This is a genomic window from Streptomyces sp. DSM 120436 (assembly GCF_055778765.1).
Genome location: NZ_JBSKBS010000001.1, coordinates 3,809,543 through 3,867,213 on the forward strand (window position 1 = coordinate 3,809,543; position 57,671 = coordinate 3,867,213).

The 57,671-nt window shown below is 73.5% G+C and carries 43 protein-coding genes and 1 pseudogene (2 of these 44 running past the window's edge); 17 read left to right on the top strand and 27 right to left on the bottom strand.

From position 1 onward, the window contains the following. The 4 genes from ACWH4W_RS17010 to ACWH4W_RS17025 form a co-directional block, all read right to left on the bottom strand. A protein-coding gene (locus tag ACWH4W_RS17010; protein ID WP_473076569.1) for a glycoside hydrolase family 84 protein crosses the window boundary here: on the bottom strand, positions 1-608 show its 5' end (the start). Its footprint begins 1,792 nt before the window's first position; only the first 608 of its 2,400 coding nucleotides appear in the window; it begins with the start codon at positions 606-608; its stop codon lies off the left edge, out of view. A gap of 1,235 nt (positions 609-1,843) precedes the next feature. After that, positions 1,844-2,554 (bottom strand): RHS repeat-associated core domain-containing protein, encoded by a 711-nt coding sequence (locus ACWH4W_RS17015; protein WP_473076570.1) that lies wholly within the window; start codon positions 2,552-2,554, stop codon positions 1,844-1,846. A 216-nt stretch (positions 2,555-2,770) separates the two neighbouring features. Further along, positions 2,771-3,184: a hypothetical protein gene (locus ACWH4W_RS17020; protein WP_473076571.1), complete on the bottom strand. Its 414-nt coding sequence runs from the start codon at positions 3,182-3,184 to the stop codon at positions 2,771-2,773. After that, positions 3,165-3,770, bottom strand: a complete 606-nt coding sequence (locus ACWH4W_RS17025; protein ID WP_473076572.1) for a hypothetical protein — start codon at positions 3,768-3,770, stop codon at positions 3,165-3,167. The genes ACWH4W_RS17020 and ACWH4W_RS17025 overlap by 20 nt, the downstream gene beginning before the upstream one ends. Positions 3,771-4,054: 284 nt before the next feature. Between ACWH4W_RS17025 and ACWH4W_RS17030 the strand changes: the two genes are divergently transcribed. The 4 genes from ACWH4W_RS17030 (at position 4,055) to ACWH4W_RS17045 (ending at position 8,888) form a co-directional block, all read left to right on the top strand. Then, positions 4,055-5,881, top strand: coding sequence for a gamma-glutamyltransferase family protein (locus ACWH4W_RS17030; RefSeq protein WP_473076573.1), 1,827 nt, complete (start codon positions 4,055-4,057; stop codon positions 5,879-5,881). 102 nt (positions 5,882-5,983) lie between these two features. Next, entirely contained in the window at positions 5,984-6,829 is an 846-nt protein-coding gene (locus tag ACWH4W_RS17035) for an inositol monophosphatase family protein (RefSeq protein WP_473076574.1), read from the top strand. A 134-nt stretch (positions 6,830-6,963) separates the two neighbouring features. Then, positions 6,964-8,373, top strand: a complete 1,410-nt coding sequence (locus ACWH4W_RS17040) for a phytoene desaturase family protein (protein ID WP_473076575.1) — start codon at positions 6,964-6,966, stop codon at positions 8,371-8,373. Further along, entirely contained in the window at positions 8,370-8,888 is a 519-nt protein-coding gene (locus ACWH4W_RS17045; RefSeq protein WP_473076576.1) for an O-acetyl-ADP-ribose deacetylase, read from the top strand. Before ACWH4W_RS17040 ends, ACWH4W_RS17045 begins: the two co-directional genes overlap by 4 nt. A 63-nt stretch (positions 8,889-8,951) precedes the next feature. On the opposite strand, the gene ACWH4W_RS17050 is transcribed toward ACWH4W_RS17045, so the two are convergent. Together ACWH4W_RS17050 and ACWH4W_RS17055 are read right to left on the bottom strand one after the other, a co-directional pair. Then, complete coding sequence (locus tag ACWH4W_RS17050) at positions 8,952-9,974, bottom strand: SPFH domain-containing protein (protein WP_473076577.1); 1,023 nt, start codon at positions 9,972-9,974, stop codon at positions 8,952-8,954. Between the two features lie 4 nt (positions 9,975-9,978). Next, entirely contained in the window at positions 9,979-10,410 is a 432-nt protein-coding gene (locus ACWH4W_RS17055; protein ID WP_473076578.1) for an NfeD family protein, read from the bottom strand. 361 nt (positions 10,411-10,771) lie between these two features. On the opposite strand from ACWH4W_RS17055, the gene ACWH4W_RS17060 reads away from it, so the two are divergent. Further along, positions 10,772-12,295: a potassium/proton antiporter gene (locus tag ACWH4W_RS17060; RefSeq protein ID WP_473076579.1), complete on the top strand. Its 1,524-nt coding sequence runs from the start codon at positions 10,772-10,774 to the stop codon at positions 12,293-12,295. Between the two features lie 465 nt (positions 12,296-12,760). Here ACWH4W_RS17060 and ACWH4W_RS17065 read toward each other — a convergent pair whose 3' ends face one another. Continuing rightward, positions 12,761-14,110, bottom strand: coding sequence for an APC family permease (locus ACWH4W_RS17065; protein WP_473076580.1), 1,350 nt, complete (start codon positions 14,108-14,110; stop codon positions 12,761-12,763). Beyond that, positions 14,107-15,015, bottom strand: coding sequence for a carbon-nitrogen hydrolase family protein (locus tag ACWH4W_RS17070; RefSeq protein ID WP_473076581.1), 909 nt, complete (start codon positions 15,013-15,015; stop codon positions 14,107-14,109). The genes ACWH4W_RS17065 and ACWH4W_RS17070 overlap by 4 nt, the downstream gene beginning before the upstream one ends. 116 nt (positions 15,016-15,131) lie before the next feature. Here ACWH4W_RS17070 and ACWH4W_RS17075 point away from each other — a divergent pair, with 116 nt between their 5' ends. The 3 genes from ACWH4W_RS17075 (at position 15,132) to ACWH4W_RS17085 (ending at position 17,650) form a co-directional block, all read left to right on the top strand. Then, entirely contained in the window at positions 15,132-15,734 is a 603-nt protein-coding gene (locus ACWH4W_RS17075) for a TetR/AcrR family transcriptional regulator (RefSeq protein ID WP_473076582.1), read from the top strand. Positions 15,735-16,051: 317 nt separating this feature from the next. Beyond that, entirely contained in the window at positions 16,052-16,573 is a 522-nt protein-coding gene (locus ACWH4W_RS17080; RefSeq protein WP_473076583.1) for a hypothetical protein, read from the top strand. 174 nt (positions 16,574-16,747) lie between these two features. Next, positions 16,748-17,650, top strand: a complete 903-nt coding sequence (locus ACWH4W_RS17085; protein ID WP_473076584.1) for an acyl-ACP desaturase — start codon at positions 16,748-16,750, stop codon at positions 17,648-17,650. A 76-nt stretch (positions 17,651-17,726) separates the two neighbouring features. Here the strand turns inward: ACWH4W_RS17085 and ACWH4W_RS17090 are convergent, their stop codons facing one another. The 3 genes from ACWH4W_RS17090 to ACWH4W_RS17100 all read right to left on the bottom strand — a co-directional run bounded on the left by ACWH4W_RS17090 (position 17,727) and on the right by ACWH4W_RS17100 (position 27,263). Next, the gene (locus ACWH4W_RS17090; protein ID WP_473076585.1) at positions 17,727-18,506 is read right to left on the bottom strand and encodes a thioesterase II family protein; all 780 of its coding nucleotides are present in this window, start codon (positions 18,504-18,506) and stop codon (positions 17,727-17,729) included. A gap of 112 nt (positions 18,507-18,618) precedes the next feature. Beyond that, positions 18,619-26,112, bottom strand: coding sequence for an SDR family NAD(P)-dependent oxidoreductase (locus ACWH4W_RS17095; RefSeq protein ID WP_473076586.1), 7,494 nt, complete (start codon positions 26,110-26,112; stop codon positions 18,619-18,621). 89 nt (positions 26,113-26,201) lie between these two features. Continuing rightward, a complete protein-coding gene (locus ACWH4W_RS17100; protein WP_473076587.1) occupies positions 26,202-27,263 on the bottom strand; it encodes an SDR family oxidoreductase in 1,062 nt (353 codons plus the stop codon). Positions 27,264-27,742: 479 nt separating this feature from the next. On the opposite strand from ACWH4W_RS17100, the gene ACWH4W_RS17105 reads away from it, so the two are divergent. From ACWH4W_RS17105 to ACWH4W_RS17130, 6 genes and pseudogenes are all read left to right on the top strand, one after another. Beyond that, positions 27,743-29,914 (top strand): MMPL family transporter, encoded by a 2,172-nt coding sequence (locus ACWH4W_RS17105; RefSeq protein WP_473076588.1) that lies wholly within the window; start codon positions 27,743-27,745, stop codon positions 29,912-29,914. 163 nt (positions 29,915-30,077) lie between these two features. Beyond that, positions 30,078-30,238 (top strand): annotated as a pseudogene (locus ACWH4W_RS17110) (IS982 family transposase); the annotation flags it as partial. A gap of 169 nt (positions 30,239-30,407) precedes the next feature. After that, on the top strand, positions 30,408-34,328 hold the full coding sequence (locus tag ACWH4W_RS17115; RefSeq protein ID WP_473076589.1) for a glycoside hydrolase family 2 TIM barrel-domain containing protein: 3,921 nt from the start codon (positions 30,408-30,410) through the stop codon (positions 34,326-34,328). 39 nt (positions 34,329-34,367) lie between these two features. Next, positions 34,368-35,237: a DUF72 domain-containing protein gene (locus ACWH4W_RS17120; RefSeq protein ID WP_473076590.1), complete on the top strand. Its 870-nt coding sequence runs from the start codon at positions 34,368-34,370 to the stop codon at positions 35,235-35,237. Between the two features lie 85 nt (positions 35,238-35,322). Further along, positions 35,323-36,828, top strand: coding sequence for an AlkA N-terminal domain-containing protein (locus ACWH4W_RS17125; RefSeq protein WP_473077525.1), 1,506 nt, complete (start codon positions 35,323-35,325; stop codon positions 36,826-36,828). 23 nt (positions 36,829-36,851) lie between these two features. Continuing rightward, positions 36,852-37,340, top strand: coding sequence for a methylated-DNA--[protein]-cysteine S-methyltransferase (locus tag ACWH4W_RS17130; RefSeq protein ID WP_473076591.1), 489 nt, complete (start codon positions 36,852-36,854; stop codon positions 37,338-37,340). Here ACWH4W_RS17130 and ACWH4W_RS17135 read toward each other — a convergent pair. The 3 genes from ACWH4W_RS17135 to ACWH4W_RS17145 all read right to left on the bottom strand — a co-directional run bounded on the left by ACWH4W_RS17135 (position 37,337) and on the right by ACWH4W_RS17145 (position 39,837). Then, on the bottom strand, positions 37,337-38,062 hold the full coding sequence (locus tag ACWH4W_RS17135; protein ID WP_473076592.1) for an SIR2 family NAD-dependent protein deacylase: 726 nt from the start codon (positions 38,060-38,062) through the stop codon (positions 37,337-37,339). The genes ACWH4W_RS17130 and ACWH4W_RS17135 overlap by 4 nt on opposite strands. Before the next feature lie 52 nt (positions 38,063-38,114). After that, entirely contained in the window at positions 38,115-38,618 is a 504-nt protein-coding gene (locus ACWH4W_RS17140; RefSeq protein ID WP_473076593.1) for an NUDIX domain-containing protein, read from the bottom strand. Positions 38,619-38,754: 136 nt separating this feature from the next. Then, the gene (locus ACWH4W_RS17145; RefSeq protein ID WP_473076594.1) at positions 38,755-39,837 is read right to left on the bottom strand and encodes an ADP-ribosylglycohydrolase family protein; all 1,083 of its coding nucleotides are present in this window, start codon (positions 39,835-39,837) and stop codon (positions 38,755-38,757) included. Between the two features lie 197 nt (positions 39,838-40,034). Between ACWH4W_RS17145 and ACWH4W_RS17150 the strand changes: the two genes are divergently transcribed. Continuing rightward, positions 40,035-41,135 carry a glycerate kinase gene (locus tag ACWH4W_RS17150; RefSeq protein ID WP_473077526.1) on the top strand — a complete coding sequence of 367 codons (1,101 nt, stop codon included), beginning with the start codon at positions 40,035-40,037 and terminating at the stop codon, positions 41,133-41,135. A gap of 280 nt (positions 41,136-41,415) precedes the next feature. On the opposite strand, the gene pssA is transcribed toward ACWH4W_RS17150, so the two are convergent. The 9 genes from pssA to ACWH4W_RS17195 form a co-directional block, all read right to left on the bottom strand. Further along, positions 41,416-42,198, bottom strand: coding sequence for a CDP-diacylglycerol--serine O-phosphatidyltransferase (gene pssA / locus ACWH4W_RS17155; RefSeq protein WP_473077527.1), 783 nt, complete (start codon positions 42,196-42,198; stop codon positions 41,416-41,418). Positions 42,199-42,256: 58 nt separating this feature from the next. Next, positions 42,257-42,913 carry a phosphatidylserine decarboxylase gene (locus ACWH4W_RS17160; protein WP_473076595.1) on the bottom strand — a complete coding sequence of 219 codons (657 nt, stop codon included), beginning with the start codon at positions 42,911-42,913 and terminating at the stop codon, positions 42,257-42,259. 180 nt (positions 42,914-43,093) lie between these two features. Then, positions 43,094-44,308 (bottom strand): acyl-CoA dehydrogenase family protein, encoded by a 1,215-nt coding sequence (locus ACWH4W_RS17165; protein ID WP_473076596.1) that lies wholly within the window; start codon positions 44,306-44,308, stop codon positions 43,094-43,096. A gap of 3 nt (positions 44,309-44,311) precedes the next feature. Continuing rightward, positions 44,312-44,857: a MaoC family dehydratase gene (locus ACWH4W_RS17170; protein ID WP_473076597.1), complete on the bottom strand. Its 546-nt coding sequence runs from the start codon at positions 44,855-44,857 to the stop codon at positions 44,312-44,314. Between the two features lie 5 nt (positions 44,858-44,862). Then, on the bottom strand, positions 44,863-45,879 hold the full coding sequence (locus ACWH4W_RS17175) for an HpcH/HpaI aldolase/citrate lyase family protein (RefSeq protein WP_473076598.1): 1,017 nt from the start codon (positions 45,877-45,879) through the stop codon (positions 44,863-44,865). Continuing rightward, positions 45,876-47,903: a protein meaA gene (locus ACWH4W_RS17180; protein WP_473076599.1), complete on the bottom strand. Its 2,028-nt coding sequence runs from the start codon at positions 47,901-47,903 to the stop codon at positions 45,876-45,878. Before ACWH4W_RS17180 ends, ACWH4W_RS17175 begins: the two co-directional genes overlap by 4 nt. Before the next feature lie 12 nt (positions 47,904-47,915). Continuing rightward, entirely contained in the window at positions 47,916-49,259 is a 1,344-nt protein-coding gene (gene ccrA / locus ACWH4W_RS17185) for a crotonyl-CoA carboxylase/reductase (RefSeq protein ID WP_473076600.1), read from the bottom strand. 380 nt (positions 49,260-49,639) lie between these two features. Then, positions 49,640-50,455: a TetR family transcriptional regulator gene (locus tag ACWH4W_RS17190; protein WP_471588078.1), complete on the bottom strand. Its 816-nt coding sequence runs from the start codon at positions 50,453-50,455 to the stop codon at positions 49,640-49,642. A 163-nt stretch (positions 50,456-50,618) separates the two neighbouring features. Next, on the bottom strand, positions 50,619-52,424 hold the full coding sequence (locus ACWH4W_RS17195) for a 3-hydroxyacyl-CoA dehydrogenase family protein (protein WP_473076601.1): 1,806 nt from the start codon (positions 52,422-52,424) through the stop codon (positions 50,619-50,621). Between the two features lie 379 nt (positions 52,425-52,803). Between ACWH4W_RS17195 and ACWH4W_RS17200 the strand changes: the two genes are divergently transcribed. Then, positions 52,804-53,409 carry an adenylosuccinate lyase gene (locus tag ACWH4W_RS17200; protein ID WP_473076602.1) on the top strand — a complete coding sequence of 202 codons (606 nt, stop codon included), beginning with the start codon at positions 52,804-52,806 and terminating at the stop codon, positions 53,407-53,409. 84 nt (positions 53,410-53,493) lie between these two features. On the opposite strand, the gene ACWH4W_RS17205 is transcribed toward ACWH4W_RS17200, so the two are convergent. The 4 genes from ACWH4W_RS17205 to ACWH4W_RS17220 form a co-directional block, all read right to left on the bottom strand. Next, complete coding sequence (locus ACWH4W_RS17205; protein WP_473076603.1) at positions 53,494-54,021, bottom strand: GNAT family N-acetyltransferase; 528 nt, start codon at positions 54,019-54,021, stop codon at positions 53,494-53,496. Continuing rightward, complete coding sequence (locus ACWH4W_RS17210; RefSeq protein ID WP_473076604.1) at positions 54,018-54,416, bottom strand: RidA family protein; 399 nt, start codon at positions 54,414-54,416, stop codon at positions 54,018-54,020. Before ACWH4W_RS17210 ends, ACWH4W_RS17205 begins: the two co-directional genes overlap by 4 nt. A gap of 52 nt (positions 54,417-54,468) precedes the next feature. Further along, positions 54,469-56,052 (bottom strand): alpha/beta hydrolase, encoded by a 1,584-nt coding sequence (locus ACWH4W_RS17215; protein WP_473076605.1) that lies wholly within the window; start codon positions 56,050-56,052, stop codon positions 54,469-54,471. A gap of 133 nt (positions 56,053-56,185) precedes the next feature. After that, positions 56,186-57,223, bottom strand: coding sequence for an Rv2578c family radical SAM protein (locus ACWH4W_RS17220; protein ID WP_473076606.1), 1,038 nt, complete (start codon positions 57,221-57,223; stop codon positions 56,186-56,188). Positions 57,224-57,381: 158 nt separating this feature from the next. Between ACWH4W_RS17220 and ACWH4W_RS17225 the strand changes: the two genes are divergently transcribed. Further along, positions 57,382-57,671 carry the 5' portion of an SRPBCC family protein gene (locus tag ACWH4W_RS17225; protein WP_473076607.1) on the top strand. 157 nt of this gene lie beyond the right edge of the window, so the window shows 290 of its 447 coding nt (coding positions 1-290); its start codon is at positions 57,382-57,384; its stop codon lies off the right edge, out of view.

The following is a 57,671-nucleotide window of genomic DNA, read 5'->3' on the forward strand; positions in this document are numbered from 1 at the left end:
GGCTGCCCGTAGAACCCCTCGATCGTGCCGCGCAGCGGCATCGACGGGAAGTCGCCGGCCTGGGCGCCGGCCACCTTCCAGCCGCCGCCGGAGCGGACGAACAGCTGACGCAGCGTCTGCACGGCGTAGAGCTGGCCGGATCCGTCCGTGCCGCCCAGGACGACCTGCGCTCCCCGCCCGGCCCGCGCGACGCGCAGGGCGTAGCCCTCCGCGCGGTCGGGGACGGCCGTGTCGCCGAGTCCTGACGCGATGTCGGGGCGGGTGGCCGGGCCGAGCCGCACGGTGAGCAGGCCGGCGGCGGCCCGGGGGACGTTCCCGGGAGCGACGAGGTCGACCCGGCCGGCGCCGTGCCGCTTCAGCTCGGCGACGAGACGGGCGCGGGCGTGGACGTCCGTCTCCGCGTCCGCCACGACGATCACCCTGCCCGTGACGGGGACGTCGGCCCCGACGCGGGACAGGGACTGGGGTACCGGAGTGACCGGCGGCAGCGGGGCGGCCGCGCGGGGGCCCGCCTCCACGGCTGTGGCCGAGGGCGCTCCGGCCGCCAGACCGCTTGCGAGCGCGAAGCACACGCCGAGCGTCGCCAGGGTTGTCGTGCGTCTTCCCACGAGACCTCCAGAGGTGGTACGGACCGGGAAATCGGCTGGTGCGCGGAGAGGGTGCCGTCCTTCGACGGTAGGACGTAAGACGTATGGGGTCTAGACCTCTTCGCGGCCCGGCTTCACGCCGGCCGACGGACGCCCGCGCACGGCGCCGAAGACGTCACCGGACGCCGTGGACGCGGGGGTGTTCCGGGCACCTCCGGGAGCGAGGAGAGAATGAGGCCATGGTGATGTGCAGGAAGTGCGGTGCGCAGAAGCGTCGTTGGCCTCGTTCCTGTTCCCGGTGCTCTTCCCGGCCGGACCGGGGGGACGTGGCCGCGGACGCTGCCGAGCTGGTCGTGGAGACAGGGCTGCTCGGGTGGATCGGGCGAGGAATCATGAGCGTCGTACGGGTGGTGCTGCGCGCGGTCGACTGACCGGCCCACCCTGACGTGTCGTGCCCCAGGCGTCCTGTCGCTGTCCGTCGGGGCGCCCGGCCGTCGCCACACCCGTCCCGGCCCGCACCCACGGCATCGTCCAGGTCCGTCCGGCCCGGCAAATCCCTCTCCCGGCGGGCCGCGCCTGCCAGGGGGCGGCGCCCCCTTCCGCGCCCCGCGCCACCGCCACGGAACAGTCCCGGGACCACCAGCACGTCGACCGCGACCACGCCCGCCACTGAAGGCCGGGACGGCCTGCCCCTTGCCGGCCGGGACCGGGGTCGGCACGGGCGCGCCGGGCGCCGGCTCGTGGTCGGTGCGTCGTCATCGCAGTGGCTCCTTCACTTCAGGCCGTCCCGGTGGGCGAGGACTCGAAGGAGCAGCGTGCAACCGACCCCCTTGTCCGCGATCTGACCGTGGCCGGCGCCGTGTGGTACGTGAACCGAGTTCCACCGTTCACTGCACAAGCCCTTCCGCGGCGCCCAACCCGGCGGGGTCCCGCCGTGCAGGAGGGGCACCCCGCCGGGTTGGCTCCACTCGGAGCAGCAGCACCCCTGCGGCTCCGATCACCCCGCCGCATCCGGCAAGCACCGGGGCCGTCTTGTGGCGCCCTCGGCCATGAGTGTTCCGTTCGCCCACGAACTGCAGAAGCAGCGTCACGAATGCGAGGACAGCCGAGACAGCAAGTACGGCGAAAGTGGCCACTGCAGCAACGGCGGCCCGTCTTGTACAGGACGCACGGCTCGGCCTCGGAACGGAAACCGCTCCGGGGCCGGACTCACCGTCAGCTGCTGGTCGGACAGGCAACGGCAGTTTTACCTGTTCTCAGTTCTTGCCTGACCACACCCGCAGCACGCACTGCCAGAGGAAAACAGCCAAGCTGATGACCCCAGCACGAGAGGAATCACGGTAGATGAGGAGAGACTGAGATCTCCCTGGGCACGGTGGGCAAGGAAATGGCCCAGCATTGCCACAGCCGTCAGCCCGGAACCGGCAAAAACCCATCGTTCTCCCGGAGGCGACGGGCTGGAACCACTCACTGGCCACTCCTCCGATGCTGTAGGCGAGGGCGGGTGTGGACGTCTCGTAGCCCACGACCGCCACCCGTGCAGAGGCTCCGCCAGCAAGCGGTGTCGTCAGCAGACCCACGGTTGACGCGGCAGCACCGCCGAGAGAGAAGATCCCCATGACGACGTTCTCCGCGCATGAGGCGAGGCCCGTAGGGTCCGTCCGGTTGACACAGTCCCCCTCAGCGTAGAGATAGGGGTTGGTTTCCTGCCCCGAGGGATCGGGCTGGGTGAAGCGGCCCAGGGCGGGGTCGTAGCAGCGGTGGCCCATCTTGTACAGGCCGGTCGGGTCGAGGTAGGCGCCCGCGTAGCGGTAGGGCTGGGGGACGGCCTCGGTGGTGGTGCCGCGGGGCAGGTCCGTCGGACCGTAGGCGTAGGTGTGGGTGCGCTTGCCGGTGTCGTCGGCGAGGCCGAGGACGTTGCCGGTGGCGTCGGTGAGGTCGTAGGAGGACTTCCCCCCGGTCGTCACGGAGTTCAGGGTGCCCGCCGGTTCACGGGTGTCCCGCTACCCTGCATGAGCTCATCAGCTTGGCTGTGCGTCGGGCGCACAGCCAAGCGATACCGTCAGCGACGGCGGCGGAAGATCACCCAGATCACCGCCATAGCGACTGCGGTGCCGACAAACGACCACTTGGTCAGTCCGTCGCTGTACGGCACCCACACGATGGCCGTGTGGAGCAAGAGCTCACCTGCCCGCGTAGCGGTAGGGCTGGGGGACGGCCTCGGTGGTGGTGCCGCGGGGCAGGCCGGTGGGGCCGTAGGCGTAGGTGTGGGTGCGCTTGCCGGTGTCGTCGGCGAGGCCGAGGACGTTGCCGGTGTCGTCGGTGAGGTAGTAGGAGGACTTCCCCTCAGTCGTCACGGAGTTCAGCGTGCCCGCCGGTTCGCGGATGAATCCGGTGTCGACGCCGTTCGTGGACGTGGAGGCCAGGCCGAGGGCCGTGTGGTGGAACCAGGTCGAGCCGAGCTTGGTGCGCTCGTGGTTGGTGGTGCCGGCGTGGACCAGGTCGTAGGTCGTGCCGCTCGCGGTGATGCCGGAGAGCTGGCTGTGGTCGGTCCAGGTCTCGCCCGTGCGGGGGTGTTCACGACGCCTTCCGCGCACCTGCTGAGTCGGCTTCCAGGGCGTAGGTGAGGCGGTCCTGGGAGTCGTAGGTGTAGGTGGTCGTGTACTTGGTGAGGTTGTCGGTGCGGGTACGGATCTTGGTGGTGTCCTTGCCCGCGGTGTTCTTGTAGCTGTAGGCGAGGCCGACGAAGGTCTGCGTGCCGGGGGTGGTCCTGATCTTCTCCGGGCGGCCGTTGTCGTCGATGGTGACCGACAGCGTGTTGCCGTTGGTGTCGTACGTGAAGGTGTCCTTGCGGCCGTTGGTGCCGGTCATGTCGCTGGGCAGGTCGGTGCCGGCGATCGTCTGGTACTGGGAGACCTGGGCGGTGGCGCCCGTCGGGAGCTTCTGGGAGACGGGGTTGTTGCGGTCGTCCCAGCCGTAGGTGGTGGTGTTGCCGCCGGTGCCGTCCGCACCCGTGCCCATCGCGTCGATCGCGGTCTGGGTGAGGTGGTTCTTGGAGGTGGCGTGGCGGGAGTGGCCGAGCGGGTCGGTGACCTTGGTGACCTCGCCGTCGGGATCGGTGACCGTCGTCGTGCCCGCATCCGCAGGGGTGGCGGCCGTCCGGGCCAGAGCAGGTGTCATCATGCCGCGGGCCGAGGGAGCGAAACCGTGGCAGCGGCAAGCCGCTCCGAAGAACGGTTCCCCCGTGCTGAGGCACACGTATGCGTCCCTCGTCGCCGACCATCACCCCCGACCACTACGCCCACTTCGCGCCGGAGGCGGGGAAGAAGGGGCGCAGGGCGATCGATAGCCTTCCGGGGGAGCGGGGGGAGGAGGCCGCCGGCGCACACTCCCCAGATTCTCCCAGGACCCGTCCTGAGTGCCCATCAGCCGGGCCGCGACACGTAAACAGCGAGGTGAGAGGCCCTATGTTCACCACCCGCCCCACCCTCCAGGGCACCTTCGGCATGGTGTCCTCCACCCACTGGCTGGCCTCCCAGTCCGCCATGGCCGTCCTCGAGGACGGCGGCAACGCCTACGACGCGGCCGTCGCCGGGGCCTTCGTCCTGCACGTCGTCGAACCCCACCTCAACGGCCCGGCCGGCGAGGTGCCGATGCTGCTCGCCCCGGCCGGCGGGGACGTGCGGGTGCTGTGCGGGCAGGGCGTCGCCCCGGCCGGGGCGACCGTCGCCCGCTACCGGGGGCTCGGGCTCGACCTCGTCCCCGGCACCGGACCGCTCGCCGCCGCCGTGCCCGGCGCCTTCGACGCCTGGATGCTCCTCCTGCGCGACCACGGCACCAAGTCCCTCGCCGACGTCCTGAAGTACGCCATCGGCTACGCCGAGGACGGCCACCCGCCCGTGGAGCGGGTCGGCGCGACGGTGGAGACCGTGCGCGAGCTGTTCGAGACGGAGTGGACCACCTCCGCCGAGGTCTACCTCCCCGGCGGACGCCCGCCCCGCCCCGGGGAGCTGTTCCGCAACCCCGCCCTCGCCGCCACCTGGAAGCGGCTGCTCGCCGAGGTCGCCGGCGCCGGCGGCCGGGAGGCGCAGATCGAGGCCGCCCGGGACGTGTGGCGCACCGGCTTCATCGCCGAGGCCCTGGTGCGGCAGGCCGCCCGCCCCACCCTGGACACCAGCGGCGGGCACCACACCGGCACCCTCACCGCCGAGGACCTCGCCGCCTGGTCCGCGACCTACGAGGACCCGGTGACGTACGACGTCGACGGCTGGACCGTGTGCAAGGCCGGACCCTGGAGCCAGGGCCCGGTGCTGCTCCAGCAACTCGCCCTGCTTCCCGACGAGTTGCCGCCGTACGGCTCCGGCGCCTACCTGCACCTGCTGATCGAGAACTGCAAGCTCGCCATGGCCGACCGCGAGGCCTGGTACGGCGACGCCGCCGAGGTGCCGGTCGACGACCTGCTGTCCGCCGCGTACAACGCCGAGCGGCGCACCCTGGTGGGCCCCCGCGCCTCCCACGACCTGCGCCCCGGCAGCCCCGGCGGCCGCACCCCCCGGCTCGCCGCCCACGCGTGCGTGGCGGCCGCCGACGGGCCCGGCTCCGGCCTGATGGGCGTCGGCGAGCCGACCGTCGCCAAGAGCCCCGCCTCCCCGGTGCCCGGCGAACCGGAGGTCTCCGCCGACGGCGGCACCCGCGGCGACACCTGCCACCTCGACGTCGTCGACCGCTGGGGCAACATGATCTCCGCCACGCCCAGCGGCGGCTGGCTCCAGTCCAACCCCGTCGTGCCCGAGCTGGGCTTCCCGCTCGGCACCCGGCTCCAGATGACCTGGCTGGAGGAGGGCCTGCCCAACAGCCTCACCCCGGGCCGCCGCCCCCGCACCACGCTCACCCCGTCCCTCGCCCTGCGCGACGGCGTGCCGGTCATGGCGTTCGGCACCCCCGGCGGGGACCAGCAGGACCAGTGGCAGCTGCACTTCTTCCTCGCCGTCGTCCTGCGCGCCGAGGTGCGCGGCGGACTCGACCTCCAGGGCGCCATCGACGCCCCGAACTGGCACAACGACAGCTTCCCCGGCTCCTTCTACCCCCGCGGCATGCGGCCCGGCAGCGTCACCGTCGAGTCCCGCACCGGTCCGGAGGTGATCGAGGAGCTGCGCCGCCGCGGCCACGACGTCACCGTCGGCGGCGCCTGGTCCGAGGGACGGCTGTGCGCGGTCGCGCGCGACCCGGACACCGGCGTGCTCTCCGCGGCCGCCAACCCGCGCGGCCGGCAGGGGTACGCGGTGGGCCGCTGAGCCCATGGCCCCGGGTGCGGGCAGCCCATTTCCGCGCCGCCCGCGCCCGAGACCGCCCCGGGCCGGGCAGGGGCTGTCGGTGGCGCGTGCTCTCATGGAGGAGTGATCGAGACCGACGCGACCATCGACGAGTTCCTCACCCGGCACGCCCACGACGTGGAGGCCGCGGTCCGCGAGGCCGCCGCGCGGGAGATCGTGCCGCGCTGGCGCCGCCTCGCCGCCCACGAGGTGGACCGCAAGAGCGGACCGCACGACCTGGTGACCGACGCCGACCGCGAGGCCGAGCGGTACCTGACGGCGGAGCTGCCCCGCCTGCTGCCCGGCTCCGTCGTGGTCGGCGAGGAGGGCGTGCACGCCGACCCGTCGTCGTACGAGGCGATACGGGAGGACGCGCCGGTCTGGATCGTCGACCCCGTCGACGGCACCCGCCAGTTCGTGCGCGGCGAGACCGGCTTCTGCACCCTGGTCGCCCTCGCCCTGGACGGAGTGGTGCACGCCTCCTGGACGTACGCCCCGGCCCGTGACCACCTGGCCACCGCCGTCCGCGGGCAGGGGGCCCGCCTCGACGGCGAGCCGCTGCGCTCCGGCTCCCCGGAGGCCGGCCGGGACCTCCGGGTCGCCACCTCGCACCCCGACTTCACCAGCGACGAGCAGAAGCGCGCCCTGCTCGGCCTGCGCACCGACGGCGTGGCCCCGCGCCCCTGCGGCTCGGCCGGTCTCGAGTATCTGGCGGTCGCCCGCGGCGAGCTGGACGCGACGGCGTTCAACTGGGAGCTGGCGTGGGACCACGCGGCCGGGGTGCTGCTCGTCGAGGAGGCGGGCGGCGCCCACCTCACCCGTGCGGGCAGGCCGTTCGCGATCCGCGGCGGCAACACGCTGCCGTTCACCGCGGCGCGGGACGAGGCCACCGCGCGCCGGGTGGTGGAGCTGCTGTCGCGGGCGGTCTGACCGTGCGGGACCCGGGACGGCGCGCGGGCCGGTGCGAGGCGGGCGACCGGACGCCCTCCGGGCCCGTGCACGGCCCGGCATATCCTGATCCCTCAGTGGCCGTCGGCTGACGAAGGAGTCCGAAGGTGCCGTCGATGCTCGATGCGGTCGTGGTGGGGGCGGGGCCGAACGGGCTGACCGCCGCCGTGGAGCTGGCCCGGCGCGGCTTCTCGGTGGCCCTCTTCGAGGCGAAGGGCACCGTCGGCGGCGGCGCCCGCACCGAGGAGCTGACCCTCCCCGGTTTCCGGCACGACCCCTGCTCCGCCGCCCACCCCCTCGCCGTCAGCTCGCCCGCCTTCCGCGGCCTGCCGCTGGAGCGGTACGGGCTCCGGTGGCTGCACCCCGAGCTGCCCATGGCCCACCCCTTCCCGGACGGCACGGCCGCCGTGCTGGCCCGCTCGGTCGGGGAGACGGCCGCCTCCTTCGGACCGCGCGACGCCGGCGCGTACCGGCGGCTCGTCACGCCCTTCCTGCACCGCTGGGACACCCTGGTCCGCGACGTCATGTCGCTGCCGCTGACCGCGCTGCCCCGCGACCCGGTCACCCTCGCCCGGTTCGGCCTCGTCGGCCTGCCGCCGTCGACCTGGCTGGCCCGCCGCTTCCGCGACGAGCGCGCCCGCACCCTCTTCGCCGGACTCGTCGCCCACGTGATGGCCCCGCTGGGCGGCTTCGCCACCTCGGCCGTGGGCCTGGTCTTCGCCCTCGCCGCGCACACCCGCGGCTGGCCCGTCGCCCGCGGCGGCTCCCAGGCGCTCTCCGACGCCCTCGCCGCACACCTGCGGGACCTGGGCGGCGCCGTGCACACCGACTACGAGGTCAAGCGGCTCGACGACCTGCCCCCGGCACGCGCGTACGTCTTCGACACCTCGCCCACCGCGCTGGCCCGCATCGCCGGCTTCGGCGAGCACTACGCCCGCTACCGCTACGGGCCCGGCGTCTTCAAGATCGACTACGCGCTGGACGGGCCCGTCCCGTGGACCGCCCCCGAGGCCCGCACCGCCGGGACCGTGCAGATCGGCGCGGACAGCGCGGAGATCGGCGCCGCCCTGCGCGCCGCCTCCCGGGAGGGCCGCGCCCCCGACGCGCCGTTCCTCATCACCGTGCAGCCCTCCGTCGTCGACCCCACCCGCGCCCCCGACGGCAAGCACGTCTTCTGGGCCTACGGACACGTCCCGCACGGCTGGACCGGCGACCTCACCGACGCGATCGAACGGCAACTGGAGCGCTTCGCCCCCGGCTTCCGCGACCGCGTCCTGGCCCGCGCCACCGCCGGCCCGCCCGAACTGGCCGCGCGCAACGCCAACTACGTCGGCGGCGACATCGCCACCGGAGCGGTCTCCGGACTCCAGGCGCTGCTGCGCCCCAAGCTGTCGCTGTTCCCGTACACGACACCGCACCCGGCCGTGTACATCTGCTCGCAGGCCACCCCGCCCGGCCCCGGCGTGCACGGCATGCCCGGCCACAACGCCGCCAAGGCGGTATGGAGGAGGCTCCGACAGACATGACCCCCGCTCCCACGCTCACCCTCGTTCAGGGCGACATCACCCGGCAGAGCGCCGACGCGATCGTCAACGCGGCCAACTCGTCCCTGCTCGGCGGGGGCGGCGTCGACGGCGCGATCCACCGCCGGGGCGGCCCGGAGATCCTCGCGGAATGCCGCGCCCTGCGCGCCTCCCGGTACGGCGGGGGGCTCCCGACGGGACAGGCCGCCGCCACGACCGCGGGCCGCCTGGACGCCCGCTGGGTGATCCACACCGTCGGCCCGGTGTACAGCGAGACCGAGGACCGCTCCGCCCTCCTCGCCTCCTGCTACCGGTCCTCCCTCCGCGTCGCCGACGACCTGGGCGCCCGTACGGTCGCGTTCCCCGCGATCTCCACGGGCGCCTACCGCTGGCCCCTGTCCGACGCGGCCCGCATCGCGGTGGAGGCGGTCCGCGCGGCGGACACGGCGGTCGAGCAGATCACCTTCGTCCTCTTCGACGAGCGGGCCCACGAGGCGTTCGCGGCGGCGGCCGCCTGACGCGGGGCCCGTCGGCCGGCACCGGCCGCGGGCGCGAGGGGCGCCGGGCGTCCGCCCCGGCCCTCAGATCTTCGGCGGGCGCCGGTCCGCCTCCGCCGCGTCGGCGACCGCCTCCGCCGCCGCCTGGGCCGCCCGTGCCGTGTCGTCGGCGGCCTTCGCCGCGGCCTCGTCGTCGACCGCGGGCTTCGCCCGGGTGGCCGGCGACGGGGGAAGCGACTCGCTGAACGCCTTCGACACGCCCTGCAGCGCCGTCGTGATCTCGCTGGGGATCATCCAGAAGTTGTTGCCCTGCCCCTGCGCGAGCTGGGGCAGCGCCTGCAGGTACTGGTAGGCGAGCAGCTTGGGGTCCGGGTCGTTGCGGTGGATCGCCTGGAACACCTCGTCGATGGCGCGCGACTGACCCTCGGCCTCCAGGACCGCGGCGGTCCGGTTGCCCTCCGCGCGCAGCACCGCCGCCTGCTTGTCGCCCTCCGCCGTGAGGATCTGCGACTGGCGCTGCCCCTCGGCGCCCAGGATCGCCGCCCGCTTGTCCCGCTCGGCGCGCATCTGCTTCTGCATGGCCTCCTTGATGGACTGCGGCGGGTCGATGGCCTTGATCTCCACCCGGTTGACCCGCAGCCCCCACTTGCCGGTCGCCTCGTCCAGCACCCCGCGCAGCTGGCTGTTGATGGTGTCCCGCGAGGTGAGCGTCTTCTCCAGGTCCATGGACCCGACCACGTTGCGCAGCGTGGTGACGGTCAGCTGCTCCACCGCCTGGAGGAAGTCGGCGATCTCGTAGAAGGCCGCGCGCGGGTCGGTGACCTGGAAGTACAGCACGGTGTCGATCTCGACGACCAGGTTGTCCTCGGTGATGACCGGCTGCGGCCTGAAGGAGACGACCTGTTCCCGCAGGTCGATCTGCGGGTGCACCCGGTCGATGTACGGGATGACGAGGTTGAGCCCTGGGGTCAGGGTCTTGTGGTAGCGGCCCAGCCGCTCCACGTTGCGAGCGCGCGCCTGGGGCACGATGCGCACCGCTCGGATCACCGTGAAGATCGCGATCAGCGCGATCAGCAGGCCGGCGACGAGGGAGGCGGAGATGTCCATGGCTTCAGTCCCGTGGGTAGACGATCGCGGTGGCGCCACTGATCTCGATGACGTCGACGGTCGCCCCGGGCGAGATCACCAGCGTTTCGTCGTAACTGCGGGCCGTCCACTCCTCGCCGTCGATACGGACCCTGCCGCCGGTGCCCGACACGGCCGTCAGCACCTGCGCGGGCTTGCCCACCAGCGCGTCCACGCCGAAGCGCGGACCCTGCGGACGCACCATGTGGCGCAGGGCGAGGGGGCGCACGAAGACCAGCGTGACGGAGGCGAGGACGGCGTACGCGACGAGCTGGACCCCGAGCGGCAGGCCGGCCGCCGCGACTCCCGCCGTGACCAGCGCGGCCACGCTCAGCATGCCGAGGGCGGCGGTGAGGGTGAAGATCTCCGCCACGGCCAGGACGGCCGCGACGATCAGCCAGATCAGCCAGGAGTCCATGTCGCGCCTCTTCTCACCCGGGGTGGAGGGCTTCGGCCGGCGCCGGCCGGCACGCGGAGGGACCGGCACCTTTGCTCCCACTTTACCCAGTGGCGGCCCGGGTGCCGAGGTCCGTGCACCGAGCATTCCCGCCGTACATGTCCGGCACGCCTCCAATTGGGTGATGACCCTTATGGCGCCGGACCGCCCTGTCGGGCGAGGGTTCGAACGGCCCCCTTGATCCCGTTGACGCCGGTGCCCGCCGGGCGTGTATGTGCGCCTGTCCCGCCCCGCCCGGTGTGATCGTGATGCACAGCGTCGTCGGAGGGGCCGGGACACCGGCGACGGACGGACGGCCGAGGACGGTACGAGGAACTGATCGATGACCTTGCCCGAGCTGTACGTGACGCTGCTCATCGCGGGCACGGTGCTGCTGGCCAGCATCGCCGCCGCCCGCACCGCGCACCGGGTGGGTCTGCCCAGTCTGCTGCTGTTCCTCGCGGTGGGGATCGTGGCCGGCGAGGACGGTCTCGGCCTGCGGTTCGACGACGCCCAGCTCGCCCAGGCGCTCGGCACCGCCGCCCTGGCCGTCATTCTCGTGGAAGGTGGTCTGACCACCCAGTGGAGCGACGTCCGGAGGCTGGTCGCGCCCGCCGGCGTGCTGGCCACCGTGGGGGTGTTCCTCTCCGTCCTGGTCACCGCCGCGGGCGCGCACTGGCTGCTCGGCCTGGACTGGAACGTGGCGCTGCTGCTCGGCGCGATCGTCTCCTCGACCGACTCCGCCGCCGTCTTCTCCGTGCTGCGGGCGCTGCCCCTGCCCCGCAGACTGACCGGGCTGGTGGAGGCCGAGTCCGGCTTCAACGACGCGCCCACCATCATCCTGGTACTGGTCTTCTCCACCACCACCTCCGACGCCCCGGCGATCGGGGCCCTCTTCGGCAACCTGCTGTTCCAGCTGGCGGCCGGCGGCCTGCTCGGCGTGCTGACCGGGCTCCTGGGCGCCGTCGCGCTGCGTCACATCGCGCTGCCCGCCACGGGCCTCTACCCCCTGGCCACGGTCGGCTTCGGCATCATCGCCTTCGCCGCCGCCGGCGCGGTCGGCGCGAGCGGCATCATCGCCGCCTACCTGTCCGGTCTGGTCCTCGGCAACTCCCAGCTGCCGCACCGTGCCGCCACCCGGTCCTTCGCCGAGGGCGCCGGCTGGCTGGCCCAGATCGGCCTGTTCGTCATGCTCGGCCTGCTCGTCGACCCCAGCGAGCTGTCCGGCGCGATACTGCCGGCCCTCGTCGTCGGCCTGGTGCTGCTGCTGGCCGCCCGGCCCGTCTCCGTGCTGCTCTGCCTGCTGCCGTTCCGGATCCCCCTGCGGCAGCAGGCGTTCATCTCCTGGGCGGGCCTGCGCGGCGCGGTCCCCATCGTGCTCACCACCTTCCCGGTGGTGGAGGAGGTGCCGCACGCCCGCGAGATCCTCAACATCGTGTTCGTGCTGGTGGCCCTGTTCACCCTGCTCCAGGGCCCCACGCTGCCCGCCGTCGCCCGCCGCCTGGGCCTGGTGCGCACCGACGCGCTGCGCGAGATCCAGGTGGAGGCCGCGCCGCTCGACGTCCTGGACGCCGACCTGCTCACGGTGAGCATCCCGGAGGGCTCCCGGCTGCACGGCGTGGCCGTCTTCGAACTGCGGCTGCCGCACCCGACCGTCGTCACCCTGATCGTCCGCGACGGCGCCACGGTGGTGCCGGACCGCGACACCGTGCTGCGCGCCGGCGACGAACTCCTGCTCATCGCCACCCCGGAGACCCGCGAGGACACCGAACGCCGGCTGCGGGCCATCGGCCGCCGCGGCAAGCTCGCCCGCTGGCTGGGCGAACACGGCACGCCGGAACCGGAAGGCACCCCCACGGGCCGCTGACGGCGCGCCGGCCGGTCGCGATCGCCTCCTCCCGGCCGGTGGCACTCGCGGAAGGCGGACATGCCCGTGCGCCTGGACCGACGGCCGGTACCCGTAGGTCCCGCGTACCGCGTTCCCGCATGCCGTGTCCCCGCCCCTCCCGCACACTCGTCCGTCGTTCGGGCGGCGCGAAGCCCCTCGTCCATCGGGCAAAGGGGGACACGGGCGACGCGGCCCCGTGGGGTTTCGCCCGCAGCACCGGGTCCAACGACCTCTTCCGCCGGTGCGCGGACGTCTCCCGTCACGAAGGGCACGCTGAGCCCGCCGGAGAAGGGGAGGCGGTCCGGAACGGCGTGCGCGGGGCCGGGCGCCTCGGGGTGCCGGCCGGGCGGTCCGGGAATGTGCCGTCCCGCCCGGCAGGACAGGCGCCGGGCGGGACCCGCGGACAGCGCGGCGGTGGGGTGGACCGGCGCGGACAGCGGCCTCTCAGTGCGCCGCGGTCGGCTCCCGGTCGTCGACCCGCAGCTCGGGCGCGGGCCGGCGCAGGCCCTTGGTGAGGACGACGAGGTAGACGACGCCGATGGCCATCCAGCCGAGTCCCAGCTTGGTCGCGGTGGCGTCGAGCTGGGTGAGCAGGTAGACGTCGACGGCGGCGCCGGCCAGGGGCAGGAGCACGAAGCCGAACAGCGAGGGGCGGCTGCCCGAGCGCCATTGCCGTACGGCGTAGGCGATGACGCAGACGTTGACCACGGTGAAGCCGAGGAAGGCGCCGAAGTTGATGAACGAGGTGGCGTCGGCCAGGGTCAGGGTCGTCGCCAGGAGTGCGACCGCGGCCACGATGAGGACGTTCGGCACCGGAGTGAGCAGCTTGCCGTGCAGGCGTCCGAAGACGGGCCGGGGGAGGACGTTGTCACGGCCCATGACGAACATCAGCCGGCTGGTGCTGGCCTGGATGGCCACGCAGGAGGCGAAGCCGCCGAGCATGGTGATGGTGTTCGCGACGTCGGCGAAGCCCTGGCCGCCGACGAGGGCGGAGACGGCGTAGCCGGCCGAGGACTCGTCGGCGAAGGCGCCGCCGGGGTGGGCCCACTGCATCGCGAAGGAGAGCGCCACGAAGACCACACCTCCTGCGAGCACGGTGAGCACGATGCCCCGCGGGATGGTCCGCTGCGGGTCCCGGGCCTCCTCGCTGAGCGTGCTGACGGCGTCGAAGCCGAGGAAGGCGTAGGCGGCGACGGCCGCGGCCGCGGTGACGGCGGAGACGCTGGTGGCGCCGTTCCAGAGCGCGTCGCCGGCCGCCGCGGTCCCGCCGTGGCCGAGGCCGTGGCGGACGCAGAGCACGAGAAGGACCAGCAGGCAGCCGGTGACGGCGATCAGCAGGGTCTTGTTGACCTTGTCGGCCACCTTGAGGCCGATGACGTTGACGGCGGTGGCGAACGCGATGTTGATCACCAGCCAGAGCCACTGCGGCACCGACGGGTACTGCGCGTGCAGGTAGATCGACTGCACCAGGAAGGCCACCATGGGCAGGAACAGGTAGTCCAGGAGCATGGCCCAGCCGGCCAGGAAGCCGAACCGTGAGTCGAGCATGCGCCGTGCGTAGGTGTAGACGGAACCCGAGGACGGGACGATCCGGGCCATCCTGGCGTAGCTGAGGCCGGTCAGCAGCATCGCCCCGGTGGCGACGAGGTAGGCGGTGGGGGCGGCGCCCTCGCTGGTGGCGGCGATGACGCCGAAGGTCGAGGTGACGACGGCCGGGGCCATGTAGGCGAGGCCGAACAGGACGATGGAGAGGAGGCCGAGGTCGCCTCTCATCCGGGTGGGCTGACCGGTCATGGCGTGCTCTCTGCGGGGGAGGGGGCGGAGCCGGGGCGGGTGCGGCCGCTCCAGGTGGCGGGGTCGATGCGGCCCTGGTAGAGGGGCAGGGCGAGCGGCCTGTCGTCGGGCCGGAACTGCTGCCAGGGGCGGTTCAGGGCCGCGGTGCCGAACTGCTGGATGTTGCCGACCTCGTCGAGGTCGATGACGTCGGTGAGGGTCGTGTCACCGTCGGCCGGGGCCTGCGAGCGGACGGTGCCGGAGGGGTCGACCAGCAGACTGCGTCCGGTGCCCACGGGGGCGGCGCAGTTGACGCTGGCGGTGAACACCTGGTTGACGATGGAGTTGGCCCGGGCGAGGACGATCTCCTGGGCCCGGTCGCTGGTACCGGTCTCGACGAAGTTGAGCACCAGCTCCGCCCCCATCCACGCGAGGTGGCGCGTGGTCTCGGGGAACCAGGCGTCGTAGCAGATCGACAGTCCGACGCGGCCGACGCCGGGCATCTCGAAGACGGTGAACTCACCGCCCGGGGCCGTGGGCTCGTAGGGCCGCCAGGGAAAGATCTTGCGGTAGGAGGCGACCCGTTCACCGCGCGGGGAGTACACCGCCGCGGTGTTGTGGACACGGCCGTCGTCGCCGCGCTCGTAGACGCTGCCCGGGGCCAGCCACACCCCGAGGTCCCCGGCGATCTGCGCGAGCGCGGCGTCACGGGGGCCGTCCAGCGGCTCGGCGGTGGCCTTCGGCAGGTCCGCGGGGAGCAGGCCGGAGCCGTCCGGCGCGCCGCACAGGTGCAGTTCGGGGTAGACCACCAACGGCTGCGCGGGCAGGCCCCGGACGCGCCGGGCGACGTCGGCGGCGAAACCGTCCAGGTCACCGGCGGGACGCCGGGGGGCCTGAGCCAGGGCAAGGGGAAGAGGACGCGACATGGAACACCAAGTGTGTGGGTCGGGACACATTCGTTAAATGAAATTTAGTTAATGAATCGGCGGAGGGTCAATGGGTGCGGGGCGGGAAAAGAACCACGTGTGCGAGCATGTGGGCCATGCCCCGACCGAGGAACCAGGCGGAACGACGCGCTCAGCTGATCGAAGCGGCCGCACGGGCCGTCACCGGCACCGGGGCCACCGCGGTCAAGCTGCGGGACGTGGCCGCGGAGGCGGGCGTCACCCCCGCCTCCGTGCTCTACTACTACTCCGACCTGCAAGAACTCTTCTCAGCGGTCTTCCGGGACGCCGCCGCGACCTACTTCGACATCCGCGAGGAGGCGATCGCGGCGGCCCAGGGGCCGGTGGAACAGCTGAGGGCGTGCATCCGCAGCGGGGTGCCCTGGCCGGGGGCGGGCGAACGGAGCACCCGGCTGCTGTTCGAGCTCTTCCCCGTCGCCCTGCGCGACGAGGCGGTCGGACAGGCGTACCGGCTCTTCGTCGAGCAGCAGACCGAGCTGTACCGCCAGGTCCTCGCACACGGCCAGGACGACGGGACCTTCACCCTCATCGACACCCCCCGGGAGCTCGCCCGGTCCTTCATCGCCCTCGAGGACGGCTACGCCATGGACCTGCTGATCGGCACCGTGACAGCGGCGGACATCGAGGCGCGGCTGTTCGCCCACGCCCGCACGGTGACCGGCAACTCCGCCCTCACCTGACACACGACCGGCACGCCCGCTCCACCCCCACGCCCCCCACCCCGCAGCCGGCGGCGGAGGCCTTCGCGGACGAGGAGCCGGGCGCGCCGGCGCAGCCCGCCGCCGGGAGCCGGCGCCCCGAAGACCGCGGCACCGCACCGCCGCGCCCCCCGACGGGGTGCGACGGGGCGGTCGCGGCGCGGGCCACGGGCGGCGGGCCGGTCCCCGGTGCCGGCGGACGCCGCGTGACCCGTGCGGACTTCGGCCGTTTACCTCATCGGGTCGCCATTCCGGCCCGCCCGAACGTCCGCGTCCCTCTTGAGGAGGCACCTGCCGCCATGACCATCCGTCGTACCTGCCGACGCGCTGCCGTCGTCGTCGCCCTGCTTTCCGTTCCCCTGCTGACGGTGCAGACGCCCGCGCACGCGGTGGAGCTGCCTCCCTCGTGCCTGTCGGCCATCGCCGAGGCCCAGGACAAGTTCCCGGTCCAGCAGTTCACGGTCCCCGACAAGGTCAAGAGCACCCTGATGAACGAACTGGGCGCGCTGGACGAGGCCGACCAGAAGGCCTTCACGGACCGTGCGTGCACGGCGTGGAACAACTGGGCCACCGCCAACGGGCCGGCCGTCGCGCGGGACCTGGACGCCGGCTACCAGAACGCCGGCGGTCCGGTGTGCAACAAGTTCACCACCGCGGCGATGGCAGCGTTCAAGAAGTACGCGCCCACCCTTCCGGCACAGACCAGGGACCTGGAGACCGTGGCCAAGAAGGTCTGGCGGAACGCCATGCAGGAGCTCTCCGCCCAGGCGACCAACGCCACCTGCCGGCAGTCCTACGACGGCGCGAAGACCGGCTGGTAGCAGACCCCTTCCCCGGGGAGCGGGGCCGGCCGTTCCGCTCCCCGTCCGCCGAGCGGGGCCGGCCGGGCCACCGGACCGCATGACCCGGCCGGTGCGTCGTCGTCCGGCGGACACCCCCCTTTGTGTGAGGCCCCTGTGTCCGATGATTCCGCTCTCGCGCCGACCGGCGTCCTCATGTCCCTGGAACCGGTCGTGGCACGACTGCTCGACCGCCATCTCGATGCCGCCAAACCCTGGTTCCCGCACGCCTACACCCCCTGGAGCGAGGCCACCGACTACGACGGCCCGCTGGACGGCGAACCCTGGCGGGAGGGCCAGTCCGTCATGTCCGCGGCCGTGCGGGACTCCTTCACCGTCAGCCTGCTGACGGAGGACAACCTCCCCAGCTACCACTTCGTGATCGCGACGCTCTTCGGCCGGGACGGCGCCTGGGGCACCTGGGTGCACCGGTGGACGGCGGAGGAGGACCGGCACGCCCACGCGCTGCGCAGCTACCTGCACGCCCGTCGCGCCCTCGACCCGGTGCTCCTGGAGGAGCAGCGCATGGAGCACGTCTCGCGCGGATACGACGGCCGCCATCCCGACGTGCTGCACGGTCTGGCCTACGTCACCGTGCAGGAGATGGCCACCCGGGAGGCCCATCGCAACACCGGCAGGGCGTGCGGCGACCCACTCGGCGAGAAGCTGACCGCTCGCATCGCCGCGGACGAGAACCTGCACATGCTGTTCTACCGGGACCTCTACCGGGCCGCCCTGGACCTCGCTCCGGACGCCGCCGTCACCGCCCTGGCCGAGGTGATCTGCGACTTCCAGATGCCCGGCGCCGCCCTGCCCGGCTTCCAGGAACGGTCGCTGCGCATCGCCGCAGCCGGTATCTACGACCTCGACGTCCACCGCGAGCGCGTGCTGCTGCCGCTGCTGCGCGCGCTGGGCGTGGAGGAGCGCACCGACTTCACCGCCGTCGGCGACCACGCGCGCGAGCGCATCGGCCTGCACCTCGAGCAGCTGGGGAGGGACGCGGCCCGCTTCCGCGCGCTCTTCGCGACGATGAACCTGGACGGCACCGCCACGGTGTGACCACCCCCCCCGCCCCACGGTACGCTCCTCCACCGGCCCGGACCGCGTGCTCCCCGGCCCTGCCCGACGGCAGCGCCTACGGCTCGCGGGACGGGCCCAGCGCTTCCCGCAGGTCCCGGGTGAGACTGCGTGCGATGTCGGGCCACTGGCCGTCGACGTAGAAGTGCCGGCCGGGATAGACGCGCTCGCGGACGCGGCCGTGGCTCAGATCCGCCCACGCGCCGAGGGCGTCCACCAGGACGAGGGTGTCCTCGCGTCCGCCGAACACGCTGATCGGACAGTCCAGCGGGGCCTCGTCCTCGTGCCGGTACCGCAGGTAGACGCTCACCTCGCGCTTGAGCACCGCGTTCGCGCCGGACACGTGCAGCGCACGCCGCGCGGTGAGCTCCCGGAACAGGGGCACCAGACGGTGCAGGGGCTGTGCCCCCAGCCCGGCGGTCATCAGATGCCACCGGTGAGGCGGGTGTGTGGCGGAGACGGCGAGCAGCGCCGGTTGCGGACGGGCCCGGCGCCGCAGCTGCCGCGCCGCCTCGAAGGCGAGGAGTCCGCCGCTGCAGTGACCGAAGAAGGCGAACGGGCGGTCAGCGGCGTCCCGGTCGACCACCTCGGCCAGCAACCGGGCCAGCTCCGGGACGTCACGTACGGCGGGTTCCCGCAGGCGCCGTCCGTGGCCGGGCAGTTCGACGGGGCACGGCTCCACCCAGCCGGGCAGTTCGCGCACCAGCGGCAGGAAGAAGTCGGCGGATCCGCCCAGGAAGGGCAGGCAGTACAGGCGTGCCGCGGCGTCCGGGCGTCGCACGGTGCCCGAGGTCCACGGGCAGGGGGCCGTGGTTTCCGTGCCGTCGTACGCGATCACCTCGGAGGGTCCTTCCGGTCGTTCTGACGGGGATGGGGACCGTTGCGGGGACAGCGGTCCGGTGGCCCCCGGCGCCCGGGCCCGCGGGGCGGACCCGGGCGCCGGGGGCTCCTCACGGTCGTGCGGTGGCTGCGGCGTCCTGCCGGGCGCCGGTCTGCTGGGCCGGCAGGGCCGGGGTGACGGCCCGGGACGCGTACTGTCCGAGGACCAGGTCGGCCAGCGCGGTCAGGGTGGGGTTGGCGACCGCCTCGATGGTGGGGATCTCACAGTCGAAGTGGCGCTGCACCAGGACCGCGAGTTCGGCCGCCATCAGCGAGTCCATGCCCAGTTCGCCCAGCGGCCGCTCCGCCGGCACCCGTTCCGGCGTGGTCTGCAGGACGGCGGCGGCCAGCTCCGCCAGTGCCCTCAGCGCCAGAGGACGAGCCTCCTGCGGTGGCAGGGCGGTCAGTTGCCGGCGCAGGTCGTCGCCGCTGTGCCCGGCCACCTGCTCCGCGGGTGCGAGGACCGGGCTCAGACGGGGGGCGTCCGCCGCGGGGCAGAACGAGCGCAGCGCGTCCCACGTCATCCGGCCCACGGCGACGACCTCGGTCGGCTCTGCGAGGAGCCGGCTCAGGCGTGCGTGCGCCTCGCGGGGGGCCAGCAGCCCCATGCCCTTGCTCTCCAGCATTTCGTTCAGCTCCAGCCGCGCCACATAGCCGACCTCGTCGATGCCGCCCCACTGCACGGCCAGCCCGGTCTCCCCCCGCCGGCGGCGCGCCCGGACGAGGGCCTCCAGGGCGAGGTTGGCGCCGACGTACGGGGCCTGATGGGGGTTGCCGATGAGCGCGGCGGCCGAGGAGTACAGGACGAACAGGTCCGTGTCCCTGCCGCGGGTCAGCTCGTCGAGGACCAGCGCTCCGCCGATCTTGGGGGTGAGGACCGCCGCGACGCGCGCGTCGTCCAAAGCGGCGAGGGGGGCGTCGTCCAGGTGCATAGCGGCGTGCACGACGCCGCGCACCGGGTGTCCGCGGTCCTCGGCGTTCTGGAAGACGGTGCGCATCGCCTCGATGTCGGCCGCGTCGGCGGTGTACGCCGTGGCCCGCACGCCTTGGGCGCGCAGGTCCTCCAGCATCTCCGCGGCGCCTGGGGTCCGTTCGCCCCGGCGCCCCACCAGGGCGAGGTGGCGGGCACCGCGCTCGGCGAGCCAGCGCGCGGTGCTCGCGCCGAAGCCGCTGAGCCCGCCGGTCACCAGATAGGCGCCCTCCGGGTCGAGCGGCCCGCGCACGGGATGCGGAAGGAGGGGCGGCGGCTGGTCGAAGGTCAGGACGAGCTTGCCGACGTGGTGCGAGTGCTGGAGCAACCGGAACGCCTCCGCGGCCTCGGCGGCGGGCCGCACCCAGTGCGGAACCGGCCGGAGGTCGCCGGCGGTGACGCCTTCGGCCAGCAGGTCGACGTGGTGCCTGGCCTGTTCCGGGTTCTCCAGGACCATCTCGTTGAGGTCGACGGCGGAGAAGGTCAGGGCACGCCGGAACGGGCCCAGCAGCAGGCGTTCGTTGGCGTGCAGGTCCCGTTTGCCGAGTTCCACGAAGTGGCCGCCGGGCTTCAGGAGTTCCAGGCTGCGGGTGACGGCCTCCCCGCTGAGGGAGTTGAGGACCACGTCCACGCCGTGCCCGTCGGTGGCGTCGAGGACCTGCTCGGCGAAGGCGAGGGTGCGCGAGTCGGCGACGTGGTCGACGCCGAGCAGCCGCAGCAGGTTCCTCTTGTGCGCTGTGCCGGCGGTCGCGATGACGCGGGCACCGACCCGCTGGGCGTACTGGACGGCGGCGAGGCCGACGCCGCCGGCGGCCGCGTGCACGAGGACGGTCTGTCCCCGGCTCAGCCGGGCGACGTGGCCGAGGCTGTACTGAGCGGTGAGCTGGGCGAGGGGGACGGTGGCCGCCGCGGTGAGGTCCATGTCGTCCGGGACGCGGCCCACGGCCCGTGCGTCGACGGTCAGGTGCGAGCACAGCGCGCCGCGGGCGACGGCCCAGACCCGGTCGCCGGGGGCCACGCGGGACACCTGCTCGCCGACGGCGGCGACGATCCCGGCGCACTCGTAGCCGACGGGGTGTTCCCGGAGGCCGTCGGGGCCGGGCTGCGGCGGCAGCACGGCCTGTGCCTGGAGGACGTCCCGGTAGTTCAGACCGGCGGCACGGACCTCGATGGACACCTCGCCGGGGCCGGGCGGCGCGGGCGGCGGTACGGGGCGCCACACCAGGTCGTAGGCGGGGCCGGGACGCCGGACGCGCAGGGCGTAGGCACCCGGCCGCGGCCGGGCGGTCGCCTCGGACACGGCCGGGCGGTCCGTCACACGGGTCACGAACCGGCCGTGGCGCGTGGTGACGATCTCGTCCTCGTCGCCCGGGTCCAGCAGCTCGTTCGTGATCCGCCGCACGGCGTCCGCTCCGCCGCCGTAGTCCGCCGCGAGTCGCCGCACGGTGATCCGGGCGTGTTCGTTGGCGAGGGAGCGCGCCGCGCCCCAGGCCGCGGCGGCGGGGACGGTCACGGGTTCGGGCGCGGGTGCGGCGCCGTCGGCCGGGGCCACCAGCCACAGCGAGGGCGAGAGGGCCTGGGGCAGACGGGACAGCAGCGCTGACGCGTTCCGCAACGCCGCCGTGTACCGCGCGGAGCGGGCGACGGCCTCCCGCGCGGTGGGTGTCGAGGCGTCCGGGCCGGTGTCGGTGACCAGGACGACGGTGACCGTCGAGGCCTGCGAGCCGCCGCCGGGCAGCAGACCGTCCCAGGCCTCGGCAGCGGCGTCCGGCCCGATGCGGCGGACCGTGCCGCCGGCCGCGGCCAGCGCCTCGGCCAGTCCGGCCGACAGGTCGCAGTCCGGCTCCGCGGCGACGATCCAGGCGGACCCCTCGGACGCCCGCGGCAGCGGAGGCGCCGCGACGGCGCCGGGGCGGTGGGCTCGCCGCGCGCTGAGCACGGAGGCCACCCGGGCCAGCCCGCCGCCGGCGTCGGCGTGCGTCACGTCGCCGAAGCCGGTCTCCCGCAGCAGCTCACGCCAGCGTGCTTGCGGCAGCAGCGGGGTGCGGGGGCGTTCCGCGAGGTCGGTCCGGTTCCAGAAGCTCTTCAGCACCCCGAACACCAGGGCGCAGGCCGCGGTGTCGTGCATCTCCTGCATCAGCAGGTGGCCGCCGTCCGCGAGCAGGAAGGACAGTCCGCCCAGTGCGGCCCGGACGTCCTCGGTGGCGTGCAGGACGTTGGAGGCGAGGACGAGGTCGAACGCCCCTTCCGTGCAGCCCTGCTCCCGTGGGTCGCGGTTGAGGTCCAGCGTCCGGTACTCGATGAAGTCGTGGGCGGCGAGCCGGGCCCGGGCCCGGGGGAAGAAGGACTCCGAGACGTCGGTGAAGACGTACTGGGTGCGTCCGCGCGGCAGGTGGGGCGCCACCACCCGGGTGGTGGCGCCGGTGCCGGCGCCGACCTCGAGCACACGCAGCGGACGATCGGCGGGCCATGCTTCGGCCAGGGCGCGCACGCAGGACCGGATGGCGCGGTGGGCGGCCTCGGACTGGAGCGAGGAGGTGTACAGCTCCTCGGTCAGGTGCCGGCCGGACTCGGAGAACAGCAGTTCCAACGGGTCGCAGCGCCCCGTCAGGATGTCCGGAAGCCGCTGACCGCACATGCCGTACGCGGCCAGCTCCGGGCCGCGCCGCAGGGGCCCGGCCGCCAGGGACCGCACCGTCTCCCCGGGACGGCCCGGGGAGAGGATCCGGCAGGCGGCCCCGGAGCGGAAGGCGTCCGCGCCCGCCACGAGACCGTGCTCCTCGGCCACCTCCAGCAGGACGCCGAGCAGCGGTTCGTACTCGGGCAGGACCCCGGCACCGCTCAGCCCGGACCAGGTGAACCGCTCCCCGCCCGGCAGGATCTCCTCGACGGCGCGTACCGCGAAATGCGCCGTCATCCGCTTCAACGCGTCCACGACCGCCAGCCCCCGGCGCGCCTCGGACTCGGACAGGACCACGACCGGCGACGTCGCGGACGCCGCTCCGTCGGCACGCGGGCGGGGCAGCGGGACCGCCGCGCCGGCGTGGCCCGGGCGCGGGGCGGCGCGCAGTTCGGTGACGTACTCGCCGACCGCCGGCCCGGCCCCGGTGTCGAAGCGGCGCAGCCGGCAGCCGAGGAGTTCCACGCAGACCGTGCCGTCCTCGTCGAGGACGGTGACGTCCCAGACGACCTCGGCGGCGGTGGCGGACCGCTCGCGTACCCGCACGTGTCCGGTGACGGCCGGCGGCCGCCAGGCGCGGACCGTGTCGACGGCCGCGGGCAGGAACGTCAGGCCGTCCGTGCCGTCCAGCAGCACGGCACCGGCCTGGAGGGCGCCGTCGAGGATCGCGGGGTGCGCCAGGTAGCCCTCGGTGTCGAGGTGATCGGCGCGGTAGTGGGCCACCGCCTCGCGGCCGTCGGTGCGGACGCGGTCGAGCACGCGGAAGCGGGGTCCGTAGTCCAGGCCGCTGCGACGGGCCCGGTCGTACACCTCGTCCGGCCCGGCGTCGTGCGGGAACTGCCGCTGCGGCGTGCCGTCGGGGGCTCCGGGGGCCCTGCCGAGCAGGCGTCGCACCCGGCCGCGGGCGTGGAGCCGCCAGGGCTGCCCGGGGCCGCCGGCCCGGCTCGCCACGCGCACCACCCCGTCCTCGTCGGACAGGGAGGTGTGCAGCCAGACGTTCATGTCCGGGTCCTTCCAGGGCAGGGTGAGCGGCCGGAAGGTCAGCGCGGTGACCTCGACGGGCCCGTCGAGGACCCGGCTCCCGGCCGCCAGGGCCGCCTCGACGTATCCGGCGGCCGGCATCAGCACCGCGCCGCCCACCTTGTGGTCGGCCAGCCACGGCAGCCGGACCGGGTCGAGGCGCTGGTGCCAGCCCGGTTCCAGGGCAGCGGCCCGTTCGCCGAGCAGGGGGTGGTCGAGAGTGCCGTCACCGCAGGTGCGGGTCCACGACGTGACGGGCGGCCTCGGGTGGGTCTCGCGCTGCCAGGCGTACGGGGGCAGGTCGGTGACCTTTCCGGGCACGGGGAAGAACGCGGTCCAGTCCCCGGCCCCGGCGGCCAGGACGCCGCCGACGGTCTCGTCCAGTGCGTCCGCGCCCGGCCGGTGGCGGCGCAGGGTGGGCAGGACCACGGCCGGCACCCGCGCCGTCTCGGCGGCCCGGCGCAGATAGGCCGTGAGCACCGGGTGCGGGCCGATCTCGACGAGTGCGCCGCAGCCCTCCTCCAGCGCCACGGCGGCGGCCTCGGCGAACAGCACGGGGCGCCGCAGGTTCCGCCACCAGTACCCGGCGTCCAGGCCGGTGCCCTCCTGCCCGTGCCGGAGCACGCCGGTGACGGTGGAGACGAACGGCAGCCGCAGCGCGCCCGGGGCCAGGTCGGCCAGCGCCGCCTTCATGGGCTCGGCGAGCGGGTCCATGAGCCGGCTGTGGAAGGCGTGGTCCAGCTCCAGCGGGCGGAAGAAGACGTCGCGGTCGGCCAGGTGGTGGCCCAGTTCCTTCAGCGCCTCCTCGTCGCCGCTGACGGTGACGTCGCGCACGCTGTTGACGGCGGCGATCTCCAGTTTCCCGCCGTAGGGCAGGAGCAGGACGCGGGCCTCCCGCTCGGGCAGGCCCAGTGCCGCCATGCGGCCGCTGCCGGCGGTGGTGCCCTGCAGCCGGCTGCGTTCGGCCACCACCCGGGCGGCGGCGGGCAGGTCCAGCGCGCCGGCGACGCAGGCGGCGGCGATCTCCCCGACGCTGTGCCCGAGGACCAGGTCCGGGCGCACCCCCTGTTCGGCCAGCGCGGCCACGAGACCCATCTGGAGCGCGAACAGGGCCGGCTGCGCGATCTCCGTGCGGTCCATGCGGGAGGGTTCTCCCGGTACGGCCAGTTCGCGGGCCACCGACCAGCCGAGCAGCGGGGTCAGGGCGGCGTCGGCCTCCGTCACGGCGGCGCGGAACGCGGGCACCGCCGCCATGAGGTCGGCCCCCATGCCGTGCCATTGCGAGCCGTTGCCGGAGAAGGCGAACACCACCCTGCCGTTCACGGCCCGGCCGCTGACGGGCGGCGGCGGGAGGGCCGGGGAAGCCGCCCGCTCCCGCAGCCGGTCGGCGGCCTGCTCCGGGGTGCGGGCCAGCACCACCGCGCGGTGCGGGTGGAGGCGCCGCCGGCGGCAGGCGGTCCAGGCGGTGTCGTAGAAGGCGTCCGGTGCGACGCCCTCCAGGTGGTCGGCCATCCGGTGCACAGCGGTCGTCAGGGCGTCCTCGGTGTGGGCCGAGACCAGCACGGGCAGCGTCCTGCCCCCCGTCCCGGCGGCGGCCTCCTCCGCCGGGACGGGGTCGGGCGGCGCCTCGAGCAGGACGTGCGCGTTGGCTCCGCCGAAGCCGGCGGAGCCGACCCCCACCAGGCCGCGCCCTTCGCAGGGCGGCACCGGCCTGGAGGCGACCGCCGGCTCCAGTCCGAGTCCGGCGAAGTCGATGTCGTCGGCGAGCGGTTCGGCGTGCAGGGTGGCGGGGATGTGCCGGTGCCGCAGCACCAGGCACGCCTTCAGCAGGCCGGGCATGCCCGAGGCCGCCTCCAGGTGCCCCAGGTTGCTCTTGACCGACCCGATGGGCAACGGCCCCCGGGTGCGGGCCGCTGCGAGCGCCCGTCCGACAGCCCGGCATTCGGCGCGGTCCCCGGCCTGCGTGCCGGTGCCGTGCGCCTCGAAGTACACCAGTTCGTCGGGGGAGACCCCGGCGTCCCGGTAGAGCGTGCGCAGCAGTTCCTCCTGCGCCTCGCTGCTGGGCAGGGCCATCCCCTGGGTGTGTCCGTCGCTGTTGACGCCGCTGGTCCGGATCACCGCGTGCACCCGGTCACCGTCACGGAGGGCGTCGGCGAGCGGTTTGAGGACGACCAGTCCGCCGCCCTCCGCCCGTACGAAGCCGTCGGCGGCGGCGGAGAAGGCCCGGCACCGGCCGGTCGGGGACAGCATCGACGCCTTGGCGAACCCGATGTACGGGTGGGGGTCGAGCATCAGGCCGATGCCGCCCGCGAACGCCATGCGGCTGCGGCCGGTGCGCAGCGTCTCGCAGGCCTGGTGCACCGCCGTCAGGGCCGACGAGCAGGCGGTGTCGACGGCCATGCTCGGACCGCGCAGGTCGAAGACGTGCGACAGCCTGTTGGCGACGATGGAGTTCGCCCCACCGGTCATCGTGTAGGCGTCCGTCTCGTCCGGCAGGGCGCCCGTCATCGCGGGGGCGGACGAGCCGGCGCAGCCGATGAAGACGGCGGTGTCCGACCCCGCGATCCGGTCGGCGTCCATCCCGGCGTCGTCCAGCGCGTCGACCGCCATCTCCAGCAACAGCCGCTGCTGCGGGTCCATGTGGACGACCTCGCGCGGGGAGATGCCGAAGTAGGCGGCGTCGAACCGGTCGCAGTCCTGGAGGAACCCGCCGGCGACGGTGTAGGTCTTGCCCGGGCGGCGGGGGTCCCGGTCGAGGTACCGGGAGGCGTCGAAGCGGTCCGGCGGAACCTCGGTGACCAGGTCCCGCCCCTCGCTCAGGGCCGTCCACAACCCGTCCAGCGAGGTGATGCCGCCGGGCAGGCGGCAGGCGGCTCCGACGAGGGCGACGGGCATGTCGTGCCCTGGGGAAGGCGGCGTGCGCAACACGGTCTCCTTGCGGTCGTGGTGAGGGGAGGAGGCGGTGGTCCCTGAGGAGGCGCCGGTCAGTGCAGGGCCGCCGCGACGTAGTCCCGGTCGACGACGGGCCGGCCGGGACAGGCGAGCCCGAGCCGGGCCAGGTTGGCGTCCTCGTAGGTGCGGGAGAACGACAGCCAGTGGGCGTAGGCGGGAAGCGTGTGCCGCAGGTCCTGCGGGCCTGGCAGGGAACGCCAGGTGGTGTCCACGAGGACGCCGAAGTGGCCGCCGAGAGCCGCGATGACCTCGGTCACGGGGAGGTTGCGGCGGTTGACGACGTGGTAGATGCGCGGCTGGCCGCCGGTGTGCCGGGCGGCGGCCTCCGCCATCGCGTACGCGGCGTGCTCGACCGGCAGGACATTGGTGCCGGCGCCCGCGGGCACCGGCAGGGGCACCGGCTCGGGTGTCCTGAGGAGTCCGGGGTGCCGGCGGAGCACGGCACCGACCTGCCTCGCGAGCACCTGAAGGGGATGGCGGGGGCGGTCGGGGTGCGTGGGACGGCGGGTGGCCAGGCAGCTGGGACGGAAGACCAGGGCCCGGCCGCCGTACTCGCGGACCCAGCGGTGGACGAGGTCCTCGGCCTCGAACTTCGACTGCTCGTAGGGAGTGTTGAAACCGGAGGGGGCGTCCAGCTCCTTCTCCTCGACGATCCCGTCGGGACGGGCCCCCGCCACGGCGACCGTGCTGACGTGGCACAGCAGGGGGTCCCGCTCCCCGGCCGTCAGCAGCCGCAGCACGTGCCGGGTCCCGTCGACGTTGGTCCGCCGCGCCTGCTGGAGGGACGCGCCGAAGGAGATGTCGCCCGCACAGTGCCACAGGACGCCGACGCGGTCCGCCAACCGCTGGAAGTGCTCCCGGCCCAGCCCCAGGAAGCCGTCCTCCAGCGTGATCTGCAGCGTCTGCAGGTGCGTGCGCGCCGCCCGCAGTTCCTCCGCGTCCGCGCCGCACGCTCGCAGGAACCGCTCCACGCGCACGGGCGCCGGAAGTGGGTGCGGGCGGGCGAGCAGCAGCAGCCGGTGCCGACGCGCCAGCAACTCCCTTACCAGGTGCAGACCGAGGAAGCCGGTGGCACCGGTGACCGCGGTCAGCACATACGCCCCCGGGCACCGGCGTCCGGCCGGCCGGTGACGGGGCCGGACGCGATCGTCCGGGCCCGGGCCGGACGCGGACGAGGTGCAGCGGGGGACATCGCACGGATCACGCGTCGGACAGTAGCCGAATCGCCGCGCACGGTGACGTGAGCAGAGGATGTTCACTCTTCGGGGCGATCCCCGGGGCCACTGGCCGGCAGGCGCTGCCGCCGGGGCGCGTCCCCGGAAGGCCGCCGGTTCGCCGGGGACGGACAGCCGCCGGCCGGGGTCATGCGCCCCTCCGGGCGGCCGTCCAGCGGGGTCCGCCGTCCGCACGCCGCCCTTCCCTCTCACTCTTTCGGGTCATCGCCGTCGGATGCCTCCGCGGACCGGGGCCCTTGCGCCGCCCGGCCGATCGCGGTCCGGGGGGTGGGCGGCGGGCGGCCGTGGTGTCCGTGGCGCCCCTGTCCGCCTGTGGTAGCCAAGGGGGCCCCGTCAGCGTGTGGGAGGAGGAGCGGGTGCGCCGCATCGGGACGTTCGTGGTGCGGTACCGGTACGCGGTGATGGCCGTGTGGCTGGTGCTGGTCGTGGCGGGGATCGCCGTGCTGTCCGCCCTCCCCCGGACCCTGCGGCCGCCGGACATCACGGTCGACCGGTCGGCCTCGGCCACCGCCGCCGGCCTGATCGCCGAACGGTTCCCCGACATCGGCACGCGGCAGGTGATGCTGGCGTTCACCTCCCGCACGCTGCCGGCCGACGACCCGGTGTACCGGCGCACCACCCGGGCCGTCACCTCCGCGATGTCGGAGCATGCGCGAGTGGGGGCCGCCCTGCCGGTCCCCCGCACCGAGGATCAGCACGCCCGTCACGCGTACGTGATGCTCGGCGTGCGCGGCGACGCGGACACCGCCCGCCGGGTGCTGCCGGATCTGGCCGGACGGGCCCGGGACGTCGCCCGCGACCGTTCCGACGGCGCGGTGTCGGTCGCCCTCGTCGGTCTGGACCCGGTCCTGGACCGGCTGGCGCGCACCACGACCGACGACCTGCGGTCCGCCGAGCTGTACGCCGTGCCCGCGGCGGCCCTGCTGCTGACCCTGGGGCTCGGCTCCCTGGGAGCCGCCGCGCTGGTCCTGCTGCTCGCCGGCACCGCGATCGTGCTCAGTCTCGGCGTCCTGACGCTGACCGGACTGTCCCACGGCGTGGACGCGACCGCGGTGGCCGTGGTGGCCACCGTCGGGCTCGGGGTCGGTCTGGACTACGCGCTGCTGCTGACACTGCGTCACCGTCGGGGCCGAGCCGCCGGCCTGCCGCCGGGCCGGGCCGCCGAACAGGCCACCGCCACCGCCGGCGCCACGGTCGCCCTGGCGGGCACGGCCGTCGTCGCGACCGCCGTCGGCCTGCTGCTGACGGACATCGCCTACATGCGGACCCTGGCGCTCGCCGCGGTGCTGGCCGCGTCGGCCGCGACCCTCACCGCGCTCACCCTGATGCCGGCCCTGCTCACCTCCTGCGACCGGGTCCTGAACTGGTGCCCGATGCCCTGGAAGCGGCCGGGACGGCGCCGCCCGAAGCCCGGCCCCACCGCCTGGGACCGCTGGACCGCCCACCTGATGCGGCACCCCGTGCGCTATGCCACGGCCGCGACGCTGCTCCTCCTGCTGGCCGCGGCCCCGGCGCTCGGGCTGCGCACGGCGCTGCACTTCGACCGGTCCGTCCTGGCCGGCACCGCCGTCGGCGAGGGGCTGGCCAGGATGGAGGGCGACCGGATCGCGAGCCTCACGCTGGTCGCCCTGCCCCACCCGGCGGACGCCGGCCCCGTCGACACCGGTTCCCTGACCGCCGCGCTGAACGAGGACCCCCGGGTGTCCGTGGCCGTCGCGCTCGACGACGGCCGCGACCTGACGCTGCTGCTGATCGGCGAGAGCCAGGCCCCGGACACCGCCGCCGCGGCCGCTCTCCAGCGGCATCTGCGCGAGGACCTGGCTCCGCGTCTGCTGCCCGCCGGGCAGCCCGTGCGGATCGCCGGGCCCGCGGCGACCGTCCACGACCTGAGCGCCGAGGTCGGCGACCAGGTGTGGCTGGTTCTGACCGTGATCTGCTGCGGCACCTTCGTGCTGACCCTCCTGGTCTTCCGGTCGGTCGTCGTCCCGCTCAAGGCGATCGTGATGAACCTGCTCTGCGTGGGTGCCGCCTTCGGGGCGCTCTCCCTGGCCACCCCCGTACTCGGCCACCCCGCCGTCAATCCCCTGCTTCCACTGATCGTCCTCACCCTGGTGTTCGGCCTGTCGATGGACTACGAGGTCTTCCTCGTCCACCGCATCGCCGAGCACTACCGGGCCCACGGCGACAACTCCGCGGCCGTGCTGCACGGCCTGCGCCGTACGGCACTGCCCATCAGCCTGGCCGCGGGCGTGCTCGTCGTGAGCCTGGCCGGTCTGCTCGGCACCCACCGCCAGGACCTGCGCCAGATCGGTTTCGTGGTGATGACCGCCGTCGTGCTCGACGCCACCGTCGTCCGGATGGTGCTGGCGCCGGCCTTGATGCAGCTCATGGGCCGTGCCAACTGGTGGCTGCCCGCCCGGCTCGGGCGCCTGCTGCCCGCCCGGGACGACGCGGTGCGCCTTCCCGCACAGGCCGGCGCCGCCCCCGCGGATGACCGCCCCCGGGTATGACCCGTGCCGTTCCGCCCTTCCCCCGGCCGGCGCGCCCCGAGGGGGTCTCCGTGCCGCGCGCGTCGGTTGTCCGGCCCGGTGTTCCGTGGCCTCGTGCGGGGCGAAGTGGACACCGGTCGACGCCGCCGCCGTCGGGGCACATCTGTTCGGTGGCGGGTTCGGCACCCTGAAAGGCCGGCTCAGCCCGGAACGCACGGCGGCGGAACTCCCGCCGGAGTCCTCGCCCGAACCGGCCAGCGTCTCCTCGCTCCGGCCGTCGGCATCTGGCACAACTGGACCACCGGCGCCGAGGCCGGACGATCCCTGATCGCCTACGACCACTGAGAACATCGGACTCATTCATCTAGGGTGTGACGGGCCCAGTAGTCGCACCGTCACCACCCGTCGTGGTTCTCCTCCGGCGTGACGTCGCCGCCGTGACGCCGCGTCGCCGGGGGATCCGGCGCGCCCTCAGTCCGCGCAGTGCCCTGTCGCACCGAGGAAGGCCACGGTCATGCCGCACCCGCACGTGTCTCCCGCCGCAGGTCCCGCCCGCCCCGTCCGGCCGGTGGTCAGCCGCCGCCGTCTCCTGGAGGCCGGCGCCGCCGTGCTCGGCGCCCTCGCCCCGTCCGCCCCGTACCGCGCCGCGCACGCGGCCGGGCCGCGCCCCTCGCCCGCCGACGGCTCCCCGGAGTGGAACGACTTCGGCGTCTTCCGGCTCGGCACCGAACCCCCGCACACCACCCTCATGCCGTACGCCGGCGTGCCGCAGGCGCTCGCCGCCGACCGCACCCGTTCGCCGTACCGCCTCGGCCTCGACGGCGCCTGGAAGTTCGCCTACGCGGACCGGCCCGAGGACCGCGACCCCGACTTCCACCGCACCGACACCGACGACCGCGACTGGGACGTCGTCCCCGTCCCGTCGGTGTGGCAGCTGCACGGATACGACTTCCCGATCTACCTGAACATCACCTACCCCTACTGGGGCCCCAACGGCCGCGGCGAGGAGCCCCGGCCGCCCGCCGCACCGACCCGCTATAACCCCGTCGGCCAGTACCGCCGCACCTTCACCGTCCCGCGCGACTGGCACGGCCGCCGCGTCTTCCTCCACTTCGAGGGCGTGAAGTCCGCGCACTACGTGTGGATCAACGGCGAACTCGTCGGCTACGACGAGGACTCCTACACGCCCTCCGAGTACGACGTCACCGACCGCCTCCGTCCCGGCACCAACCAGATCGCGGTCGAGGTGTACCGCTACGCCGACGGCGACTGGCTGGAGGACCAGGACATGATCCGGCTGAGCGGCATCTTCCGCTCGGTCTTCCTGTACTCCACCCCGCCCGTGCACCTGCGCGACTTCAAACTGGAGACGCCGCTGGACGACGCGTACACCGTCGCCGAACTGGACGTCACCGCGCACGTGCGGGCCTACGGCGACGACGCGGGCGGCGGCCGGTACACCGTCGAGACGCAGGTGTACGACGCGCGCGGGCACGCCGTGTGGTCGCGGCCGCTGCGGCGGACCGCCGACCTCACCGGCGCCGGTCCCGGCCGGGACGTCACCGTACGGGCGTCCCGCGCCGTGCCCGACCCGCGGCTGTGGTCGGCGGAGGACCCGTACCTCTACACCGCCGTCCTCCAGCTCCGCGATCCGTCCGGGGCGGTCGTCGAGACCCTCTCCCACCGGGTCGGGATCCGCGAGTTCGCGCTCAAGGACGGGCTCATGCGGATCAACGGCCGCCCCGTCTCCTTCCGCGGCACCAACCGCCACGAGATGCACCCGGCCCGCGGCACCGCCCTCACCCGCGAGGACATGGTCCGGGACATCACGATCGTCAAGCGGCTGAACATGAACTCCGTCCGCACCTCGCACTACCCGGACCACCCGCTCTGGTACGAACTCGCCGACGAGTACGGCCTCTACCTCGTCGACGAGACCAACCTCGAGACCCACGGCATCCGCGACCGCTACCCGGGCGACCACCCCGACTGGACCGCCGCGTGCGTCGCCCGCGCGCAGAACATGGTCCACCGCGACAAGAACCACCCCTCGGTGGTCATCTGGTCGCTCGGCAACGAGGCCGGCGGCGGCAGCACCTTCACCGCCATGCACGACTGGATCCGCTCGTACGACCCCACCCGCGTCATCCAGTACGAGGGCGACGACCGACCCGGCATCAGCGACATCCGCTCCCGGATGTACGAGAGCCCCGGCCGCGTCGAGCAGCGCGCCCGGGACACCGCCGACACCCGGCCGTACGTGATGATCGAGTACTCCCACGCGATGGGTAACTCCAACGGCAACTTCAAGAAGTACTGGGACGTCGTGCGCCGGCACGACGTCCTCCAGGGCGGCTGGATCTGGGACTTCGCCGACCAGTCCCTCCACACCCCCGTCCCCGGGCGCGTCCTGCTCACCGAGTCGGGCCCGGCCGCGCTGCGCGGCGAGATCCTCGCCACGCGCGGTCGCCTCGACCGGGAGCAGGGCCTGTCCGGCATCACCGTCTTCGAACGCCACGACAGCCTCGACCTCACCGGCTCCCTCACCCTGGAAGCGTGGTTCACCCCCGGCGTGCCCGGCTACCACCAGCCGATCGTCGCCAAGGGCGACACCCAGTACGCGCTCAAACAGACCGACCACAGGGTGGAGTTCTTCATCCACTCCGACGGCCGGTGGATCGCCGTCGACTGGCCCGTGCCGGACGACTGGAGCGGCAGGGAGCACCATGTCGCGGGCGTGTTCGACGCCGACGCCGGCACCCTCACCCTGCACGTCGACGGCGCGGTCCGGGCCACCCGCGCCACCGACCGCCGGCCGACCGGCAACACCGCCCCGCTGTCCCTCGCCTCCGACGCGGACGACCAGACCCGGGAGTTCGACGGCACGATCCGCCGCGCCCGCGTCTACGCCCGCGCCCTCACCGCCGCCGAACTGGCCTCCGAGGACCGGGGCCCCGGTGACGACGGCGTGCGCTTCTGGTTCGACGCCGCCACCGTGAGGACCGAGCGGAAACGCCCGGAGGCCAGGACCTTCCTCGCGTACGGCGGCGACTGGGGCGACAACCCCAACGACGGCGCGTTCGTCGCGGACGGCATCGTCACCGCCGACCGCGGACTCGGGGGCAAGGCGGCCGAGATCAAACGCGTCCACCAGGCCGTCGGCGCCGTCCGCACCCCCGGCGGCGGACCGGGCGCCGTCACCCTCACCAACGAGTACCTGTTCACCGACGTCCGTGAATTCGATGGCCGTTGGGAACTCGTCGCGGACGGTGAGGTGATCGGCGGCGGGCGGCTCACCCGGGACCAGCTCGACGTGGAGCCGCTTACCGAGAAGCGCGTCGAGCTGCCCGTGCGCCTGCCCCGGAACCCGGCCCCGGGCACGGAGTTCTTCCTCCAGCTGTCCTTCACCACCCGGCAGCGCACGCCCTGGGCCGAGGCCGGCTTCGAGGTGGCCCGGCACCAGCTCCCGCTCGACACGGACACCCCCGCGGTCGCGCCCGTCCCCCTGTTCCGCGTCCCCGCCCTGCGGCACGAGGCGAACGACCGCGAGGTCCGCATCACGGGCAAGGGCTTCTCGGTCACCGTCGACCGCCGCACCGGCCTCCTCACCGACTACGAGGCGGACGGCACGCGTCTGCTCACCTCCGGGCCGGCGCCCAACTTCTGGCGCGCCCCCACCGACAACGACCGGGGCAACGGCCAGCACCTGCGCAACCAGACCTGGCGCGACGCGGGCGCCCGCCGCACGGTCACCGACGTCGCCGTACGGCCGCTCGGCGACCGCGCCGTCGAGATCCGCGTCACCGGCACCCTCCCCACCACGGTGGAGTCCGCGTACTCCACCACGTACACCGTCTTCGGCAACGGCGAGATCAAGGTGGACCACACCCTCCACCCGGGCGCCGCGAGCCTGCCCTACCTCCCCGAGGTGGGCACGCTGCTGTTCCTGCCCCGCCGCCTGGACCGGCTGCACTACTACGGGCGCGGCCCCGAGGAGAACCACTGGGACCGCAACACCGGGACCGACGTGGGACGTTGGTCCTCGACCGTGGCCGAGCAGTGGACGCCGTACATCCGCCCGCAGGAGAACGGCAACAAGACCGACGTCCGCTGGGCCGCCCTCACCGACCGCAGGGGGCGCGGGCTGCTGGTGACGGGCGAACCCCTCGTGGAGATCAACGCCTCGCACTTCACCCCGGAGGACCTGTCGACGGGCGTCCGGCACGACTACCAGCTCACCCCGCGCAACGCGGTGGTCCTGCGGGTCAACCACCGGCAGACGGGCGTGGGCGGCGACAACAGCTGGGGCGCGCACACCCACGACGAGTTCAAGCTCTTCGCGGACCGCGACTACGCCCACACCTACCGGCTGCGCCCGCTCACCGACGTGGACCGGGCACTCGCCCTCTCCCGCCGGCCCACGGCCACCGAATAGCCCGGCACACTCACGGGAGCCCGGGGTAACCGGGCTCCCATGGGTGACATCCTGGTCGGCGCCTGCTCCTGGACGGACCGCCGGCTCGTGACGAGCGGCTGGTATCCGCGCGGACGGCGCGACGCCGAAGGGCGGCTGCGCCACTACGCCGAGCGGCTGCCCGTCGTCGAAGTGGACTCCGGTTACTACGCGCTGCCGCGCCGCCGCAACAGCGAATTGTGGGTGGAGCGCACCCCTGACGGCTTCCGCTTCGACGTGAAGGCGTTCTCCCTGCTGACCGGGCACCCCACCCGCCCCGAGGCGCTCCCGGCCGACCTGCGCGGCCGGGCGCCCGCACGCGGACCGGCGGACCCCGCCCTGCTGGACGAGGTGTGGGGCCGCTTCGCGGAGGCGATCGACCCGTTGCGCGCGGCCGGACGCCTGGGCGCCGTGCTGTTCCAGTTCCCGCCCTGGTTCACCCCCGGCGCCCCGGCCGAACGCACCCTGGAGGACTGCGCGCGACGCACCGAGGGCTGGCCGCTCGCCGTGGAGTTCCGCCACCCGTCCTGGTGGCACCCCGAACGCGCCGAGGACACGCGGGAGCTGCTGGCCTCCCTGGACATGACGGCGGTCGGCACCGACATGGCGCAGGGCCTCACCGCCTCCCTGCCGCCCATGGTCCCGGTCACCCGCCCCGCCCTGGCGGTCGTACGGTTCCACGGCCGCAGCGACGCGTGGGGGAGGGGCAGCAAGGAGGACCGCTTCCGCCACGACTACGACGTCACCGAACTGGCCGCCTGGGTCCCGCGCCTGCGCCGCGCGGCACGGCGGACGGACGCACTCCACGTCCTGTTCAACAACTGCTGCGGGGACGCGGCGGTGCGGGCGGCGGAGACGATGCGGGGGCTGCTGGCGTCACCGACCGGGTGAGCCGCGCCCACCCGCGACGTGCATGTCGGAAATCCGCCAGACCGGCCCCACCCCGATGTCCGATCCTTGAGCCATGCACCAGAGGATGCACACCGACACCGAACGCTGCGTGCGCGCCGTGCGGTCGAAGGACGCGCGGTTCGACGGCTGGTTCTACACCGCCGTCCTGACCACCGGCATCTACTGCAGGCCCAGCTGTCCCGTGGTCCCGCCGAAGCCGGAGAACATGGTGTTCCACCCGAGCGCGGCCGCCTGCCAGCAGGCCGGGTTCCGCGCCTGCAAACGCTGCCGCCCCGACACCAGCCCCGGATCCCCGGAGTGGAACCGGCGGGCCGACCTCACCGCCCGCGCCATGCGGCTGATCGCCGACGGCGTCGTCGACCGCGAGGGCGTCCCCGGACTCGCCGCCCGCCTCGGCTACAGCACCCGGCAGATCGAACGCCAGCTCTTCGCCGAGCTGGGCGCGGGACCCCTCGCCCTGGCCCGGGCCCAGCGCGCGCAGACCGCACGGCTGCTCGTCGAGACGACGGACCTGTCGATGGCGGACGTCGCCTTCGCGGCCGGCTTCTCCTCCGTGCGCACCTTCAACGACACCGTGCGCGAGGTGTACGCGCTCACCCCCGGCGAACTGCGCGCCCGGACCCCGCGGGACGCCTCCGCCCGCGACACCCCGGGCACGCTCACCCTGCGCCTGCCGTTCCGCGCCCCGCTCAACCCCGACAACCTCTTCGGTCACCTCGCCGCCACCGCCGTACCGGGCGTGGAGGAGTGGCTCCCCCACAGCCCTCAAGGCGTGGGCGGCGCCCCCACCGGCTCCTACCGGCGCACGCTGCGGCTCCCGTACGGACACGGCATCGTGGCGCTGGCCCCACGCCCCGACCACATCGCCTGCCGGCTCGCCCTGAGCGACCCCCGGGACCTGACCGTCGCCATCAGCCGCTGCCGCCGCCTGCTCGACCTCGACGCCGACCCGGTCGCCGTCGACGAGCAGCTGCGGGCCGATCCGGTGCTCGCGCCCCTGGTCGACAAGGCGCCCGGCCGCCGGGTGCCGCGCACGGTCGACGAGGCGGAGTTCGCCGTCCGCGCGGTCCTCGGCCAGCAGGTGTCCACGGCCGCCGCCCGCACCCACGCGGCCCGCCTGGTCACCGCGCACGGCACCCCGGTCGACGACCCCGAGGGCGGCCTCACCCACCTCTTCCCGACGCCCGAGGAGCTGGCCGCGCTCAACCCGGACGCCCTCGCCATGCCCCGCACCCGCCGCACCACCCTGACCACCCTGGTCCGCCGGCTCGCGGACGGCGATCTCCGCCTGGGCGCCGACAGCGACCGGTCCGAGACCCGCGCCGCGCTCCTCGCCCTCCCCGGCTTCGGCCCCTGGACGGCCGACGTCATCGCCATGCGCGCCCTCGGCGACCCCGACGCCTTCCTCCCCACGGACCTCGGCGTCCGCCGCGCCGCCCGCGCCCTCGGCCTCCCCTCCACCCCGGCCGCCCTCACCGCCCGCGCCGCCGCCTGGCGCCCCTGGCGCGCCTACGCGGTCCAGTACCTCTGGGCGACCGACGACCACCCCGTCAACTTCCTTCCGGCCTGACGCACCCCGAGGACTCCCCTCCGATGAGACAGCACACCGTGACCGACAGCCCCTACGGGCCCCTGACCCTCGTCGCCGACGACGGCGTGCTGTGCGGCCTCTACATGACCGGCCAGCGGCACCGCCCGGCGGAGGAGACCTTCGGCGCCCCCGACGACGCGCCCTCCGCCTTCGCCGAGACGAAGGAGCAGCTCGCCGCCTACTTCGCGGGTGAGCTCAAGGAGTTCACCGTCCCACTGCGCCTGCACGGCACCCCGTTCCAGCGCCGGGTGTGGGAGCAGCTGACGCGCATCCCCTACGGCGAGACCCGCACCTACGGCGAACTCGCCGCCCTCCTCGGCAACCCCAGGGCCTCCCGCGCGGTCGGCCTCGCGAACGGCCGCAACCCGGTCGGCGTCATCGTCCCGTGCCACCGGGTCATCGGCTCCACCGGAGGCCTCACCGGCTACGGCGGCGGCCTGGACCGCAAGCGGCGCCTGCTGGACTTCGAACGCGGGACGGCCCTGTTCTAGGCGGCGATCCGCCGCAGCAGCGCCGGCAGCGACGTGCCGATCGGTTCCCGTACGACCTCGTCCGCCAGGTCGTCGTACGGCGTCGGTTCCGCGTTGACGACGACCAGGCGGGCGCCGTGGTCGACGGCCACCCGGGCGAGGCCCGCGGCCGGGTGGACCTGGAGACTGGTGCCGGCCGCGATGAACAGCGTGCAGGCCTTCGTGATCGCCACCGCCTCGCCGAGCACCGTGGGGTCCAGCGCCTCGCCGAACATCACCGTCGCCGGTTTGAGGACGCCGCCGCAGTCCGTGCAGGGCGGGTCGTCCTCGCCGGCCGACAGGCGGGCCAGGGCGTCCTCCATCGGGGTCCGCGCCCGGCAGGTGGTGCAGACGACGCTGCGCGCCGTGCCGTGGAGTTCCAGCACCTTGCGGTCCGGCATGCCGCCGAGCTGGTGCAGGCCGTCCACGTTCTGGGTGATCACCCGCACGGCCACCCCGGACCGCGCCAGCTCGGCGACCGCGCGGTGAGCGGCGTTCGGCTCGGGCAGCGCGGCGAAGGTCTCCTGCCGCATCCGCCACGACCGGCGGCGGATCTCCGGGTCGCCCATGTAGGACGCGTACGTCACGAGCTTCTCGGCGTCCGGGTCGCGGCGCCACAGTCCGGCCGGTCCGCGGTAGTCGGGGATGCCGGAGTCCGTGCTCACGCCGGCGCCGGTCAGGAGGGCGACGAGGGGCTTGCTCATGCCGCGAGGGTAGGGCGGACGGGTCGCGCGAGGCGAGCGGATTCCGGAGGGGTCAGTGCACCCGGCGGCCGTCCTCCAGCTCCGCCGTGCCCGAACCGTCCGCGAGCACGTCCAGCGCGGCCAGCACCCGGCGGCCCAGGGAGCCGGGGAGGTGCGCGGCGATCTCCTCGCGCTCCACCAGCCGCCACGACAGCAGCTCCTCCTCCTGCAGCCGGATCGCCCTCAGCTCGTCCTCGCCGAGCACACCGCCGTCGTACAGGTACGCCACCAGCGGCGGGGCGCCCGGCGTCCGCACCCAGTCCACCGCCAGGAGCCGCCCCAGCGGCCGGTCCAGGCCGATCTCCTCGGCCGTCTCCCGCCGTGCCCCGTCGCGCGGGCTCTCCCCGTCGTCCGACTCGATCGTGCCGCCGGGCAGCGCCCACCCCTCCCGGTAGTTCGGCTCGACGAGCAGCACCCGCCCCCGCGCGTCGCGGAAGAGGGCGGCGGCCCCGGCGAGGACACGGGGGAGGGAGGCGATGTAGGCGGCGAAGTCCTGGGTGTCCTGCGTGGTGGTCATGCGGGAAGGGTAACGGCGGTCGCGGACCCCGCCGGGGCGGTCGCGGACCGCCCGCCCGGGCGCACGGCAGCACACGCCGTCCCAAGATCGACACGGCGGGCGCACGCGCCGGAGCACGGCCGGCGGCGCCACGGGCTCAGGTCTCCGCCTGCGCCAGCCGCAGCGTCCGCTCCGCCAGCTCGCTGATCCGCACCCCGTCGAACCCGAGGACCGCGCTGCGCACCGTGTCCCGAAGCGGCTCCTTCCACTGGTCCGGCACGGCCGCGGCCCCGCACATCACGCCCGCCACCGAACCGGCCGTCGCGCCGTTGGAGTCCGTGTCCAGACCGCCCCGCACCGTCAGCGCGACGCTTTGCGAGAAGTCGCCGTCGCCGTACAGCAGGCCGGCGGTGATCACGGCCGCGTTCGGGACCGTGTGGAGCCAGCCGAGGCCCGCCGTCTCCCCCTCCAGCGTGGCGAGCGTGTCCTCCCACGGCAGCCCGCTCTCGTGCAGCGACGTCACCCGGCGCACCGTGCGCGCCAGCCGGCTGCTCGCCGGGATCACCGTCAGCGCCTCGTCCACCGCCCGCCGCACCGTCGGCGCCGTGAACGCCGCCGCGACCAGCGCCGCCGCCCACATCGCGCCGTACACCCCGTTGCCGGTGTGGGACAGCACCGCGTCCTTGCGGGCCAGCGCGGCGGCCCGGCGCGGGGCGCCCGGCGAGGTCCAGCCGTGCACGTCGGCGCGGATCAGCGCGCCGATCCACTCCTGGTACGGGTTGTCGTACGTCGCCGTCAGCGGCGGACGCAGACCGCCTGCGAGGTTCCGGTACGCCGCCCGCTCCGCGGTGAACGTCTGCAGGTACGGCAGCCGCAGCAGCCACAGGTCGCCGACCTGCTCGGTGCTGAAGCCGAATCCGTGCGTCTCCAGCAGGTGCAGGCCGAGGATCGCGTAGTCGACGTCGTCGTCCCGGCAGCTCCCGTGCACCCGGCCGCGCACGCAGACCCGCCACTCCGGGCGCAGCGCCCGCGCGTCGTCCTCCGTCGGCGGGCCGGGCAGGTAGTCGGTGAGCGGCAGCGCGTCCGTCGCCCGCAGGTAGCGGTCGATGCGGTCCCGCGTCCACACCTCGCCCTGCTCCACCGGCTTGCCGAGCATGTTGCCGGCGATCCGGCCCAGCCAGCCGCCGAGGACGCGGTCGGCGAGTCCGGCCCCGGTGGTCATGTCGGTCGTGACGGTCATGGGACCGGTCTACCCGTTTCGGGGCGGTCGTGTGCCGGTCCACGGGCCGGTCGGGGCATGACGGGCCCGGCGCCCGGCGGTTAGGGTCGCAGCGGCGCGACAGGCCCCGGCACGGGCGCGGGGCCCGACGAGTGAGGGGAAGGCACGTGGCGGACGCTGCGGGAAGCGGTACGCGTACGAGGCCGTCGGCACAGCGGGTGCTGGTCGCCGCGGACAAGTTCAAGGGGTCGCTGACGGCCGTGGAGGTCGCCGAGCGGGTGACGGCCGGGCTGCGCCGGGTCCGGGCGGGCCTCGAGGTCGAGGCGCTGCCGGTGGCCGACGGCGGCGACGGCACCGTCGCGGCGGCCGTGGCGGCCGGGTTCGCACGGCACGAGGTGCGGGTCACCGGCCCCCTCGGCGACGAGGTGACCGCGGCCTACGCGCTGCGGGACGGCACCGCCGTCGTGGAGATGGCGGAGGCCAGCGGGCTGCAGCGGCTGCCGGAGGGGGTCCTCGCGCCGCTCACCGCGTCGACGTACGGCTCCGGGGAGCTGCTGCGGGCCGCGCTGGACGCGGGGGCGCGGAGCATCGTGTTCGGCGTCGGCGGCAGCGCGACGACCGACGGCGGGGCCGGGATGCTGACGGCGCTGGGCGCGCGGTTCCTGACGGCGTCGGGGGAGCCGGTGCGCCCCGGGGGCGCGGCGCTCGCCGAGGTGGCGACCGCCGATCTGTCCGGGCTGGACCCGCGGCTTCGGTCGGTGGAGTTCGTGCTCGCGAGCGACGTCGACAATCCGCTCACCGGGCCGAAGGGCGCGGCAGCGGTGTACGGGCCGCAGAAGGGCGCCTCGCCGGAGGACGTGGAGCGGCTGGACGCGGCGCTGGGGCACTTCGTGAAGGTGCTGGACGCCTCCGCGCCGGCGGCGTCGCCGGGGGCGGGCGCCGCGGGCGGTGTCGGCTTCGGGGCGCTGCTGGTGGGGGCGCGGTTCCGCCCCGGCATCGAGGTGATGCTGGACGTGCTGGGGTTCGCTCCCGCGCTGGAGCGGGCGGACCTGGTGATCACGGGGGAGGGATCGCTGGACGCGCAGACGCTGCACGGGAAGGCGCCGGCGGGGGTCGCCGCGGCTGCGCGGGCGGCGGGGAAGGACGTGGTCGCGGTGTGCGGGCGGCTGGCCTTGCCGGCCGAGGCGTTGGGCAGGGCCGGTATCCGGCGTGCGTACGCCCTGACGGACCTGGAGCCGGATGTGGCGGTGTGCGTCGCGGAGGCGGGGGCGCTTCTGGAGCGTACGGGCGAGCGGATCGCCCGCGATCACCTCACCTGAGGTGCCCTCGCCCCCGCCGCCCTCACCCTCCCCGTCCCGGGGGCTCCGCCCCCGGGCCCCCGTACCGGCCCTGGCGGGCCTCGTCCTCAAACGCCGGACGGGCTGGTGGCGCCGGGCCCCCTCCGCAAGCGCCGGCGCTGAGGGTGTCCGGGCCGACCGGGGCGGCGTGGGGCCGGTGCCTCTGCCACACCCGAGCCGAGTGGGCGGCCAGGCGGAAAAGGCGAAGGGGCCCTGGACCCACACCGTGGGTCCAGGGCCCCTTGAAGCCCGCGCGCCGGCGCTACGGCAACTGCGCCGCCCTCGCCTCGCGACGGTTGTCGCGGAAGTTGTTCACCCGCCGCGCCGTCGCGAACAGCGGAATCACCGCCCCCATCACCAGCTGCAGAGCACACCCGGTCTGCAGCAGCAGCTGCCCGCTCGGCGCGTCGAAGGCCCATGCCGCCAGCAGCCCCATCGACAGCACGATCCACGACAGCATCGCCACGGCGAGGCGCCCCCGCGGCTTCGGGTACTCGACGCGGCTCACCATCAGCCAGGCCGTGCCGATGATCGCCAGCAGCGTCGCCACGAACGGCAGCTCGAGGAGCACGATCGACACGACCGTCAGCGCCCCGAAGGGGGACGGCATGCCCTGGAAGGTGCCGTCCTTCACCGTGACGCAGGAGAACCGCGCCAGTCTCAGCACCACCGCCAGCAGCACCACGATCGCCCCGACCGCGGCCACTCTCTGGTGCGCGTCGTCCGCGACCATGCCGTAGACGAGGACGAAGTACGCCGGCGCGAGGCCGAAGCTGATCAGGTCCGAGAGGTTGTCCAGCTCGGCGCCCATCGGCGAGGAGCGCAGCTTGCGCGCCACCAGGCCGTCGAACAGGTCGAAGACCGCCGCGCACAGCATCAGGATGACCGCGGTGGCCGCGCTGTGGCGGGCCATGCCGGTCTCCTGGCTGCCCGTGAGGTGCGGGATCAGGATGCCGGTGGTGGTGAAGTACACCGCCATGAAGCCGCACGTGGCGTTGCCCAGCGTGAGGGTGTCGGCTATCGACAGCCGCAGCGACAGAGGCATCTCCTCGTCGTCGTCCGCGTCGTCGGTCTTCGGCACCCAGCCCGCCTGGGTCTCTGGATCAACCACGGTCAATGCGAGTCACCCCAGCCACGGTCTTCTGGCCCACCTCGACATCGACCTCGACGCCCTCGGGCAGGTAGATGTCGACACGCGAGCCGAAGCGGATGAGGCCGATGCGCTCGCCCTGCTCGACCTTGGTGCCCTGGGGCACGTAGGGGACGATGCGGCGGGCCACCGCGCCGGCGATCTGGATCATCTCGATGTCGCCGAGCTCGGTGTCGAAGTGCCACACCACGCGCTCGTTGTTCTCGCTCTCCTTGTTGAAGGCGGGAACGAAGCCACCGGGGATGTGCTCGACCGACGTCACGGTGCCGGCCAGGGGGGCGCGGTTCACGTGGACGTTGAGCGGGCTCATGAAGATCGCGACGCGGGTGCGTCCGTCCTTCCAGGGCATGATGCTCTGCACCACACCGTCGGCCGGGGAGATGACGCGGCCCTGGGCGACCTCGCGCTCGGGGTCGCGGAAGAACCACAGCATCCCCGCCGCGAGCGCGGTGGCGGGGACGGCGACGGCCTTGGCGGCCCCCGAGCGGCGGGCGCGCAGCAGGCTCACGGCTGCGGTGGCGACGGTCGGCAGAAGCCACGGCGAGGCTCCGCGCGCGAGGCGTACGCCGGCGAGGCTGTCGCGGTGTGCAGAGGTTTGGCTGTGGGGCATGGATGACCTTCGTAGCGGATGATGCCGCGCAACTGCGGGGGACGGCGGCTTTCCGGCGATCGTAGCGGCTCCGGGCCGCAACTGGGTAAGCCAGGCAACCAAGTCGGCGGCCGAAGAGCGTATACGGGGTGTGATCCTCTTCCTCAAGAAAACACCCCGTATCCGGACATCTGACCCCTGTCAACCCTGGAATCGATACTCTTCGAGCAGTCGGCGGCCGATGATCATTTTCTGGATCTCGGCGGTGCCCTCACCGATCAGCAGCATCGGGGCCTCCCGGTAGAGGCGCTCGATCTCGTACTCCTTGGAGAAGCCGTAGCCGCCGTGGATCCGGAAGGCGTCCTCCACGACCTCCTTGCAGTACTCGGAAGCGAGGTACTTCGCCATCCCCGCCTCAAGGTCGTTTCGTTCCCCGGAGTCCTTTTTGCGTGCTGCGTTGACCATCATGGCATGCGCGGCCTCCACTTTGGTAGCCATCTCCGCCAGCTTGAACTGGACGGCCTGGTGCTGGGCGATCGGCTTGCCGAAAGTGTGACGCTGCTGGGCGTACCGGACGCCCAGCTCGAAGGCACGCTGCGCGACGCCGCAGCCACGCGCCGCGACGTTCACCCGGCCGACCTCGACGCCGTCCATCATCTGGTAAAAACCTCGGCCGGTGACGCCGCCGAGCACCCGATCGGCGGGAACGCGCAGGTCGTCCATGATGAGCTCGGTCGTGTCGACGCCCTTGTAGCCCATCTTGTCGATCTTGCCGGGGATGGTCAGGCCCGGACGGACCTCGCCGAAGCCCGGCTCCTTCTCCACCAGGAAGGTGGTCATCGACCTGTGCGGCTTGGCGGCTGCCTCTTCAGGGGAGTGTCCTTCGTCACTTCGCACCAGAACGGCCACCAGGGAGGACGTTCCGCCGTTCGTCAGCCACATCTTCTGGCCGTTGAGGACGTACTCGTCGCCGTCCTGCACCGCCTTGGAGGTGATGGCCGACACGTCGGAGCCGAGGCCCGGCTCCGACATCGAGAAGGCGCCGCGGACGTCGCCGGCCGCCATCCGCGGAAGGAAGTGCTCCTTCTGCTCCCGCGTGCCGTGCTGCTTCAGCATGTACGCCACGATGAAGTGCGTGTTGATGATGCCGGACACCGACATCCAGCCGCGGGCGATCTCCTCCACGCACAGCGCGTACGTGAGGAGGGACTCGCCCAGGCCGCCGTACTCCTCGGGGATCATCAGGCCGAACAGGCCCAGTTCCCTGAGCCCGTCGACGATCTGCTGCGGGTACTCGTCACGGTGCTCCAGTTCGGTGGCGACCGGGATGATCTCCTTGTCCACGAAGTCCCGGACGGTGGAGAGGATCTCCTGCTGGACGTCGGTCAGACCGGCGGTCTGGGCGAGACGGGCCATCGCTCACTTCCCCTGTTCGTTCAGCTCGGGACGGCCGGGCTGCTCTCCCCCAGGGCCTGAATGGCCTGGGAGGGGCCCCCAGCCGCGCTCCTTGGTGTACGTCTCGGTCGGCACCATCACCTTGCGGCGGAACACGCAGACCAGCGTCCCGTCCTGCTTGTAGCCCCTGGTCTCGACGTACACGATCCCGCGGTCGTTCTTCGACTTCGACGGCCACTTGTCGAGCACGGTCGTCTCGCCGTAGACCGTGTCGCCGTGGAAGGTCGGCGCCACGTGCTTGAGCGACTCGATCTCCAGGTTGGCGATCGCCTTGCCGGAGACGTCCGGCACGCTCATGCCCAGCAGCAGCGAGTAGACGTAGTTCCCGACGACGACGTTCTTGCCGAAGTCCGTCGTCTTCTCCGCATAGTTGGCGTCCATGTGGAGCGGGTGGTGGTTCATGGTGAGGAGACAGAACAGGTGGTCGTCGTACTCGGTGACCGTCTTGCCCGGCCAGTGCTTGTACGTCGCCCCGACCTCGAACTCCTCGTAGGTGCGTCCGAACTGCATGTCGGTCAGGCCTCCGGGATCTCGAACGTCGACGTGCGCCGCATCCCGGCGGCGCGGCCCTTGCCCGCGATGACCAGGGCCATCTTGCGGCTGGCCTCGTCGATCATCTCGTCGCCGAGCATCGCGGAGCCCTTCTTGCCGCCCGCCTCGGACGTGTAGTAGTCGTAGGCGTCCAGGATCAGCTCGGCGTGGTCGTAGTCCTCCTGCGAGGGCGAGAAGACCTCGTTGGCGGCGTCGACCTGACCGGGGTGCAGCACCCACTTGCCGTCGAAGCCGAGGGCGGCGGCGCGGCCGGCCACCTCGCGGAAGCCGTCGACGTTGCGGATCTGCAGGTAGGGGCCGTCGATCGCCTGGAGATCGTTGGCGCGGGCGGCCATCAGGATCTTCATCAGGATGTAGTGGTAGGCGTCCGCCGGGTAGCCGGGCGGCTGCTCGCCGACCACCAGCGACTTCATGTTGATGGACGCCATGAAGTCGGCCGGGCCGAAGATGATGGTCTCGATCCGCGGGGAGGCCTGGGCGATCTCGTTGACGTTGTTCAGCCCCCGCGCGTTCTCGATCTGCGCCTCGATGCCGATGCGGCCGACCTCGAAGCCCATCGTCTTCTCGATCTGCGTCAGCAGCAGGTCGAGCGCGACGACCTGCTGGGCGTCCTGCACCTTCGGCAGCATGATGCAGTCGAGGTTCGGGCCCGCGCCCTCGACGACCGTCACGACGTCCCGGTACGTCCACTCGGTCGTCCAGTCGTTGACGCGCACGACGCGGGTCTTGCCGGCCCAGTCGCCCTCGTTGAGGAACTTCACGATGGTGTGCCGCGCCTCAGGCTTGGCGAGCGGTGCGCAGGCGTCCTCGAGGTCCAGGAAGACCTGGTCGGCGGGGAGGCCCTGGGCCTTCTCCAGGAAGCGCGGGTTCGAGCCCGGTACCGCCAGGCAGGAACGCCGGGGGCGAAGGCGATCGACGGAGGGCTGTGCGGCGGAGCCGCCCGTGGGAAGGGCGGTGGCGGACGACGGGCGGGCGGTCATGCGGGGACCTCCAGGGGGTCGAGCTTGTTCGCGGTGCGGATCTCGTCGACGATGCGGCCGATGATCCCGGTGATGTCGAAGTCCTTCGGGGTGAAGACCGCGGCGACTCCCGCGGCCCGCAGCTGTTCGGCGTCACCGCTGGGGATGATGCCACCGGCGATCACGGGAATGTCCGTGGCGCCGGCCACACGGAGCCGTTCGAGCACGTCCGGCACCAGTCGGGCGTGCGATCCGGAGAGGATCGACAGGCCCACCGCGTGCACGTCCTCCGCCAGCGCGGCGTCCACGATCTGCTCCGGGGTGAGCCGGATGCCCTGGTAGACCACCTCGAACCCGGCGTCGCGGGCCCGCACGGCGATCTGCTCGGCGCCGTTGGAGTGACCGTCCAGGCCGGGCTTGCCGACCAGGAAGCGCAGCTTGCCCACGCCCAGGTCCCCGGCCGTCAGTTCCACCTTCCGGCGGACCTCCGACAGGGCGGAGCCCTCCTCGGCGGCGACCGCCACGGGGGCGGACGACACCCCGGTCGGCGCCCGGAACTCGCCGAACACCTCGCGCAGCGCGCCGGCCCACTCGCCGGTGGTGACGCCGGCCCGGGCGCACTCCAGGGTGGCCTCCATCAGGTTCTCGGTGCCGCGCGCGGCCTCCTTCAGCCGCTCCAGCGCCTTGCAGGGGCGCGGGTGGTTGAAGGGGGGCTGGTAGCGGGTGTCGCGCCAGTTCCGCAGCGAGGCGATCACCCGGGCCTCGACCGCGGGGTCGACGGTCTGGATGGCGGTGTCCAGGTCGGCGGTGAGCGGGTTGGGTTCGGTGGACTCGAAGACGTTGACCCCGATGATCTTCTCCTCGCCGGACTCGATCCGGGCCCGGCGCGCGGCGTGCGAGGAGACCAGCTGGGACTTGAGGTAGCCGGACTCCACGGCGGCCATCGCGCCGCCCATCTCCTGGATCCGCCCGATCTCCGCGGTCGCCTCGGCGACCAGCTCCTCGACCTTGGCCTCGACGACCTTCGAGCCCTCGAAGAGGTCGTCGTACTCCAGCAGGTCGCTCTCGTAGGCGAGGACCTGCTGGATGCGCAGCGACCACTGCTGGTCCCAGGGGCGGGGCAGGCCCAGCGCCTCGTTCCAGGCGGGCAGCTGCACCGCACGGGCGCGGGCGTCCTTGGAGAGGGTGACGGCCAGCATCTCCAGCACGATCCGCTGGACGTTGTTCTCCGGCTGCGCCTCGGTCAGCCCGAGGGAGTTGACCTGGACGCCGTAGCGGAAGCGGCGGTGCTTGGGGTTCTCGATGCCGTACCGCTCGCGGGTGAGGGTGTCCCAGATGCGGCCGAAGGCGCGCATCTTGCACATCTCCTCGACGAAGCGGACGCCCGCGTTCACGAAGAAGGAGATACGGCCGACCACGTCGCCCATGCGCTCCTGCGGCACCTGGCCGCTGTCGCGCACCGCGTCGAGCACGGCGATCGCGGTGGACATCGCGTACGCGATCTCCTGCACCGGTGTGGCCCCGGCCTCCTGCAGGTGGTAGCTGCAGATGTTGATCGGGTTCCACTTCGGGAGGTGGGAGACCGTGTACGCGATCATGTCGGTCGTCAGGCGGAGCGACGGACCGGGCGGGAAGACGTGCGTCCCGCGGGACAGGTACTCCTTGACGATGTCGTTCTGGGTCGTGCCCTGGAGCCTGGTGATGTCCGCGCCCTGCTCCTCGGCGACGACCTGGTAGAGCGCCAGCAGCCACATGGCGGTGGCGTTGATCGTCATCGAGGTGTTCATCTGCTCCAGGGGGATGTCCTGGAACAGCCGGCGCATGTCGCCGAGGTGCGCGACGGGCACCCCGACCCGGCCGACCTCACCGCGGGCGAGGACGTGGTCGGGGTCGTAGCCGGTCTGGGTCGGCAGGTCGAAGGCGACCGACAGCCCCGTCTGGCCCTTGGCGAGGTTGCGCCGGTACAGCTCGTTGGACGCCTCGGCGGTCGAGTGGCCGGCGTACGTCCGCATGAGCCACGGACGGTCCTTCTGGCGCTCTGTCATGTCCGGCCTGCCTCAGACGTTCCGGAAGCGGTTGATGGCGCCGATGTGGCGGGCCCGCTTCTCGTGGTCGCGCACGCCGAGGCCCTCCTCGGGCGCGAGGCAGAGCACGCCGACCTTGCCCTGGTGGAGGTTGCGGTGCACGTCGTAGGCGGCCTGACCGGTGTCCTCCAGGGAGTACACCTTGGACAGGGTCGGGTGGATCCTGCCCTTCGCGATGAGCCGGTTGGCCTCCCAGGCCTCGCGGTAGTTGGCGAAGTGCGAGCCGATGATGCGCTTCAGCGACATCCACAGGTAGCGGTTGTCGTACTGGTGCATGTAGCCCGAGGTGGAGGCGCACGTGGTGATGGTGCCGCCCTTGCGGGTGACGTAGACCGAGGCGCCGAAGGTCTCGCGGCCGGGGTGCTCGAAGACGATGTCGATGTCCTCGCCGCCGGTGAGCTCGCGGATGCGCTTGCCGAAGCGCTTCCACTCCTTGGGGTCCTGGGTGTGCTCGTCCTTCCAGAACCTGTAGCCCTCGGCGGTGCGGTCGATGATCGCCTCCGCGCCCATGGCGCGGCAGATCTCCGCCTTCTGCTCGCTGGAGACGACGCAGATCGGGTTGGCGCCGCCGGCCAGCGCGAACTGGGTGGCGTAGGAGCCGAGTCCGCCGCTGGCGCCCCAGATGAGGACGTTGTCGCCCTGCTTCATGCCGGCGCCGTTGCGGGAGACGAGCTGCCGGTAGGCGGTGGAGTTGACCAGGCCGGGGGCGGCGGCCTCCTCCCAGGTGAGGTGGTCCGGCTTGGGCATGAGCTGGTTGGACTTCACCAGTGCGATCTCGGCGAGTCCGCCGAAGTTGGTCTCGAAGCCCCAGATCCGCTGCTCGGGGTCGAGCATCGTGTCGTTGTGGCCGTCGGACGACTCCAGTTCGACGGACAGGCAGTGGGCGACGACCTCGTCGCCGGGCTTCCAGGAGTTGACGCCGGGGCCGGTGCGCAGCACGACGCCCGCGAGGTCGGAGCCGATGACGTGGTACGGCAGGTCGTGGCGCCTGGCCAGTTCGCTGGTGCGGCCGTAGCGCTCGAGGAACCCGAAGGTGGACAGCGGCTCGAAGATCGAGGTCCACACCGAGTTGTAGTTGACCGAGGAGGCCATCACGGCGACCAGGGCCTCGCCGGGGCCCAGTTCGGGCAGCGGCACGTCGTCCAGGTGGAGCGACTTGCGGGGGTCCTTGTCGCGGGTGGCGAGGCCCGCGAACATCTCCGTCTCGTCCTTGTGCACGGTGACGCCGCGGTACGACTCGGGGAGCGGCAGGGCGGCGAAGTCCTCCGGCGTGGAGTCGGGCGACTGGATCGCGGCCAGGATGTCCTTGACGGTCACGGTGTTGCCTCCGGCGACGGGCGCCCTGAGGGAGGGGCGCTGAGGGTTACGTCGGGGTGCTGCTGGGGGTGAGGGGTGCCGTCGGTTCGGCGGGTGGTGCTTCGGCAGCGCGTGGTGGCGCGGGAGGGTGCCTGGTGACGCAGGCGTCCGGACGTGCGGGTGGTGGACCCGCCGGGACTCGCCCGGACCCCTTCAACGTATGGCACGCCGTGTCAGTCGGCAAGGCACTGCGTGCCAGAAATTGCTCTCAGGTGAAATCTTTACGCCTCAGATGAGCGATGATCGATCGAAGTGCCTCGGAAACACAGGTGAAAAGCGCCCCTGACATGGCAAAACGGCCACCCCGAGGGGTGGCCGTCATCACAGCGGTGAGGGGCGGTTCAGCGCTCCTTGAGCGCCTGTTCGATGGCCTGCATGACCTCTTCCAGCGGGGCGTCGGTGCGGGCCACCGTCACCAGCACCTCGCCCTGCGCGGAGGACGTGGCCGCCGGGGGCCGCGACGGGGCGGCGGTGCGCCGGCCCGCCATGATCCCCGTGCCGAAGGTCCTCCGCACGATCGCGAAGGCGTGGTCGAGCTGCGCCTCCACGTCGCCCTGGCCGCCCGCCCGCAGCCAGCGCCGCAGCACGTGGTTGTGCGCCGTGACCACCGCGGACGCGGCGACCTCCGCCAGCAGCGGGTCGTCATTGGCGTCGTCGTCGTGCGCGTGCTCGTCGAAGTGGCCCAGCAGATAGCGGGTGAACAGCCGCTCGTAGCGGGCCACCGAGGCGATCTCCGCCTCGCGCAGGGTGGGCACCTCGCGGGTCAGCTTGTAGCGGGCGACCGAGATGTCCGGCCGCGCCGCGTACATCTTCATGACCTCCTTGATGCCCCGGCACACCGTGTCGAGCGGGTGCTCGTGCGCGGGAGCGGCGTTGAGCACCGCCTCGGCGCGCACCAGGGTGTCGTCGTGGTCCGGGAAGATCGCCTCTTCCTTGGAGCGGAAGTGGCGGAAGAACGTGCGGCGGGCCACCCCGGCGGCGGCCGCGATCTCGTCGACGGTGGTCGCCTCGTACCCCTTGGTCGCGAACAGCTCCATCGCGGCGGCCGCGAGCTCCCGGCGCATTTTCAGCCGCTGGGCGGCGGCACGCGAGCCGGCGGTGGACTCCGGCGGCTCGGTCGTGGCTGGCGTACGTACGGACTTGGCGGGCTGGGACATGCCCTGAACGTACTGCATGCGCGCGGCACGGTGCGCGTGACCGGGGCTTCCCCCGCCCCCGGGGGGCGGGGGAGGGGCACCGCGGGCGGGCGGCGGGAACCGGCCGGGGTCCAGCAGCCCGCCCCACTCGGCGCCGCCCTGGAACGGCCCGCCGGGATACCGCTCAGCGCTTGGCATACTCGCGGAAACCGCGGCCGGTCTTGCGGCCGAGGCAGCCCGCGGCCACCAGGTGCTCCAGCAGGGGCGCCGGGGCCAGACCCGGGTCGCGGAACTCGCGGTGCAGCACCTTCTCGATGGCCAGGGACACGTCCAGCCCGACGACGTCCAGCAGCTCGAACGGGCCCATCGGGTAACCGCCGCCCAGCTTCATCGCGGCGTCGATGTCGTCCAGGGTGGCGTAGTGCTCCTGCACCATCTTGACCGCGTTGTTCAGGTACGGGAACAGCAGCGCGTTGACGATGAACCCGGCCCGGTCGCCGCAGTCCACGGCGTGCTTGCGGATCGTCCCGCAGACCTCGCGCACGGTGGCGTGGACGTCGTCGGCGGTGAGCACCGTGCGCACCACCTCGACCAGCTTCATGGCCGGCGCCGGGTTGAAGAAGTGCATGCCGATCACGTCCTGCGGGCGCGAGGTGGCGCGGGCGCAGGCGACGACCGGCAGGGAGGACGTGGTGGTGGCGAGCACCGCGCCCGGCTTGCACACCTTGTCCAGCGTGGCGAACAGCTGCCGCTTGGCCTCCAGGTCCTCGGCGACCGCCTCGACCGCGAGGTCGACGTCGGCGAAGTCGTCGTAGGCGCCCGTCGGACGGATCAGGTCCAGGGTGCTCGCGGCGGCCTCGGCGGTCATCCGGCCCTTGCCGACCGACCGGGACAGCGACTTCCCGACGCGGGCCTTCGCCGCCCGCGCCTTCTCCTCGCTGCGGGCGGCCAGGACCACCTCGAAGCCCGCCTTGGCGAAGACCTCGGCGATCCCGGACGCCATCGTGCCCGAGCCGGCCACGCCCACCGAGCGCACCGGACGGCCGGAGACCGAGGGGCCGTCCGCACGCGGGGTGAGGGCGTCGTCCACCACCGTGCCGCTGCCGGGCGCCCCGTACGTGTAGAAGCCGCGACCCGCCTTGCGGCCGGTCAGGCCCGCCTCACTGAGCTGCTTGAGGATCGGCGCGGGGGCGTGCAGCCGGTCGCGGGAGGCGGCGTACATGGCGTCCAGGACCGTGCGGGCGGTGTCGATGCCGATCAGGTCCAGCAGCGCCAGCGGGCCCATCGGCAGGCCGCAGCCCAGCCGCATCGCGGCGTCGATGTCCTCGCGGGAGGCGTACCTGGCCTCGTACATCGCGGCCGCCTGGTTGAGGTAGCCGAACAGCAGGCCATCGGCGACGAACCCGGGCCGGTCGCCGACCGCCACCGGCTCCTTGCCCAGGTCCAGGGCGAGGTCGGTGACGGCGGTGACGGCGGCGGGCGCGGTCAGCACGCTGGAGACGACCTCCACCAGCCTCATCGCGGGCGCCGGGTTGAAGAAGTGCATGCCCAGCACGCGCTCCGGGCGGGCGGAGTCGGCGGCGAGCCGGGTCACGGACAGCGCGTTGGTGCCGGTGGCCAGGACGGTGTCCGGCCGCACGACGCCGTCCAGCTCCCGGAAGATCTGCTGCTTGATCTCGTACGACTCCGGGGCGACCTCGACCACCAGGTCGGCGGGCGCCGCGGCCGAGAGGTCGGTGCCGGTGGTGACCCGGGCGAGGAGCTCCTCGCGCTGCCGCCCGGTCAGCCGGCCGCGCTCGACGGCGCGGGCGGTGGAGGCCTCCAGGGCGGCGACGCACTTCGCCGCCTGGGCCTCGCTGACGTCGATGCCGATCACGTCGCGGCCGGCGGCGGCCAGGACCTCGGCGATGCCGGTGCCCATCGTGCCGAGACCGACCACGGCGACGGTCCGCAGCGGGGACAAGGGGGTGTGGGACAGGGGAGTGGCCATCGCGGGACTCCAGGAATGAGGGTGACGACGGAAGCGGCGCCCTGGTGCGCCGGAGGGCGCACCGGGTGCGTGCGTGCGGGTGTGGACCGGGCTGCGAGCGCACACGCCCGGACCGCCGGGGAAACGGCGGCGGATCCGGCCGGCCCTGTCCCGGGGCCGAGCCGTACTGCGGTACACGGGGCACCGAACCGACTGCCTCCCCCACTGCCCGAAGGGCGTGGGAGGTGCCCCCATCGGCGGCCGCGTCACCAGACCGCCGTGAGGAGGGTGCGAGTGGGTAACTCGCTCGTCTGAGCTTAACCCGCGGGTAACGAGCGCGCCAGCCCCCGGAATTGTGAGGTGGCTCCCGCGCCCGGTGTGACCGTCCTAACCTCGTCGCATGGACGAAGAGGTGCGAACGCTCACGGAGCGCTTACGGGCGGAGTCCGGCGGAACGGCGGCGTACGAGCGGCTGGCCGCCACGGACGACCACGACCTCCTGGCCGGTGTCCTCACCGCCCCCGGACAGCCGCTGTGGGCACGTGAACTGGCCGCGTTCCGGCTGGGCACGGCGGGCGACCGGCGGGCGTTCGAGACGCTGGTGCTCCTGCTCAACCACCGCGACCCGCCGCGCTGCGCCGCCGCCGCGCACGCCCTGGCCCGCCTCGGCGACCCGCGCACCGCCCGCGCCGCCGCCGCCCTCGCCACCAACGAACTCCGCGTGGCCTACGCCCTGCACCCGGTCCGCCTGCTCACCGAACTGCGCGCCCCCGAGGCGGTCCCGGCCCTGATCACCACCCTCCGCCGCCGGCTGCGCCCGCACGACCCCTACCGCAAGGTCGCGCTCGCCTGCGTGGAGGGACTGGGCGAACTCGGCGACCCCCGCGCGGAGTCCGTGCTGAACGAGGCCCTCGCCCATCCGGTGCTGGCGGAGGCGGCGGTGCGCGCCCTGGCCCGCATCCCGCGCCAGGGGGGTGCGCGCGGACGGATCCCCGGACAGCGGTAGCGGGTGACGGGCCGTCACTTCGCTGCCGGACCCCGGCGCCAGACAGATCACACGAGACCCGGCACACGCCGGGAACGGCGCGGGTCAGCCGGTGAGGCGCCGCACGTACCGCACCTCGGGCACCGTGACCCCGGCCACCTCGAAGGGCTCCTCCGCACCGTCCGCCCGGTAGCCCGCGGCCTCGTAGAAGCGGCGGGCACGGGCGTTCCCCTCGAGCACCCACAGGAACACCCGCGGCCGGCCGGCCGCCGCGCACCGGCCGGTCACCTCGGTCAGCAGGGCGCGCCCCACCCCCTGTCCGATGCGCTCGGGCGGCAGGTACAGCGCGTACAGCTCGCCGTCCCCGGTGCGCACGTCGCCGTCCCGGTACGGGCCGTACGCGGCCCACCCGGCGAGCGTGCCGTCCGCCGCCTCGGCGACCAGATCGACCACGCTGCCGTCCCCGGCCGCCAGCCGCGCCCGCTGCCGCTCGGCCTCCGTCGCGAGGTCCATCCCGTCCAGGTACTCCTGCGGGATCGTCCCCCGGTACGCGTACCGCCACCCGCGGACCCGCATACCGGCGACCGCCGCGCAGTCGTCGGCGGTCATCGGGCGGATGCGCGTGCCGGTCATTCCGGGACCACCGCGAGAGCCTCGACCTCCAGCAGGAACTCCGGGCGGACCAGGGCGGCGACTTGGACGGCGGAGGCCGCCGGGAGGCGGTCGTCGGGGAGGTGGGCGGCGCGGGCCGTGCGGACGGCCGGCATGTGCGCCATGTCCGTGACGAAGTAGGTGAGCTTCACGACGTCGTCGAAACTCGCACCGGCCGCCGCGAGACACCGCCGCAGGTTCTCGAAGACCTGGCGGGCCTGCGCCTCGGCGTCGCCCTCGCCGACGAGTCCGCCGTCCTCGTCCAGGGCGAGCTGGCCGGAGACGGCGACCAGGCGGCCGGCGCCCGTCACCACGTGCGTGTACTGGGCCGCGGGGGCCACTCCGCCGGGGGCGGGTATGCGGGTCAGGTGGGTCATGCGGGTCATCATGGCCCACCGTGCCGCGCGCCCGCCCCCGGATTTCCCCGGGTCAGACGCGGGAGCCGAGGAGGCCGTGGAGGACCGAGCCGCGGGCCGTGCCGGGGGTCGCCTTCGACGTCAGCGGCTTCGGGTCGGGCAGGGCCGCGCACACCGCGTCGGCGTCCCCGTGGCTGCCGCGCGGCACCGTGCCGTCGGCGAGATAGGCCGCCAGGTGCCGGTCCAGGCAGGCGTTCCCGCTCAGTGTGACCCCGTGGTTGCCGCCGCCCGACTCGACCACCAGGCTCGAGCGCTCCAGCCGGCGGTGCACGGTGACGGCGCCCTGGTACGGGGTGGCCGCGTCGTCCGTGGCCTGGAACAGCAGCGCGGGCGGCACCTGGCCGGTGGTGTTGATCCGCTCCGGCCGCGCCGACTCGACCGGCCAGAACGCGCACGGCGCGTTGTACCAGGCGTTGTTCCAGGACAGGAACGGCGCCCGCTCGTACATCTCCCAGTTGTCCTTGCGCCACTGCGCCCAGTCCCGGGGCCAGGCGGCGTCCCGGCACTCGACCGCCGTGTAGACGCTGTAGCCGTTGTCCCCGGCGACGTCGGTCGCGCCGAAGTTCTCGTACGCCTCGGCCAGCGGCTGCGGGTCCGCGTCGTTGACGTAGGCGGCGAAGGCCTCGGCGAGGTAGGGCCAGTAGCCGTTGTAGTAGCCGCCCGGGACGAAGGTGTCCTCCAGCTCGGCCGGGCCGACCTTCCCGCCGGCCGGGTCCTCCTTCAGCGCGGACCGCATCGCGTACCAGGCGGCCTCGATCCGCTCCGCGTCCGTGCCCAGGCGGTACGTCGTGTCGTGCTTGGCCACCCAGTCCATGAAGGCGCGGTGGCGGGCGTTGAACGCCTGGTTCTGGTCCAGGTTGGAGTCGTACCAGACGCCGGTGGGGTCGACCACGGAGTCCAGCACCAGCCGCCGCACCCGCTGCGGGTACAGCTTGGCGTACACGGTGCCGAGGTAGGTGCCGTAGGAGTAGCCGAAGTAGTTGATCCGCTCCGCGCCCAGCGCCCGCCGGATCACGTCCAGGTCGCGCGCGGCGGCGGTGGTGGTCATGTGCGGCAGCAGGTCCCCGTACTTGCGGCCGCAGGCCTCGGCGAAGGACTTCGCGCGGTCCAGGTTGGCCCGCTCCACCTCGGGCGAGGCGGGCACCGGGTCGGGGCGCACGGCGTCGAAGTGGCCCGGCACGCAGTCCAGCGCGGGGCGGCTGTCGCCCACCCCGCGCGGGTCGAACCCGATGACGTCGTACTCGGCGGCGACCTTCTTCGGCAGCGATGCGGCCACGAACCCGGCGAGCGTCAGTCCGCTGCCGCCCGGGCCGCCCGGGTTCACCAGCAGCGGGCCCTGGTACTTCCTCGCCGTGTGCGGGACGCGCGACAGCGCCAGCGTGATGGTGCGCCCGGAGGGTTCGGCGTGGTCCAGCGGCACCTCGACGGACGCGCACTGCAGCGTCGGGTGGTCGTCGGTGGCGCACTTCTTCCAGGCGGGCGCGGTGGCGCGGAACGTCTCCGGGGCGTGCGGGGCGCCGGCCTCGGCGGGCACGGCCGTGAGGCCCGAGGCGACGACGGCGGCGGCGCCGCACAGCACGGCTGCGCGTTTCTTCATGGTTCTCCCAGGACGAGGTGTCGCGGACCGCGGGGCTCACGGTTCACGCGGCATCGTCCCGGTGCGGCGCCCCAGCTGAACGTGTTCCGCCGGTTGTTGACCCGATCGGGCCGCCGGATGCGCCCGGATGCCCTCAGAGCAGCGTCAGCTGGGCCGGCGGCTCCGGCTCCGGTTCCTCCGGCGCCGGGGCCGGGACGCGGCGGGGGGCGCCCGCGCCGGCCGGGCCGATGCCGTACTCGCGGGCCAGGTCGTGCACCTGACGCGTGATCCGGCGCTGGTACCACCGGGGCGCGTAGGCGCCCTCCGCGTACAGCCGTTCGTAGCGGGCGACCAGGTGCGGATGGTGCCGGGCCAGCCAGGACATGAACCACTCGCGGGCGCCGGGCCGCAGGTGCAGCACCAGCGGCGTGACCGAGGCGGCGCCCGACGCCGCGACGGCCCGCACGGTCGCCCGGAGCTGCTCCGGCCGGTCGCTCAGGAACGGGACGACCGGCGCCATCAGCACTCCGCAGCCGATGCCGGCGTCCCGGAAGGCGCGCACCACGTCCAGTCGCCGCTCGGGAGCCGGGGTGCCGGGCTCGACCGTGCGCCACAGCTCCTCGTCGGTGAAACCGACCGACACCGAGACGCCGACGTCGGTCACCTCGGCGGCCTGCCGCAGCAGGGGCAGGTCGCGCAGGACCAGCGTGCCCTTGGTCAGGAGGGAGAAGGGGTTGGCGTGGTCGCGCAGCGCCTCGATGATCCCCGGCATCAGCCGGTACCGGCCCTCCGCCCGCTGGTAGCAGTCGACGTCGGTGCCCATGGCTATGTGCTCGCCGCGCCAGGAGGGGGACGCCAGCCGGTGGCGCAGCAGCTCGGGCGCGTTCACCTTGACCACGATCTGGCTGTCGAAGCCGAGCCCGGTGTCGAGGCCGAGGTAGCTGTGGGTCTTGCGGGCGAAGCAGTACACGCACGCGTGCGAGCAGCCCCGGTAGGGGTTCACCGTCCATTCGAACGGCATGCGGGAGGCGCCCGGCACCCGGTTGACGACGGAGCGGGCCCGGACCTCGTGGAAGGTGATCCCGCGGAACTCGGGTGTGTCGAAGGTGCGGGTCGTGACCGCCTCCGCGCCGAACAGCGCGCTGTCGGCACGGCTGTGTTCGGAGTCCGGTGAGAGGTTCTCCCAGCGCATGGCGCCTCCTCGGGGTCGCTGCGCACAGAATAGAACACATGTTCCCTTGATCGTGCGAACGACATCTTCGGTCACTTCCGGAACCCCGATTTGGGCGGCCGGGCGCGGGGGTGGTTGGCTTGCCCCGACCTTGGAGAACCGAGCCCTGGAGGAATGCGATGGCGCAGGTCGAGTCCACTACGGAGCGGATCGTCGCGGCGGACGCGGACACGGTGTTCGACGCCCTCGCCGACTACAGCGGCACCCGCGCCAAGCTGCTGCCCGAGCAGTTCAGCGAGTACGAGGTCCGCGAGGGCGGCGACGGCGAGGGCACCCTCGTGCACTGGAAGCTCCAGGCCACCAGCAAGCGGGTGCGCGACTGCCTCCTGGAGGTCACCGAGCCCACCGACGGCGAGCTGGTCGAGAAGGACCGCAACTCCTCCATGGTCACCACCTGGCGGGTCACCCC

Excerpts from the sequence above, each read along its gene's own strand:
- ACWH4W_RS17025 (WP_473076572.1), bottom strand. The coding sequence starts at position 3,770 with ATGATGACACCTGCTCTGGCCCGGACGGCCGCCACCCCTGCGGATGCG.
- ACWH4W_RS17030 (WP_473076573.1), top strand. The coding sequence starts at position 4,055 with ATGTTCACCACCCGCCCCACCCTCCAGGGCACCTTCGGCATGGTGTCC.
- ACWH4W_RS17040 (WP_473076575.1), top strand. The coding sequence starts at position 6,964 with ATGCTCGATGCGGTCGTGGTGGGGGCGGGGCCGAACGGGCTGACCGCC.
- ACWH4W_RS17045 (WP_473076576.1), top strand. The coding sequence starts at position 8,370 with ATGACCCCCGCTCCCACGCTCACCCTCGTTCAGGGCGACATCACCCGG.
- ACWH4W_RS17050 (WP_473076577.1), bottom strand. The coding sequence starts at position 9,974 with ATGGACATCTCCGCCTCCCTCGTCGCCGGCCTGCTGATCGCGCTGATC.
- ACWH4W_RS17055 (WP_473076578.1), bottom strand. The coding sequence starts at position 10,410 with ATGGACTCCTGGCTGATCTGGCTGATCGTCGCGGCCGTCCTGGCCGTG.
- ACWH4W_RS17060 (WP_473076579.1), top strand. The coding sequence starts at position 10,772 with ATGACCTTGCCCGAGCTGTACGTGACGCTGCTCATCGCGGGCACGGTG.
- ACWH4W_RS17065 (WP_473076580.1), bottom strand. The coding sequence starts at position 14,110 with ATGACCGGTCAGCCCACCCGGATGAGAGGCGACCTCGGCCTCCTCTCC.
- ACWH4W_RS17070 (WP_473076581.1), bottom strand. The coding sequence starts at position 15,015 with ATGTCGCGTCCTCTTCCCCTTGCCCTGGCTCAGGCCCCCCGGCGTCCC.
- ACWH4W_RS17075 (WP_473076582.1), top strand. The coding sequence starts at position 15,132 with ATGCCCCGACCGAGGAACCAGGCGGAACGACGCGCTCAGCTGATCGAA.
- ACWH4W_RS17080 (WP_473076583.1), top strand. The coding sequence starts at position 16,052 with ATGACCATCCGTCGTACCTGCCGACGCGCTGCCGTCGTCGTCGCCCTG.
- ACWH4W_RS17085 (WP_473076584.1), top strand. The coding sequence starts at position 16,748 with ATGTCCCTGGAACCGGTCGTGGCACGACTGCTCGACCGCCATCTCGAT.
- ACWH4W_RS17095 (WP_473076586.1), bottom strand. The coding sequence starts at position 26,112 with ATGCCCGTCGCCCTCGTCGGAGCCGCCTGCCGCCTGCCCGGCGGCATC.
- ACWH4W_RS17115 (WP_473076589.1), top strand. The coding sequence starts at position 30,408 with ATGCCGCACCCGCACGTGTCTCCCGCCGCAGGTCCCGCCCGCCCCGTC.
- ACWH4W_RS17120 (WP_473076590.1), top strand. The coding sequence starts at position 34,368 with ATGGGTGACATCCTGGTCGGCGCCTGCTCCTGGACGGACCGCCGGCTC.
- ACWH4W_RS17125 (WP_473077525.1), top strand. The coding sequence starts at position 35,323 with ATGCACACCGACACCGAACGCTGCGTGCGCGCCGTGCGGTCGAAGGAC.
- ACWH4W_RS17130 (WP_473076591.1), top strand. The coding sequence starts at position 36,852 with ATGAGACAGCACACCGTGACCGACAGCCCCTACGGGCCCCTGACCCTC.
- ACWH4W_RS17135 (WP_473076592.1), bottom strand. The coding sequence starts at position 38,062 with ATGAGCAAGCCCCTCGTCGCCCTCCTGACCGGCGCCGGCGTGAGCACG.
- ACWH4W_RS17140 (WP_473076593.1), bottom strand. The coding sequence starts at position 38,618 with ATGACCACCACGCAGGACACCCAGGACTTCGCCGCCTACATCGCCTCC.
- ACWH4W_RS17145 (WP_473076594.1), bottom strand. The coding sequence starts at position 39,837 with ATGACCGTCACGACCGACATGACCACCGGGGCCGGACTCGCCGACCGC.
- pssA (WP_473077527.1), bottom strand. The coding sequence starts at position 42,198 with ATGCCTCTGTCGCTGCGGCTGTCGATAGCCGACACCCTCACGCTGGGC.
- ACWH4W_RS17160 (WP_473076595.1), bottom strand. The coding sequence starts at position 42,913 with ATGCCCCACAGCCAAACCTCTGCACACCGCGACAGCCTCGCCGGCGTA.
- ACWH4W_RS17165 (WP_473076596.1), bottom strand. The coding sequence starts at position 44,308 with ATGGCCCGTCTCGCCCAGACCGCCGGTCTGACCGACGTCCAGCAGGAG.
- ACWH4W_RS17170 (WP_473076597.1), bottom strand. The coding sequence starts at position 44,857 with ATGCAGTTCGGACGCACCTACGAGGAGTTCGAGGTCGGGGCGACGTAC.
- ACWH4W_RS17175 (WP_473076598.1), bottom strand. The coding sequence starts at position 45,879 with ATGACCGCCCGCCCGTCGTCCGCCACCGCCCTTCCCACGGGCGGCTCC.
- ACWH4W_RS17180 (WP_473076599.1), bottom strand. The coding sequence starts at position 47,903 with ATGACAGAGCGCCAGAAGGACCGTCCGTGGCTCATGCGGACGTACGCC.
- ACWH4W_RS17190 (WP_471588078.1), bottom strand. The coding sequence starts at position 50,455 with ATGTCCCAGCCCGCCAAGTCCGTACGTACGCCAGCCACGACCGAGCCG.
- ACWH4W_RS17195 (WP_473076601.1), bottom strand. The coding sequence starts at position 52,424 with ATGGCCACTCCCCTGTCCCACACCCCCTTGTCCCCGCTGCGGACCGTC.
- ACWH4W_RS17200 (WP_473076602.1), top strand. The coding sequence starts at position 52,804 with ATGGACGAAGAGGTGCGAACGCTCACGGAGCGCTTACGGGCGGAGTCC.
- ACWH4W_RS17205 (WP_473076603.1), bottom strand. The coding sequence starts at position 54,021 with ATGACCGGCACGCGCATCCGCCCGATGACCGCCGACGACTGCGCGGCG.
- ACWH4W_RS17210 (WP_473076604.1), bottom strand. The coding sequence starts at position 54,416 with ATGACCCACCTGACCCGCATACCCGCCCCCGGCGGAGTGGCCCCCGCG.
- ACWH4W_RS17215 (WP_473076605.1), bottom strand. The coding sequence starts at position 56,052 with ATGAAGAAACGCGCAGCCGTGCTGTGCGGCGCCGCCGCCGTCGTCGCC.
- ACWH4W_RS17220 (WP_473076606.1), bottom strand. The coding sequence starts at position 57,223 with ATGCGCTGGGAGAACCTCTCACCGGACTCCGAACACAGCCGTGCCGAC.